This is a genomic window from Palleronia abyssalis (genome assembly GCF_900302445.1).
GTDB lineage: Bacteria > Pseudomonadota > Alphaproteobacteria > Rhodobacterales > Rhodobacteraceae > Palleronia > Palleronia abyssalis.
This window is the reverse complement of sequence record NZ_ONZF01000012.1, coordinates 55,198-112,104: the sequence shown is the minus strand read 5'-3', so window position 1 is coordinate 112,104 and position 56,907 is coordinate 55,198. Positions and strand designations below refer to the sequence as shown.

Sequence of the window (56,907 nt, the reverse complement as noted above, 5' to 3'; positions counted from 1 at the left end):
AAACGAAAAACCATGCTCGCCCGGCGCTTGCGCCACAAAACTGAAAACGCATAGCATCAATCAGCGGTGAGCCAGAGCCTCCAGTCTGGAAAGCGCTCAAACGTCCCAAATTATCTGACGACGGACAGATGCCTTCAGGAACGGCTCCAAGGACAAATCGCAAAAGTTCAAGGATCAGGGGCACACCGCCGAAGATCGCGATCAACAAACCTACGCCCGTCCCGATCAGATATCGTTCGATCGTTGCGACCCGGAACTGCCAGTCGATGAGCTTTGTGAGAAAGTTGTCGAAGTGTCGTTTCAGCATTCTCGAGCCGGTCTTTCATTTAAGAGTAGCGTGCCACACTTGTGACGGTGACCATGGAAGGAGGATGGCCGCGAACGAAGAGATGGGCACTGCACTCGAAGCGCCAATACCATCTCAGCCGAGTGATGAAGAGTACGGCGAAATCCACCCCTCCAGAGCCGTCCACGAGGTCCTGCATGGCGTGCACGTCTTGAAGACTGGGGTTCACACTGAAGCTCGGATGGCTGTGCCATTCGCCCAGATAATTGAAGCGACTGTATTCGTCACCCGTTCTTTCGAAGAAAGTCGAAAGGGCCTCATCGTGATGATCGGCGTCGCGCACAAATTGCGCTCGTGTTCCGCGGGATGTGTCTACGCTGAAGTCGACGATCTGAAACATTTGGTCGCCGATCTCTTCGCCCATCAAGATGCCGCCGATCTCACGTGACCCTGACATGAACAGATGGCGCCGCATGCGTCGCAGAACATCAGTCGGCAACTGCAACTGCATCCGCGTTCTCCTTTGGCGGCAAATGGGCCTTGAGGATCTCGACCAAGGCATCCGCGTCAAGCGGTTCGATGGTTTCACCCCATTCCCCAATAGGGATCAAATCGATTGGCCGCGTGTCAAAGGGTTGGTCAAACAGCCATTCCGATGAAAGGCCGATCACGTAGGCAGAGACCGGAAAGATGCTGCCGTCCGGTCGGGCCAGTAGATCGATCACGAAGCGGCTGGCATGCGCGGCAATGACACTGACATCTGCATCGTCCGCAAGCATTGGCGTCCCATCAGCGCTCTGACCGGCATAGCGCTCTGGATCCTCCGGCTTGACCCATTCGACGCCTTGATCCTCACACCAGCTGTCGATTTGCCCCCGCGCCATGAGCGGGATTGGATCGATATTGGGCCGCGCCCTGGCCACAAGACCACCAATTCCCCCGGCGAACACTTGGGCCCACACCATTGGCTTACTTTTGCGCGTAGCCATTGAGGCGATCATGTTGAACGCGGTCGGCGCCCCAGTGGCGTCGACCAGCACATCGCATTCCCCGAGTGCCTCAAGCGCGCCGGCCATAGAAGCCGCGCTTTCTTGGCCGCCAAGCGTCATGCGAAATGCTCTGACACTCACTTCAGGCGCCAGGTTTTTCAGCCGCTCGCGCAGACCGAACGCCTTGTGCGCGCCCGTGACACTCAGGTCCAACTCGTTGCGCACCGCATTCCCGGGGAAAAAGATGTCTTCATCAATTAAGAGAAACTTGCCCACGCCCGTCCTGCAAAGACTGGCCGCGACCTTCGATCCAACGGAGCCGCATCCAACGATCCCGACAGTTTTGTCAGCCAGCAATTTGAACTCGTCAGGCACACGTCTCTGCGCGGCCGGAACGATCACGGTCTTGTAAGGCAAGACCTTACGGTCGTCAGGCTTGCCAAAGATCGAGAACAGCTCCCATTTCTCTTCGTAGCCCAACAGCAAATGGGTGAACGCATCAGTGTCGAACACTCTGCCCCGCAGTTCACCAAGACCTTCGCCGTCCAGAAAAGCACCAAGGGATTCGACGGTAACAGCGCCAAAGTTCCCTGCTCCCGGCACGCGCACGACCGTTCCCGTTTCTTTCGCAAATCCATCGGGCAAAACCAGATCGCTAACCCAGGTCGGATCATCCTTTGGTCCGATGCGTGTGAGTGAAGCAAGATAGCTGGTTGCCGCCTTCCGCTCCGAAAGCGTGAACTCTCTTTCCTCGAGGTCCGGCAGCTCGTTGACTGCTTTCAGATCATTCTCGCTCATCAAGAAACGACAGGACTTGGATCGAAGGTCACGTCCGAGAGATGCAGTGTGTGCGGATCGCGCACGCACGATCTCGCCACTCTCAGGCTGCTCTTCGACAATCAGACGTTGGCAGCTCGCCACCATATCCGCGCCCGTGATCGAAGGATGCCAGTTATCCGGCCGGTGTTCGAGGCAAAGCTCACCGTCAGCCCCATATTGATGGTTCGAAATTTGCGACGCGTCTTCTGTGAAAATCATCGGCGGCGTATCTGGAAAAACACTTGGATACCGCATCTGAAACACAAACCGCTTATCGCCATGCATGATTGTGAAATCGACGCACATCTCGAGATCGCTGTTGGCTTGCCATTTTCCGACAGACAGCCAATCCGCGCCGCCCTCAAGTTCCGCGAGGGCGGCCTTTTCCGTCCCCAGTCTTGAATTCTGCAGGAGCCACCAAGTCATGCGAAACCGTCAGGCTTTTTAGGCGTCCGAGGTGTGTCTGCGAAGGAAACACTGGGGGCTGAGGTCGCCGAGGCTACCCCTGCAGCCTTCACAAGACCGGACGAGCTTGGCCGCGATGGCTGCAATACACCATTGCTTGCCCGATCGGTGAGATCCCGCCCCATACGGCTCGCCAGCACAGTTGCCATGCGCCTGTGTTCGGCCAGACGGCCGACGGCGGAAAAATCCTCTCGCGCTTGCTTCAGCCATTCGAAGAACGCATCGGCGCGCTCCGGGTGGTCCTCCCACTTATCAGCGAAGTTCTCGAGCGCGTCAGTCGGGTTCTTGATGATGTACTTTGTCCCGTCATGCTCGATTGCGTCCTCCATCCGGCTCAGAATCGACAGTAGAGCATAGCCAATCGTTTCCTCTCCCTGATAAGCGTGCGCAGCAAGCGAGGAAATGATGATCGAAATCGGTTTGTCCGTGGGATCATCCGCGAACATTGAGTCACGATGCCGTTTCAAAATCATGATGGCGGATTGCAGCGGTGTGCGCACCTGATATGTCGGGATGTCTTCGACACTGGCGGTCACACCCTCCGCGCGCATTTCATTCAGGATCTGCTGACGCTTGCGGAGAAAAACGTCGCCCATGCGCGATTTGAACCACTCCGCGTAACCCCGCGGATTGGAACGTGGCCAATCGTCCGTTACGGCGTCATACGCCGGTTCCTCATTGTCCGTGATGGCGATGGCCGTGTCGGCAAACTGTGCATCGAGATTGCGCGCCTCAAGCAGCAGTCGTTGATCTTCGGCGTTTGGAATACAGGGAACGATGTCCATATGGAACTGGGCGCCATCGGCGTATTCAAGACGCCAGCACCGTCGGCCTTCGTGCACCGGTTTCTTGATGCACTTGCTGTCACGGTAGAGCTTGATTTCCTCACCCAGCATGTCTTTCAGATCGTGCTGCGACAGGTCAGACTTGCTCAGACTTGTGAGCGAGCAGGCGCAGTCCACGTCATACTCTTCATCGTCAGATATCGGCCTGGTGACCGTGCCGAGCCGAAAGGAACCCTGCACAAAGATTTCCGGATCATGATCCCGGACGCTGGACGCGTCCCGATGCAGCCAGTCGCCGAGTGATTTATAGCTCTTTTCCGCCTGTTCGTAGCGTGCCGACGGGATCTCGAGCGCCTCTGTCAAAGCCTCAAGATATGCTTCGGCCTGTTTGGTGATCGCAACAGCCATACTCTAATTTCCCCTTTTGTTCTCACGCAATATGAGTTCCTTACAAATAGATTACAATGCTTTGGGCGTGCATAATTTTTGATTTGAGGTACGCCAACTCACCCCGCGACAACACTGTTTTTCGTTTGATAAGCCAGTGCCTCGCGCCGATATTGAATTCTTGGTAGCGCGGTCAGTTTCGGCTTCCTTGGATCTGGGGAGTTGGGCCTAACTGAATGTCAGGTCCTGAACCTTGACCAAGTTACGTTTGCACTTGCAGAGAAAGTCCGAAAACCGCCCTCTTCGAGACTTGGCCTCGGATGCGGCGGGGGCTGGGTCTCAGCCCTGGGCGCGAAGCCATGTCGGGCGCAGCTTGCGGCCATACTGAGCCTCGCGGCGCCCTCTGGAGACGCGATAGCTCCTCGGCACGTTTATTCTGCCCGAAATGTTCGTCTGGCAAAATTTGCGCCATCGCTCGGTCGACCTTGAAACTGTCCGCCAATAATTCCATTGACGTAGACTTCTCGATGGAAGCGCGTCTTGCTGGTATTTGCAATTTCAGGATTTCGCGACAGCGCCATGCCGATAAGAGTTGTTTCCAGCCAGTCAACATAAGCTTCGGAACTGCTACGATTTTCTGAGAGTCTCCATGTAGCTGTAACTAATGGAAAGAGAATAATTGAAGGTTTGCCGCGACGGTAGGATTTGTGCGCATCACCTGGGACCAAGATCGAAGAGTAATGATCAAGTTTATGCGGAGTAAATATTTCATCTTGAAATCCACCCTGCGCAAGCGTTTTCCCGACATACCATGGGCGTATTTTACGTCCATTGTCGATGCAGAAGGCGTAGCAGCCTACAGCGTTGCTCAAACCTTCCCAGACATACTCGACTTCTTCCCAGAATTCTGTTCGCCAGTGTTTGGCCCTATCTCGCGGGAACTCAAACGGCCCGCAGCTTTCAAAATTCAATCGTCCAATCTCCGCCAATGAGGTTGCCTACAGCATAGAATTAACTGCGCGCGTCAGAAAAGCCCACATCTGTATGAGCTTTTCTCGTTGCCAGCGCCAGGATGACCCCGCCGCTGGTCCAGCCTCGCGCTGCTAAAGGCAAGGCCCTGCGCCGCCCGGTCTGACCTGAGCGAAACGTGACGGCTCGCCTTGTTCGCGTGCCGTCGGCCAGGACGGCGGCAGACGGTCCGCTTCCAGCGATTTCTGCAATCTACGGAGGCCGCAGCGAAAGCCAGCTCCCCGACCGTTCATTCGGTCATCCTGCACATGCAGCGAAGGTCCGCTCTCCGCCGATTCTGTGGAAAAACACCCGTTCGCGAGTGCAGAATGGCGATGGTTTACCCAGGCCCAAACGCCTCCGCTTCAAGCGTTTCGCGTTTGCTGCGGTGCGGGAAGTATCTTCGCCAGCTTCCTGAGGTTCTGGGCGGTGGAGGCGAGGAGGAATTCGTCATTCGCGCCGCTCGGGCCACGTAATCGGAGCCTTCCAAGGCCGAGGATGCGCTTGAGATGCGCGAAGAGCATCTCGACCTTCTTCCTTAGCCTCATCGAAATCACGTACTGGTCGGTCTTGGAGATGTCGCGGGCGACTTGGCGTGCGTCCTCATGCTCCTCGCGGGTGATCTTGCGGGCGTCCGCGTTCGGGCAGCACTTCGCCTTGGATGGGCAGGCCTGGCAAACCTCTTTCAACACCCGATAGCGGGCCGTCCCTTTGTCGGTCGGCCCCCGGTTTGGATCGGAATAGTTCCGGCGGAATTGCTTCAGCTCGTGGCCCTCGGGGCAGATGTACTGGTCGTTCTCGGCATCCCATTCGAAGTCCGCCCGGGTCCAGGTCCCGTCGCTGCGTCCCGACTTGTCGAAGACGGGGATGTGCGGGGTGATCTTGCGTTCGACCAGCCAGCCCAGCATCGGCCCGGTGCCGTAGGCCGTATCCGCGATCAGGCGCTCGGGATGCAGACCGAACCTGTCCTTCACGCGGTCCAGCATGGTCTTCGTCGATCCGACCTCGGCCTGTCGGATCGACCGCGTGGCCTCCACGTCGACGATCACCCCGTGATCCGTGTCGATCAGATAGTTGTCGGAATAGCTGAAGAATGCCGGCCCTTTACGCGCGGCGGTCCACTGGCTGGCCGGGTCGGAATGTGAAGTGAACTTGGGCCGGACCTCGCTGGCGGCGCCGAACGCAGCCTGGTCCAGCGTGTCGAGATACTCGCGGACCGCGCGGGGTGCATCTACCGGGTCGATCCGTTCAGCGTCCCATTCTTCCTTCGGCGTCGAGTTCTGCTTGTTGGCGTCCGCCTCGATCAGGCTGGCATCGACCGCCATGCGCTGCCCGCTGAACAGGCCCTCGGCGATGCACCGTGCGACTATCACTTCGAACAGGTGTCGCAGCAGCTCGCTCTCCCGGAACCGACCATGCCGGTTCTTGGAGAAGGTCGAATGGTCTGGAACGCGGTCACTCAGGTCGAGCCGGCAGAACCACCGATACGCCAGGTTCAGATGCACCTCTTCGCACAGCCGCCGCTCCGACCGGATGCCGAAGCAATAGCCGACCAGCAGCATCCGGATCAGCAGCTCGGGATCAACCGAAGGACGGCCGGTATGGCTGTAGAATTCCGCCAGATGGCCGCGGATTCTACTCAGATTGACGAAGCGGTCAATGGAGCGAAGCAGGTGGTCTTGCGGGACGTGATCCTCAAGCGAGAACTCATAGAAAAGCGCCGGTTGCGCCTCCTGCCTTGGTCCCATCATCGCCATTCCTCCCGCCTTATGCCGGAATTGAACCAACGAGATGGCCCTCGATCAAGCGAGAGTTTTTCAACGGAATACGCCCTTCCTGTTGCAAGGACGCCGGTCGTACCGGGTCGCGCATTTAACAAAATGACTCAGTCCGTTAAGCGCCTTCCGCGCACAAATGTTGTTTTGTTGCCGGGACGATGCTAGAAGACGGGCATGCCTAGACTATCGATCGACATCACCCCCGAAGAGCACCAGAAGCTCAAGGCTATCGCTGCCCTGAAGGGTCAGAGCATCAAGGACTACGTCCTGAACCGGACGTTGAGGGACGCCCCTCCCCTCGAGGGAATGACCGAAGATGAGGCATTCAGTGTCTTGGCTGAGTTTCTGGAACCCCGGATTGAACAAGCGCGTCGAAGCAATCTTTCCAACAAGTCAATGGACGAGATCCGCCGCGAAGCGCGCAAGCAAGTCGGGCTGTAGCCGTCTGTATGAAGACCTACGACCTCACGGCCGCCGCCGAAGAAGATCTGCGGGACATCTGGCGTTACACCTACGAGACGTGGGGGAGCGATCAGGCCGACAGGTACTTCGACCGGATCGGGGCATGCTTCGACGCTGTGGGGGAAGGCCGCGCGCGGTCGAGGTCATTTGACGAACTACCCAACGATGTCCGCATTCTTCGGTGCGAGCATCATCACATCGTCTGGCTTACCGGCGACAGGCCGATCATTATCGCCATTCTGCATGAGCGCATGGACTTCATGCAGCGGCTGAAGGATCGGTTCTGAGCGTATGACCCCTGACGATTTCATCCGGACCTGGTCGGGCAACCCCTTGTCCGAGCGCGCCTCCGCGCAATCTCATTTCCGCGATCTCTGCGCCCTTCTGGGCATTGATCCACCTTCCCCCCTTACCGCTGGCACGTTCGAGTTCGAGAAAGGCGCGGGCAAGACGACGGGCGGCGACGGGTGGGCCGATGTCTGGCTAAAGGACGCCTTCGCCTGGGAGTACAAGAAAACGAAGGCCAACCTCGACGCGGCCTACGCCCAGGTGCAACGCTATGCACCGGCGCTTGACCACCCACCGCTCCTGATCGTCTCGGACACGCAAGCCATTGTCCTGCGCACGGCGTTCACCGGGGCCGTGCAGGAACGCCACGACATCGCCATCGACGACCTGCGCGATGCCGCCACCCGGGACCTGCTGTGCCGCGCCTTCGAGGACCCATTAAGCTTTCGGCCCCGCCGGACCCGCGCCGACCTGACCGAAGACGCCGCCGCTACCTTTGCCGATTTGGCCCTGCGCCTGCGCCAGTCCGGCCACGCCGCCGGAGAGGTGGCGCATTTCGTCAATCGCCTGGTCTTCTGCATGTTCGCCGAGGACGTGAATCTTCTGCCCGAGAAGATGTTCCAGAAGATGGTCATCGTTTCCGATCCCGCCTCGTTTGAGGAGAATTGCCGGGACCTCTTCAGGGCCATGGCGACAAAAGGCGGCAAGATCGGCTACACCCCGATCCCCTGGTTCAACGGCGGCCTGTTTGACGACGAGACCGTCCTGCCTGTCACAGCGGATGACATCGGGATGCTGCGCAAGGCGGCGAAGATGGACTGGAGCCAGATCGACGCCTCGCTTCTGGGCACGCTGTTCGAACGGGGGCTCGACCCCGACAAGCGCAGCCAGCTTGGCGCGCATTACACCGATGCCGCCAAGATCATGCAGATCGTCGACCCCGTGGTCTTGCGCCCGCTGAAGGCCGAATGGGAAGCCGCCCGGGCGATCATCGCCGCGGCTTTGCAGGAAGAGCGGGACGCCAAGGCCGAGGCCGCACGCACCCGTGCCGCCGCCAAGTCGGGCGCACAGACCCGGCGCGCGAACCGGGCGCATGAGACGGCGGTAAAGGCGCATCTGGGGTTCCTCGAACGGCTGCGCGCGGTGCGCGTGCTGGACCCCGCCTGCGGGTCCGGGAACTTCCTGAATCTCGCGCTGACGGCGCTGAAGGATCTGGAACACCGCGTCAGTCTGGACGCCGAGGCTTTGGGACTGCCCCGCCCTGCCCCGCAGGTCGGGCCCGAATGCGTGCTGGGGATCGAGCTGAACCCCTACGCGGCCGAGCTTGCCCGCGTCTCGACCTGGATCGCCGAGATCCAGTGGATGCGCCGCAACGGGTTCGAGGCATCGAAGGACCCGATCCTGAAGCCCCTCGGCACCATTGAGTGCCGCGACGCGGTGCTGGGCGCGGACGGCACAGCGGCCGACTGGCCCGCTGCCGAGTTCATCATCGGCAATCCGCCGTTCCTGGGCAACAAGCGCATGGTGGGCGAGCTGAGCGAGGGCTACGCGATGAGCCTGCGCGCGGCGTGGCCGGAGGTGCCGGGCGGGGCCGATCTGGTCGCCTACTGGGTCGCGGGCGCCTGGCAAGCCATTGCGGCGGGACGGACCCGACGAGCGGGGCTGGTTACGACAAATTCGATCCGGGGCGGGGCCAACCGCACGGTGCTCACTAAACCGGCCGAGGCCGGCGCGATCTTTGAGGCATGGTCGGACGAGCCCTGGACCGTCGCGGGCGCCGCCGTGCGCGTGTCGATGGTGATGCTCGGAGAGCCCACAACAAACAGCCGTCCGCGCCTCGACGGCACGGAAGTCGAGCGCATCGCGGCGGACCTGACGGCGGGGCTGGACCTGACGACGGCGGAAAGGTTGGGGGAGAATAAGGGGGTGGCGTTTCAGGGTCCGGTGAAGGTTGGGGCGTCCCCCGCCGCCGACTATGCGAACGATCCGCGCGCCGAGGCCATCGCCGCGGCGGCGTGGGTGCTTAATGAGAAGCGCGAGGCGTGGCTGAACCCGCCCGAACTGGTCCGGCGCGAGCCCGAGGTGGTCGAGGGCTATCCCGACCGCATCCTGCCCAAAGACGAGGCGGCGGCGAAGGAGCTGAAGAAGCGCACGCTGACGAAGCTCTATAACGCGCGTCCCGCTTGGCTTGCGGGCCTGCACGACCGGCTCGATGCCGCCGTCGCGGACGCCTACGGCTGGCCCGCCGACATTTCAGAGGACGACGCCCTCGCCCACCTGCTGGAGCTTAACCGCGCCCGCGCAGCGCGTTGACCCGGATCCCATAAGTCGGCTGTATGGTTAGCCCCTGCCTTCCCTTATACCCGCGGGTCGATCAACGGCACGTCGATTGTCTCGAAGGCTCTTACGTTGCGGGTTACGACGCCGATACCGTAAACGAGAATCGTTGCTGAGATGAGGGCGTCGTGATCCCAACCGAAGGTTCCGGACGTGAAGCCGCGCGCAACCGAGCGCGCCAGGACCGTCGACCGGCAGAAGACGAACCGAGAACGCCGGCACAGCCCGCTCGTCCAGCCAAATCCATAGATGGCCCTGCTCCGTGCTGCGGCCTCGCGGACGCTACGTTCCGGATCGGCCGCGCGTCTACCGATTGCGGCGCGATCCGTTCGGGGTGTGAGAACGCCGATGCCTGCGCCTACGAACGGGGCCGAACCAATACTCTCGCCCGATCCCATAGCAATGTCGGCATGTCTTGCCTTAACCACCTGCGTTCCAGTTGAGAACGGGAACCGGCCACCTTCATCGAGCAGCGAGGGTTGTTCACGCGATTCATCCTTGCACAGATCGCCTCGGCTTTTACCGAACCGCGGCGTCCTCCGAAACCGAGGGCAGGCATCGCCGTCCAGCACGATGCGGAACACCCTGCACGACATGATCGGCGCGTCCATCGAGGAGCTATGAACGACATCGCCCCGGCAGCGCGTATGTCGGTTCAGCTTGCATCATAATCACTCTAGCCATCATCATAACGGCGTCTTGCAAGGACCTAGACCGTGCAGCAAGAATCCGCCCGGCCAGACGCCTTCGGCGGACCGCGGCCTGAAGCGGCGCCCACCCCCGGCAGCGCGCCGTGACGAGGTGCCGGACCTTCGACCGACCAACAGGCGCGCGGCATCTCCCCCAGCATCCCGGCGGCCCGTTCCACGTAAGCCGCAGGTCTCTATCGACCGGCGCCGGGCGTTCGTCACGCCGGCGCGGCGGCGCATCCCCTAGGCCGCCGCGCAATCTACAGGTTCGTGTCCGGGACACGCTTTCCCGGACACCCTTCCGGCAGATTCTTTCGCCGGACCTTGGTAGTTTCGATCTCGAAGACGGCCACGCCCGGCCGCGGAACTACGAGATTTGCCATGGGCAAGGAACAGAAGGTGAAATGGGAGACGTGGCTCACTGCCGAAGACCACGCGGCGGCCGAGGCGCAGCGCAAGCTGCTGGGTCTGTCGCGCGCGGGCTTTACCCGCGCGGCACTCCTGAACGGAGAGGTCATCGCGGCGGACAGTGTCGCGCAGATGATCGGGATCACCGGTCAGGTGCTCCACGATCTCGATGCCGCGCGGACGTCATGGCCTGATCTGCGCCCCCTGCTCGACCCGGTGATCGCGGAGCTTCGCGAAGCCGTCCTCCTCGGCACGGGAAATGAGACATGAGGCCGTACGTCAAGCGACATGCTTACGTCTCTGTCGCCGACACGTATAACGGCCGCGCGGGCGCCGAGCTCGTCGGCGGCACGATCGCAAGCCTGTCTCCCCGGCCTCGCCGCCAGGTTGTTGAGCGACTCGCCCGGAACAGCCGGGAGCCCAGACCGATCCTCAACATCGCCCTGTCGGCGCCCGAGGGGATGCATCTCTCTGATGAGGCCTGGCGAGACGTGATCCGCGCCGTGTTCCGAACCTTCGGCATTCCCGCCGATACGGTCCCGTGGGTCGCCTGGCGGCATTGCGACACGACCTGCGACCATATCCATGTCTATGTTCTGCCGGTCACCTTCGCCGGCCGCGCCCTCGACGTGGATCCCACGAAGGCGGACTGCACGGCCGCGCATCGCGCCGCCTGCCATGCCGCCGACCTGCCCCAGCCCGACTACGAAGAGCCGGGCGACCCGATCCGGGCCGTGCCGCTGATCCCCTTGCGCCGCCGGACCGGGTTCAAGGCCAAGGCCGCCGCGGCCCTGGAGACGGCCTTCGCCAGCCTGCCCTTCGATCTCGAAGCCCTGAACGCGGCGCTGCGCCCCCAGGGGGTCCGCATCGTCCGACGCGAGACGACCTCCGGGAAGGCGGGATTGAAGATCGAAGCCGACACGGACGCGCCCGGAGCCGGTGCCTGGCTCAGCACGCTTTCCGACACCCTGACCCCGGACGGGCTCGCCGCCCGGTTCCGCCACGCCCGGACCCTCGCGACCGCCCGGCGGGTCTTGCCCCTCCAGGCCCTGCTCACAGGTCTGCACGCCCGACTGCCCGCTTGGGCCACCATCTTGAACAAACTGGAGACGACCAATGACCATCTGGAACGATCCCTCGCCCACGCCCACCCTCCTGAACCGGCTTCGTTACCTCTTCACGAAGCAGGAAGAGACCCACGAGCAGGTCCTGCGGAACGGGGACGGCATCCGGAACCTTCAGCTCCTCCTGGACCTCTTTCGCCATCCGGACATCAGCATGGAGGAATTGGCGCAGAAGCTCGAGGCGACGCTGGAGGAGGTGACGCGGTCGGCGATGCTGATGGCCGATGGGATGACCGAAATGAGGTCGCAGCTGACCACCCTTCAAGCCGCGGCGGATCGGCGCGACCGGGAGATCGCCGACCTGCTGGCCCTGGCCCGATCCCGGAACGCCGAGCTGGCAGCACTGCGAACGGAGCTGCACGATCTGACGTATCACCTGGGCCTCGACCCCGCGTCACACGCGGTCACCGCCTGATCACGGCGGTGAAGCGTGCCCGGGCGCAGGACCCCGGCGCTCGCTTCCGCCCCGATCTTCCCGCGGGCCTGCTGAAAATCAGATGGTCGGATGGATCGACGGAAAGCCTCGATCTCGACACCAAGGAACGTCCGGACAACCGTCCGACCCTGGCCGAACCGTGACGCTCGGCCGGCGTGTAAGTGTCAAGCCGGAAAACGCGCTCCGGACATGCTTCCTGGGGATGAAGGCGAACGAAAACAGCAGTTTCCGGACAGGTTAAGACGAGGCGATGTCGCCGCCGCGTGGTAGATTGAGCCCAATCCGGCCCTGACGCCACAAACCAACCCTTGCCCTGCCTTGCCCGCGCAACCCCCGTGTTGCGCGCCCGGAGAGACTTTGCCCGATGACCCGCCCGTCCATCCTCCGTCTCCATCTCCGGTCCTGCCGGACTGAAGGTGCGTGATGGGTCAGCCCGGCATCTCCGAGATCGATATCGCGCGGATCGAACAGGCGCTCGAAGACGTGGCGGTGCTTCTCGAGGACGACCTCGTATATCTGCCCATCTTCGAGCGGCTCGAAGAAGACCTGGCCGCCGCCCGCGCGAAGCAGGATGCCCGCTCCCGCGCCCGGGAGATCCGCAAGGCGCGCGCATCGCGCAATGCCGCCCCTACGCCAGATGATCCGGAACCGTGAACGCGATCGACGCCACGTGATCCCGCCGTATCTCCAGATCCATGTCGTTGCCGTAGGCCTCGCGGTTGCGGACCGCGCTGACCGAATGTCCCATCAGTTCGCCGCGATCGTCCATCGGCAGGCCGGCCGCCTTGAGCCGGCTTTCCCAGGTGTGCCGGATGCCTCCCGCCGTGACACCCTCGGGGACGAGGTCGTGCGCCTTGAGATACTTGTTCACGGTGGCGCTGTAGCTAGCCGTCCCCCGGTAGCGCGGGAAGCCGTAGGGATGCCGACGGGCAGCGGCGAGGGCCAAGCCGACGAGGGGCACCGGCCGGATCGAATGCCGGTTCTTCACCTCGCGCCGTTCCTTCGGGTTATCGGACGCCTCGTTCCTGACCAGCAGATGCGGGATCGGCGCCTCGAGCTGGAAGGCCGACGCCGGCAGGTTGTAGATCTCGCTCTGCCGACACCCCGTCTCGACGGAGATGAGGAGGATATCCCGCGCCTCGTCGTTCAAGCCGTCGAACGCGCCGGGCGCGAGCCACCGCTCGGAAATATAGGCCACGGGCACCTCGTCCTTGCGCCTGATCTTCGCATGCCGGTCTTTCAGCGACACCCCGGCATAGGGGCGCGGCGGGTCGGGATGATCGATGTCGTCGTAGAACCGCGCGAACATCCCGGCGAGGTAGTTGAAGTCCTTGTTCACCGTCTGCGCCGACTGGCCCTCCTCGGCGATCCGGGCCTGCCACCACCGCTTGTGCTGCCGCGCCTCCGCCGCGCCCACTTCCACGACCGGACGGTCACCGCCCAGGGCGGCGATGAGATTGGCCACCGCGCGCTTGCGAGGGGTGCGCCAGACCCGCATCTGCTGGGAACTCTTGAAGCGGTTGTCATGGGCCGAGATCTGCTCGTCCCGCGCGACCAGCTCCGACAGCATCACTTTGGGCGCCTCGACACCTCCCAGAACGCCAGCGGCGATCACGGGGTCCGGCACTCCGTCCGGCGTTCGGGCGGATTCGACCCGGGCCAACACCTCTTGCAACGGCCGCTCGGCCACCTGGGCGGCGGTCAGGAACGAGAACCCGCGCATGGCCGCGAGATCCTGCGCCGCCCGGAACCGCGCCTCGGCTTCGCCGTCGCGTCCCGCAAGACGCGCTTCCCAGCCGTCGATATAGCCCGCCCACACCCGCTCGGCCTTGCCGAGGGCGACGCTCTTCGAGTCGGTCTTCAGGCTTTCCCAGAGCACCGGGCGCGGCTCGACCGACGCATAGCGTTTCGGCACCCGCCGCTTGAGGTACCACGTTCGACCGCGAAGGATGATGTTCGGCATGGCTGCTTCCGCTACATGTGTAGCAGAACGTGGTGCAAAAAGGGTGGCAAAACAAGACGTCCAAGCTAGGCAGGATAGGAGCCCGGCGCTAAACCACTGATGTTTATATTTTTTCTTGCGCCAGCCCAGACAGGCTGTGGCGGAGAGGAAGGGATTCGAACCCTCGAGACGGTTTCCCGCCTACACACTTTCCAGGCGTGCGCCTTCGACCACTCGGCCACCTCTCCGCCGGTGGGTGTAAACGCGAGCGGTGGGGGAGTTCAAGTACCGTTGGGCGAGGATCAGGGGTTTTCGTAGACCGTCGGCAAATCGATCCGCGCCCCGCCCTCCAGCCAATCCGGCGTCGGCAGTCCCTTTTCACGCAGGAACTCGGGATTAAAGATCTTGGAACTGTAGCGGGTGCCGTAGTCACATAGGATCGTCACGATGGTATGACCCGGCCCCAACTCCCTTGCCAGCCTCATCGCGCCCGCAACGTTGGTCCCGGTTGAGCCCCCCATGCACAGGCCTTCGTGCTTCAGGAGGTCGAAGATGACCGGAAGCGCTTCGGAATCCGGGATGCGATAGCAGAAATCCGGCGTGAACCCCTCGAGGTTCTGGGTCACGCGGCCCTGCCCGATCCCTTCGGTGATCGAGTCGCCCGGATTCTCTTCTCCGGTATAGATCTTGAACATGCCCGAGCCTTCGGGATCCGCGAGGCCGATCTTCACGCCCTTGGGCTGCAAGGCCGCGGCCATACCCGCAATGGTTCCGCCGGTTCCGACCGCGCAGATGAAGCCGTCGATCTTGCCGCCCGTTTGGTCCCAGATTTCGGGGCCGGTCATGTCGATATGGGCCTGACGGTTCGCGGTGTTGTCGAACTGGTTCGCCCAGATCGCGCCGTGTTCGGCGGTCGCGGCAAGCTTTTCGGCCAAGCGACCTGAATATCGGACGTAGTTGTTCGGGTTCTTGTAGGGGACGGCCGGAACCTCGACCAGTTGCGCACCGGCATAGCGCAACATGTCCTTCTTTTCCTGGCTCTGCGTCTCGGGGATCACGATGACCGATTTGAACCCCATGGACGCCCCCACGAGGCTGAGGCCAATACCGGTGTTCCCGGCGGTCCCCTCGACGATCGTGCCCCCGGGCTCGAGCAGGCCGCGCTTCACCGCGTCCCGGATGATATAAAGGGCAGCGCGATCCTTGACCGATTGGCCCGGGTTCAGGAATTCGGCTTTGCCGAATATTTCGCATCCCGTCGCTTCGGACGCCGCGCGGAGCCGAAGGAGGGGCGTGTTTCCGACAGCATCGGCCAGATCCGTGTGGACGTTCATGAATTCGGCCTTTCGCTTCTGCCCCGTCAGGAGACGAAGACTAGGTCGCTGGAGAAGCCGGTTCAAGGCGTCCCCGGCGATCTAGCGCAGTTCCCCCCGTCGCAGCGCCCGGTCGAGCCAGAGGAGCGACAAGACTAAAGGCCCAGTGGATGCCTCTCCCGTTTCGATCAGGTTCATCGCGTCGTCGAACGGCAGGATGTGGATGCGGATATCTTCCTGCTCCTGCGGGAGCCCCCCCAAGCCTTCCGCGGTGTCGGGCAGATCCGCGAGCCCGACGTAGCTGTCGACGAATTCCGTGATCGATCCGGGTGCGGGATAATAACCCGCAATCCTGAAGAGTTTGCCGATGGAAATCCCCGCTTCCTCCAGCGCTTCGCGACGGACCGCAGTTTCGGGGGTTTCGCCGGGGTCGACCCGGCCTGCTGGCGGTTCGAGCTGCCATGGATAGGGGTCGCCGCGCAGCCAGGCCCCGTAGCGGAATTGCTCGACCAGAAGCACCCTGCGCCGGCTCGGGTCGAAGGGAAGCACGCTGACCGCATCCGCGGCATGAAGGCCTGCGCGTTCCATGGGGGCGCTCATCCCGCCAGCGAAGGTCGGATGGCGCAGGTCCGTCTGTCCCACGGCGAAGAAATGGTGGTACGGCTGGCGGTGATTGAGGATTTCGACACTGTCGCGGTGGCGGGGACTTCGGACGGTGGACGGGGCCGGTGTGGCGCGGGCGCGGACCGTGGCTGCGGCCCGGACCCGGATCGTCGGCATCCGGCGGCACAGCGTCTTCGCGTCAACTTTGCCGTAGAGGGACATCGCTTCTTGCGCGGCGGTGCGGGTCAGCGGGCCGTGCAGGCGCTGCCAGTCATCCAGCAACCAGGCCGTGCCGGATCCCCGACCACCGGGGGCGCGATACAGCAGGGCCTCCACCCTGCCCTCCTCCGCTGTCTCGAGCAGGCAGGGTTCCGGGGTATAGGCAAAGGCCGCCTCGTAGAAATCGGCGCGGTCGGCGGCCTTGTCGTCCAGCGTGACGAGCACCCCTTCGACCGTAGCGCCCGCCCGCGCGACGAGGATCGGCCAATCCCCGGCTTCTGCCCGTTCGACGACGTAATCTTTCAGACGTGCTGGGCGGCCTTCCGTCTCATGTCCAACAACGATCGACCGGAGTTCGGGGTCGCACAGGGTTCCGAACAGAAAGAGGTGCTTCACCGGCGCCGTCCCGCAATGAACTCTACAAGGATGCCAATCACAACGGACCCTACCCCCAGAAGAACGAGCAAGTCTGGACGGGCCAGATAGCTGCCGACCGTGATGACTTTCTCACCCAGAACGGAAATCGCCTCGGAAGGATCGTCCAGTCGGCGGCGCAGGGCCTGAACGGCCGACTGGTGGATGGCCCAGACGAACACCGCGACCAGGCCCAGAACGACGCCTCCCGTCAGACCGTTTCCCAGGCCCGACGCGAGACCGCCGCCCGCCTTCGATCCGGTCAGTTTCCATCCGACAAGGGCGCCGATGATCGCGTTCCCCGGAGCCAGCCAGTCCGTCCGCATGGCCAGGTCCGAGGTCGCCAGGAACTGAAGCGAGATCGAAAACGCCAGAACGGCAAAGCCGAACGCGGCCAAAAGCTTGGCAAAGGTCGGCATCAGAGGGCCCTGACCGGGGGGACCCGCATGCCCACATTGGGTGTCGGCGAGTTGGCCGGGCGGTGCTCCGGTCCGATGGACGTCCCCGCTCCTCTCGCCTCCCGACGATATCGGCGCAGCCTTGAACCGGTCAAACGCGGCCAGCCGAAGCGGCTTTCGCCCTTGGTCCAATCCGGCATGGATGCTCCCTTCCTTCGAAGCCCAAGGTACAATGCGCGGTCACGGGTCGCCACGTCAAAGGCGGCGACCCCCGGTGTTTTTCGGTAAACTACGATTTTTCTTGTCGCGCTACTGTGCTGCAATTCAGTACAGCGCCGCCACTGCCCCCGGTTTCAACGATTTCAGGACGGTGACCGGGGCGTGGTGCGCCACGCGCTCGCCCAGATCGATGGCGTCCTGATCCAGAAGACGGATGCACCCCGACGAGACCGCCTTGCCCAGATATTCGGGCTCGCACCCTCCGTGAATGCGGTAGAGCGTATCGCGACCGTCCTGGAACAGATACAGGGCCCGCGCGCCAAGCGGGTTTCCCGGCCCAGGGTCCATGCCGCCGTTTGCGACCGAGTAGGGCGCCAAGTCAGGCTGACGCACGATCATCTCGTCCGGCACTTTCCAGCGCGGCCACGACCGTCGGAACTGAACGACGGCTTGGCCCGCCCAAGAAAAACCGGCGGCCCCGACGCTGACGCCGTAGCGCATCGCGCGCCGGTTCGGGATCACCAGGTGCAGCGACGCCGCATCCGGATCTACAATGATGGCCCCCTCGGGATGGTCGGGGAACGGATTGGTGACCTCCTGCCGCCACAGATGCGGGGGGACGACGCCATCGGGAACGGCCGGGACGGGATACGGCTCTCCCAGGACCGCCCCATAGCGCGCCGGCATCGGCAGCGGTGCCGGCGGCAGGGCCGGAGCGACCGCGCGGGTCGTTTCGGGTTCGGGCAACGGTCGGGCGCAAGCGGACGCGGCCGCCATTCCACCCGCCAGGAAAGAACGTCTGAGCATGGATACTCCAGTCGAAAGGGGGGAAAGAACGTGGTGGCGTTCAGTCGGCTTTCGGTGGCTCCAGCAAACCGTCGGGCGCAAAGAGATCGCCGGGACGGGATTGGGTGATCTGCATGGTTGCCGCAGACAAGGGCGTCCGGACATCAATCGCCCTCGGCAGGATGGTATCCATGCCGCACGGTCCGCTGCGCAAGGACTTTCCGTGGCACCTGCGCTCGGCCTCGGCGACTGCGCCCGCGGCAGACGCCACGACCACCGCCCTGTCTTCCGAAGCCGAAGGCATGCGATTGGCGTATGCCCCCCAGGGCAGCACTGCGAGGATCAGAGTCAGAACGGAAATCAGGCGGATCATTCTCATATGGGAAAGAACCGCATACGCGGGGGAAATGTCCATCCCCCTGGCGTTCACGGTCAGGTGGTCGGCTAGAAGTCGCGCTCGTTATAGGCCTTCAATGCACGCTCCCGCCCCTCCTTCGGGCCGACGATGGGCTGTTCGGGATAATTGTCGTCCGGCGCCATCGGCCAGCTTTTCGGGATTGCTTCGTAGAAGGCGAGAGCGGTGTCCGGCGGGTCATCCGACAGCTCGGCCAGGAACCGGGTGGCGTAGCTGCGATCCTTGTCGAACTTTTCGAGTTGTGTGACCGGATTGAAGATGCGGAAATAGGGGGCCGCGTCGGGGCCTGCCCCACTGGCCCATTGCCACCCCAGAGAGTTCGAAGCGGGATCCCAATCGACCAGCGTGTCCTCGAACCAGGCACAGCCGATTTTCCAATGTGACATCAGGTTCTTCGTCAGATAGTTGGCGACAACCATCCGGCTGCGGTTGTGCATCCGGCCCGTGACGTACAGCTCTCGCATGGCGGCGTCGACGAAGCGGATGCCGGTCCGGCCCTGCTTCCAGGCCTTCACCTCGGGCAGTTCCTCATCTTCGTTCCAAGGAAATGCATCCCATTCCCGGCGCCAGTTGTCGGTCATCAAATGCGGCGTGTGATAGACAAGGTGGTAGGCGAAGTCGCGCCAGACCAGCTCCTTCAGCCAGTCCAACGCACCGGCCTTCCCGTCCGCCTGCGCGCGCAGACCGGCATGCCAGCAGGACCGGACCGAAATCTCTCCGTATGTCAGGTTTTCCGAAAGCCCTGACGTGCCGTCGACGCCCGGGAAGTCACGCCGGTCGTCATATGCGTCGATGCGGTCGCGGACGAAGGTGGACATGCGCGCTTGCGCAGCCTCTTCCCCAAGGGTCAGATAGGGCCGGACCACGTCCGCCCCCCGATCCATTGCGTCGCCCATCCCCCAAGCCGATATATCGTCGCTGTCGGGCCATTCGTCAGGCGTGCGCAACTCGGAAGGGGCGGTCAGCGGCTCAGGCACCTGGCGGTCTTTAACAGCCCGCCAAAACGGAGTGTAGACCTTGTAGTAGCCGCCTGTTTTGGTCTCAACGCTCCAGGGCTCGAATAGGACGTGACCGGGATGGCTTCCGGCGGTCAGGCCCTGCCCTGTCAGCGCGGACTTCACGGCCTCGTCGCGTTCGATCGACGGGGGATCGTAGGCGCGGGTCCACCAGACGGTATCGGCACCGGTCTCTTCCACAAGCTGCTCCAGGACAAGGCGTGCAGTGCCCCGGCGCAGGATCAGGCGAGAGCCCAGGGACGCCAATCGCTGTGCGAAGTGCTGGACACCCAGCCCGAGGCGCCAGGTCGGGGCGGCCCGATACGTTTCGACAACTTCGTCGTGGATGAAAACGGGGATGATGGGCCGTCCGGTCTGAACGGCCCGATCCAACGCTATGTGATCGGTCAGTCGCAAATCGCGGCGGAACCAGAGGAGGATTGGGGGCTCGTCGGACATTTGACCCCTTTACCGTTCGATCTGAAAAACTCGGGACAAGACATAGCTGCGCCGCCGGTTCTTCCCCGGCGGCGCAGAAAGGGACGTGATCAGCGCGGTTCGCTTTTCAGACCTTTGTAGATCGCCCAGCACAGCACCAGCAGGATCAACGTGAAGAAGATCCCGGTGGCGTTCACCATGGCTTGCAGGGCCGTCAGGCCGCCGCCGATCAGAAGTACGATGGCGACGATACCTTCCGTAACGCACCAGAACACACGCTGTGCCGTCGGCGCCTCGGTCTTGCCGCCGGCCGTGATCGTGTCGATCACCAGCGATCCGGAGTCAGACGACGTGATGAAGAACACCAGGACCAGAATGATCGCGAGCGTCGACGAGATCGCCGTGAGCGGAAGCCCACCCAACATGGAGAACAACGCGATGGCATCATTGTAGTTGGCGATGACGTTATCGTACACGCCCGAGTCCGTTCCCATTTCGACAACCTGCGTGATGGCCGCGCCGCCGAAGGTGGCCATCCAGAAGACCGACACGAGGCTGGGGATCAGGATGACGCAGGTGATGAACTCACGCACCGTACGGCCTCGGCTGACGCGGGCGATGAACATTCCCACGAAGGGCGACCAGCTGATCCACCACGCCCAGTAGAACGAGGTCCAGCCTTCCCGATAGCTGTCATCCTCACGCCCGAACGGGTTCGAAAGTGGAACAACATCCTGGACATACGTGACCAGGCCCGATCCGAAGTCGCTGATGATCTGGAACGTCGGGCCTACCAGAAACACGAAAAGAAGAAGCAGCGCAGCGAACGCCATGTTGATGTTCGACAGCAGCTTTACCCCACCATCAAGCCCGCGCAGGACCGAGAACAGGGCGATCGCGGTCACGCCCATAATTACCAGAACCTGTGTCGTGATCGAGTTGGGAAGGCCGTAGACGTAGTTCAGGCCAGCCGTTGCCTGCTGCGCGCCAAGACCCAGCGATGTGGCCAGACCGAAGAGCGTCGCGAACACCGCAATGATGTCGATCATGTGGCCCGGCCAGCCCCAGATCTTGTCGCCGAAGATCGGGTAGAACGCCGAACGGATCGAAAGCGGAAGTTGCTTGTTATACGTGAACAGCGAAAGCGAAAGTGCGACCACCGCGTAGATCGCCCACGGGTGAAGCGCCCAGTGATAGATCGTGGCAGACAGACCATGTGCCCTAGCTTCAGCTATCTGCTCGGGGTTCAGTGTTCCATCCTGGAACGGCCCTTCCAGTCCCAGCGGGCCGGAGACCTGCATGTGATACACCGGCTCGAGCACGCCGAAGAACATCAGGCCAATGCCCATGCCCGCAGCAAACAACATCGCGAACCAGGACATATACGTATAATCGGGTGTCGCGTCCGACCCGCCCAGGCGAACCCGTCCAAGTGGCGAGAAAGCTATGACGAGGCAGAAGATGACGAAGACATTGGCCGCCAAAAGGAAGAACCAGTCGAACGTTTTCGTCACAAAATTGAAGAGCCAGTTGAAGACCGCGGATGCCTGATCCTGAAAGATCAGGGTCAACAGGACGAACGCCACGATCGTCAATGACGAGATCATGAATACAGGATTGTGGATATCGAATTTCAGGGGACCGACCGCGCCCTGCACGTTGTCCTGCCCGACTGTGAAATCGGTTTCGATCGTATTCACATCCCCGTCCGGTGTGGGGATGTCTAGTCCGGATGATTCGTCACTCATATTGCAAGTTCCCTCACTGTTCGGAGGCCGCAGTTCGGTGGCGGCGAAAGGCGCTTCTTAACCCGGCGCTTACGAAATCGTAACCTAGATGCGCAAAATTCATAGCCCAGTGGCACAATCCGCATACTGGCGGTCAGGGACCAAGAGTGTCAGCCTTTGATCGAGACCAGGACCCTGCCTTTCACCTGCCCCTTCAGGATCTTGGCTCCAAGGTCGGGCAGGTCCTCCAATGTTGCGGGCTCAAGCATTGCTTCGACCTTGTCCATCGGAAGATCGGTCGCAATGCAACGCCATGCCTTGAGGCGATTTTCATAGGGCTGCATCACGCTGTCGATACCCAACAGGTTCACGCCGCGCAGAAGAAACGGAATCACCTTCGCGGGCAGGTCGGCCCCGCCGGCCAGGCCGACTGCCGCCGCCGACCCGCCATATACTAACTGGCCCAGGATACGGGCCAGCATCGGACCGCCTACCGCGTCGACGCATCCCTGCCAGCGTTCACTCTCCAAGGGGCGTTTCGTCGTCTCAACAAGTTCGTCGCGGGGCACGATTTCATCCGCACCCAGGTCACGCAGGTATGCCTCATTCTCCGGGCGGCCCGTCACCGCAGCAACCTTGTAACCCAGATTGTGCAAGATCGCGACAGCGACCGAGCCGACACCCCCCGAAGCGCCGGTGACAAGCACGGGTTCGGGGCGATCGGGGGACATTCCGTGATCTTCCAGAGCGATGATGGCCAGCATGGCGGTGAACCCGGCCGTTCCGACTGCCATGGCCTGCCGGGTCGTCAAGCCGTCGGGCAAGGGAACCAGCCATTCCGCCTTCACCCGGGCCTTTTCAGCGTAGCCACCCCAATGGGCTTCGCCGACGCGCCACCCAGTTAGAATGACCTTGTCGCCAGGCTTGTAGCATTCGTGCTCCGACGCCGAGACGGTGCCCGCGAAGTCGATGCCGGGAACGTGCGGATAGTTTCGGACAAGCCCGCCGCCGGGACCGAGGCACAAACCGTCCTTGTAGTTCAGGGTAGAATACTCGACATCCACGGTTACATCGGCATCGGGCAACCGGGCTTCGTCGACATCCTGAACCCCGGCATGGGTCTTCCCGTCGTCATCCTTCTCCACGACCAACGCTTTCATGGCACTCTCCCTCGCTACGCCACTGGCAAGCGTAGCCTAGGCATTCGGCAAATCCATGCCAAAGGTGGCCCAAAGCCGTCCCCGGCGCCGTTCGCCGCGTGAAATGCGGGTTGAAAGTCGGTACGTTGCCGCCCATATTCATGATGTCTCGAAAGGGACTATGGACATAAACGCGCATGTAATAAGCGGATCGGACCCGGGGGCGGTACCCGGCGGCTCCACCAAAATCACCTTCATTGGGGTGCATGGGGCCGAAATAGGATCGACGGACGTCTAAAGATGTTGCTTTGTCTCGGTGAGGTACCACCGTTATCGGTCCGGAAAAGTACAATTGCCAATGACAATCGTGCTCCGGTCGCCGTTGCTGCGTAAGCAGTAACAAGACCGAAATTGAAGCCCTTGCGTCTAGCAACGTAAGGCGGGGTTCGCAGGCACCTGGCAACAGAAGCCTGCACTTCTTTACTCATCCTTAAGTTGCGAATGCCTACCGTTACCCATGGTTAATCGGAAGGTTTCGGAATGAACACGCGTGCTTTCGTGGAAAACGTTTTCCGCGCGATCTGGGTCACTGCCGATCTCGAAGCGCTACCCGGCTTCTTCGCCAAGGAGGCCCAGGTCAAGGGCATCGCGCCCGAACTCGAGCTGACACCGGAGGATATGGTGACGCTCGTCAACTCCGTGCGGATGCACCTTTCAGACCTTCAGGTCGAGGTCGTCACCGTTCTGGAAGTCGATGACTGGATCTCCGCCCTGGTCGTTTGCCACGGCTCGGCAAAGGCCAACGGGGAACCGGTGGAGATCAGCGGACAGACGATGATGCGGATCTGTAACGGCAGGGTTGCCGAAGCCTACAACCACTATGACGCCCTCGGGTTCTTCAGCCAGGTCGGTGGGCTTCCCTCGAACGCGCTCGAATGTCTTCTGGGCGGAGCAACACTGACGCATCCCACAAATGACAAGCATTGCGCCACGAACAAAGCCGACACTGTGCGAACCGAATCCGCCTAGCGGTACAGGATCGACGTTCCGTTGCGGAAAACATGGACTTTCGACGGTTCAGCCGTCAGCCGAACCTCTTGCCCGCGCAGGTTCTGGTGGACGCCCTGCAACTTCGCGATCACCGCGGCGTCCCCCTTCTCCATCTCTTCCATCGAGGCCTCGCCGGTCTCAAAGTAAAGCAAAGTCACCTCGCCAAGCGCTTCGGTGATATCCACCTTTCCCTCGAAAATGTAATCTCCCTCCTCCGCGGCGACGAAATCCTCGGGGCGAACTCCGATCTTGACTTGAGCGCCCTGATCCTCGGGCGTGGTTGGATACTCCGAAACGGCCCGGCCGCCTTCATCCATCTCAATGACAGTGCGATCTCCGGTCTCCACGATCTTTCCGGGCAGCAGGTTCATCGCGGGCGATCCGATGAATTGCGCGACAAACTCGTTCTGGGGCTTTTGATACAGTTCGAGGGGGGTTCCGACCTGGCTGATCCCACCACCGGCCAGGACCACGATCCGCGTGGCAAGCGTCATGGCCTCGACCTGGTCGTGGGTCACGTAGACCATCGTCGAATCCGGCATCTGTTCCTTGAGCTGCGCGATCTCGATCCGTGTCGCGACGCGCAAGGCAGCATCCAGGTTCGAGAGCGGTTCGTCGAACAGGTAGACCTTCGGATCCCGGACGATGGCCCGGCCGATCGCAACCCGCTGGCGCTGCCCCCCCGACAAGGCTTTCGGCAGACGATCTAGGTATGGATCGAGCTGCAGGATCCGGGCCGCGTTCGACACCCTCTGCTCGATCTCGTCTTTCGACTTCTTGGCGATCTTGAGCGCGAAGGCCATGTTGTCGCGCACCGTCATATGCGGATAAAGTGCATAGCTTTGGAACACCATCGCGATACCACGTTGCGAGGGTGGGACGTTGTTCACGACCTGGCCATCGATTTCCAGCGTCCCCGCGGTGATCCTTTCAAGGCCCGCGATCATGCGCAGCAAGGTGGATTTGCCGCACCCCGATGGCCCGACGAAGACAACGAGTTCACCCTGTTCGATATCGAGGTTGATGTGTTCGAGCACGGTCACGTTGCCGTACGCCTTCTTCACATCCGTCAGCTTCAGATCGGCCATGGTTTTCCTCCCCGGTTCATCCCGTCGCCGAAATGGCGAATGCCCCCTGATAGGGGCCTATCTCGAATTGCCGCCCGGATAGGACGGCCTGGAACGGCGCATCGTCGCGTGGGACCCAATCGCCCTCGGGCAACGGGATCACGCACGGCACGTCCAAAAGATTGTAGGCGACGAAGACACGCAGGTCCTCGAATTGGCGGATCATGACGAGGCGTTCGTCATTGGCCTCGAGGATCTCGAGATCGCCCTTCGAAAGCGCTTTGATCGTTCTTCGAAACCCGATGAATGCGCGATAAAAGGTCAAGGTCGAGCCCAGATCACGCTCCTGCACGGAAACGGCGCGGTCCAGATGTTCCACGGCCACGGGCAACCAGGGCCGGACGTCGGTGAACCCGCCAAAATGTTCTTGCGTCCAAGGCATAGGCGTGCGGCAACCATCGCGGCCCTTGTATTTTGGCCAAAACCGCTTGCCGTACGGATCCTGCAGATCCTCATAAGGAACGTAAGCCTCGGTCAAGCCAAGCTCTTCTCCTTGATAAAGACAGACGGTTCCCTTCAGCGTCATCAGGATCGCGGCATAAAGCTTGCGCTGCGCTTCATTCAGATCGAAGCGCGAGGCATAGCGTTCCACGTCGTGGTTCGAGAACGCCCAGCAGGCCCATCCTTCGGTCACGATCCGATCAAACCGTTCAAGCACCTCCTTGATACGAGAGCCCGACGGAAATGCCGTGGCGAGGAAATCGAAGTCATACGCCATGTGCAACCGCCCGTTCGACGTATAGTCGCGCTGGGTTTGCATCCCCCGTTGGCTTTCCCCGATCTCGCCGACGCTGGTGATACCGGGGTACTCGTCCATGACCTCGCGAAGGTTTTGAAGAAATACTAGGTTCTCAGGCTGGGTCTTGTCGTAAAGATGGTCTTGGAAGTTGTAGGGGTTCACAGACGGGGCCGTGTTGTCGTTTCGGTCCCCCGCGGGCAATGGGGGGTTATCCCTCAACTCTCTGTCGTGGAAATAGAAATTCACGACATCCAGTCGAAACCCGTCGACGCCCTTGTCAAGCCAGAACCGAACGATATCGAAGAGTTCGGCTTGAACCTCCGGGTTGTGGAAATTCAAGTCAGGCTGTTCGATCAGGAAGTTGTGCAGGTAATACTGCATCCGCTCGCCTTCCCATTCCCATGCAGAACCGCCGAAAATGGAAAGCCAGTTGTTCGGCGGGCTGCCATCGGGCTTCGGATCGGCCCAGACATACCAATCCGCCTTTGGATTGTCGCGGCTGTGCCGGCTTTCCTTGAACCAGCGGTGGTCCTCCGAGGTGTGGCTCATCACCAAGTCGATCAGCACCCGTATTCCGAGCTGGTGCGCCCGGTGGATCAGCGCCTCGAAATCCCCCATCGATCCGAACAACGGGTCCACATCCCGGAACGAAGAAACATCGTAACCGAAATCGAGCATGGGCGACCGGAAAAATGGCGATACCCAGATGGCGTCCACCCCAAGCCGTTTCAGGTAGTCCATCCGGTGGATAATGCCCGATAGGTCACCCACCCCATCGTCGTTCGAATCCTGAAAGGATCGGGGATAGATCTGATAGATGATAGCACCGCGCCACCAATCCGGGTCCGACGATCCGGCCGCGCCCGGGCGGCGCGAAGAAGCTTCGACGAATGCCATGTGTTACTTGACCGAACCGGCAAGAAGTCCGCGGACCAGAAACCGTTGCATCGAAAAGAACACCACCAGCGGGACGGCGATCGACACGAAGGCTGCCGTCGCGAGAATGCCCCAATCGCCGCCCCGGCTGCCCAGCAGGTCGTCCGCAATCTTGACGGTCATCACCTTGGACGCGTCGTCGGACGGAAGGAAGACCTTCGCGACCAGCAGGTCGTTCCAAGTCCACAGGAACTGGAAAATCGAGAACGCGGCTAGCGCCGGTAGCGACAAGGGCAGGACGATCCTTAGGAAAAGCTCGAAATCCGTGGCGCCGTCCACTTTTGCGCTTTCGATAATATCGCGCGGCAATCCCGCCATGTAGTTTCGCAGTAGGTAAACGGCCAACGGCATTCCGAATGCTGTATGTGCGAACCAGATGCCGATGAAGCTTTGCCCGATGCCAATACTGTTGTGCAGGTTCAGCATCGGAACAAGGGCAAGCTGGAGCGGGACGACCAGAAGGCCAACAACAACGGCAATCAGGACACCGCGCCCGGGAAAATCCATCCACGCCAGCGCATAGGCTGCAAAGGCCGCCACAAGGATCGGGATGATGGTCGCGGGGATCGTCACCGTCAGCGTGTTGATGAACGCCCGATCCATGTTGTCCGCCGTCAGCACCTGTTCGTAATTCTCTGTCGTGAAGTTCGGCGGGCTTTCGGCAGCGAAATAGACACGCTGGCCACGATCACCCGGGTCCTCGGGCGTGCGCCATTCGTAGGTGCCGTCGGTATTCACCACCAGCGTTTCGCCATCACCGATCTCGACCCGCTCGCCCGCCGGAAACTCGCCCGGCGCGCGCCCGGAGGTTCCGAACGCGACGATCTCGCCTCCCCCGCCGGGGAAATAGCTTCGGGCTTCGGGGTCATCATAAATGTTGCCGGTAATCACATAGACATCGCCGTCTTGCACGGCGTCGGCCGCAGTCCGGCCCCGCGCGGTCAGCTCGACCGCAAATGGGGCCTCCCACCAACCGGACTCAGAGATCTGGTCGCGATCCCGGAAGGACGACACGAACAGACCGATCGTCGGGATCAGCCACAACAAGACAAGGAACAGCACCGAAAGGTGCGTCGCCCACATCAACGAAGATTTCGTTCCGGCGATATTATCCATCTTACCGCATCTCCTTCCGGGCTTCCCGAATGTTCCAAATCATCACCGGCAGCACCACGATCATGATGACGAAGGCAATTGCGGTCGCCCGGCCGTCGTCGCGGAACATGAAGTCCATCATGTAACTCGGGAGGATCTCGGTCCCGAAATTTCCGCCGGTCATGGTATAGACAATATCGAAGACCTTCAGGACGAGGATCGTGATCGTCGTCCAAACAACCACGATAGTCGCCATGATCTGCGGCACCTTGATCTTGAAGAAAAGCTGCCAGGGATTGGCCCCGTCCAGAATGGCGGCTTCGATGGTCTCTTCGGGGATACCACGCAAGGCCGCCGACAGGATGACCATTGCGAACCCCGTCTGGATCCAGATCAGGATGACCATGAGAAACAGGTTGTTCCAAAATGGGATTTGCATCACGTCGATCGGGTTTTCGAAACCTAACATTGCCCGGATCGCATTGATCAAGCCGATATCGGCATCGTTGGCATAAACGAATTTCCAGATCAGCGAAGCGCCGACAAAGCTGATCGCCATAGGCATGAAGATCAGCGACTTCGCCAGGTTTCCCCAGCTGAGGTTATCGGTCAGCTGCGCAACGACCAGACCGATAAAGGTGGACGCCGCGGGGACGATGATAACCCACAGGAAATTGTTGAAAAATGATGTCTGGAAATCCGAAGACCCGAAAAGGGAAATGTAATTCCCAAGCCCCACGAACTCATTCGGATTACGCCCGTAGAGTGAGCGGACGAACGAGCCCACGACGGGGTAAACCAGATACAGGCCCAGGACGAACATGGCGGGGAACAGAAACAACCACGGCCTTACAGCATTCGCGCGATTGATGTTGCGCCCGATATTCTCGCCCTTGGCCGGGAAGATGAAACGGTCGAGTATCAGGTTCGAAAGGTAGAAATAGCCGACGCAGCCTCCAACCCCGATCAGGATCGTGATAAGACCTTGCAGGATAACCGGCATAGTCTTCCTCCCTGGTTTATTGTCGCGACATTTAGGCGGTCGCTGTTGGAGGAGGATGCGCCGACTCAGGCTCTCTTGGCAACACCTGGTTCTTTTGGAGGCCCACGCAGGAGGTCGGGCGCGCCAACTTTGGCGCGCCCTGTCGCTCGATCAGTTCTGAAGGGCGTCCCAACGGCTCTGGATCGCCTCGCCGGTCGCCTGGGCGTCCTGGCTACCGGTCGTGAACTCAACCATCTGGGTCCAGAATGCGCCCGCGCCGATCTCGCCCGGCATCAGGTCGGATGCGTCGAAACGGAACGTTGTGGCATTCAGCAGGATGTCGTTCAGCGCGCGTTGGCTATCAGAGGGAAACACATCCTGGCTGATCCCCGTATGCGGGGTCAGCAAGCCGCCCTGCGCCGCCCAGATTTCGTGGGCCAGTGGGGTCTGGAGGAAGTCGATGAAGCCACGGGTCGCTTCGCTGTCTTCGGTGATAGCAAACATGGTGCCACCGCCTAGAACGGGCTGGCCGAGATCGCCGGATTCAGGCGCCGGGAAGTAGAAGAAATCGACATCCTCGCCGACAACAGTGCCTTCCGGGAAGAAGGTGGGGATGAACGTTGCCTGCTTGTGCATGTAGCATTCCGGAGGGAACTGGAACAGGCCCGATGGCGAGTCGCGGAAGTCGGTCGTGGCCGCGGCTTCGCGCCCGCCGCTGACATAGCCGTCCTGCAGGAACCAACCGTATTCGCCGATCGCGTTGACAACTTCCTCGGACGAGAAATCCAGCTCGTTGGAAACCCAGGCGTCGTACTGTTCGGGGCTGACGGTCCGCAGCATCAAATCCTCGACCCAGTCGGTCGCGGGCCATCCGGTTGCGGCGCCCGATCCCAAACCGATGCACCAAGGCGTTTCGCCTTCGTCGGCGATGGTTTGGGTCAGCTCCTTTAGCTCTTCATAAGTTTCGGGAACTTCCAAGCCTAGCTCCTCGAACTGCTCGGGCACGTACCAGACCAACGATTTCACGTCGATCTTGTAGGGGAAGGCGAACAGTCGGTCTTCGCCGCCTTCGCCTTCGAACGTTGCAAGGTCGACCCAGCTGTCGCCGGCGGCGTAGTTTTCGCGGATCCACTCGGCCGTTTCATCCTCGAGCGGGGTGACGGCGCCGCGCGAGGCCAGATCGCTCAGCAGACCCGGCTGCGGGAACACTGCGATGTTCGGGGCCGAGTTCGCCTCTGTCGAGATGACGATGTCCTGCTCGAAGCTGTCGCTGCCCGAGTAATTGACGGACGCGCCGGTCGCATCTTCGAAATAGGCGATCACGGAATTGACCAGCTCGGCGTCCGCGCCGGTCCAAGGGCCCGTGATGTCGATCGACTCGCCGGAGAAATCGTTGTTGGACGCGAACTCTTCCAGGCTGTCCCAGCTGAATGCGCCCTCGCCCTTCTCGAAGACCAAGTCCTGCGCGTGTGCGATCCCGCTCGAAAGCGCAAGGATCGCGGCGCCCGCATAAAATTTTGTCATGGTGGTCATTTATCTCTCCCTTTTTCTTCTGTTGTGGCGCGCCTTTGTCCGGCTGATCCCGACGAGCGGGGCCGGCTGGCCCTCCCGCGCCGTGTCGGTTTCGCCATTTCTGAAGCTTAGGCGCCAATCGGGCGAGAGCAACAAAGATTAAATTCTTGTTTTCAGAGGCTTGCGATTGCGGCGCTGCAGAAGACGGTGTTTTTGACCCCGGCCGGACAGGCGCCTATGTTGACTGCGACACATAGCACGGATGCACAAATGCTCACTCACACCCGGTCTGACTTTCCTGACGATTTCCTCTTCGGCGCGGCGACGTCATCTTATCAGATCGAAGGGCATGCCCAAGGCGGCGCGGGGCAGACCCATTGGGACGATTTTGCCGCAACCCCGGGCAACGTGATAGGTGCCGCGAACGGGGACATCGCGTGCGATCACCTCAACCGATGGCCCGAAGATCTGGATCTTCTGCGCGACGGGAATTTCGACGTCTATCGTTTCTCGACCTCTTGGGCGCGGGTCATTCCGGACGGCACTGGCGCCGTGAATGCCGAAGGTCTGGACTTCTACGACAAGCTTGTCGACGGCCTTCTAGAGCGCGGGTTGAAGCCGGCCGTGACCCTCTATCACTGGGAACTTCCCTCGCCTCTCGCGGATGCCGGGGGGTGGCGCAACCGCGAGATTGCGGATCATTTCGCGCGCTTTACCGAAGTCGTCATGTCGCGGATCGGCGATCGCGTTTGGTCGGCCGCCCCAATAAACGAGCCTTGGTGCGTCGGTTTCATGTCGCATTTCCTGGGCAACCACGCGCCGGGCTTGCGCGACATCCGGGCCACGGCCCGGGCGATGCACCATGTCTGCCTGGCGCATGGCCGATCGATCGAGGTGATGCGCGGGCTTGGGGTGAAGAACCTCGGCGCGGTCTGCAACTTCGAATATGCCACCCCGGCCGACAGCAGCCCCGAAGCGCACAAGGCCGCGACGCTTTACGACGGCTACTATAACCGGTTCTTCATCGGCGCCTTCATGAACCGTCGCTACCCCGACGACGTGCTGGAGGGGCTGGGGCCCCATATGCCGAAGAACTGGCAGGACGATATGGACCTGATTGGCCAGCCGCTGGACTGGATGGGCCTGAATTACTACACCCGCAAGATCATCAGCCCCTCGGGTGGCCCCTGGCCGTCGCACGAAGCCGTGGAAGGATCTCTGCCGAAAACGCAGCTCGGGTGGGAGATCTTTCCCGAAGGGCTGCATTCCTTTCTGAAACGAGTGCATGACGGCTATACGCGCGGGCTTCCGCTTTACGTTACCGAAAACGGGATGGCCTGGAACGACACCCTGTCGGGCGGAGAGGTGAAAGATGCCAAGCGGGTCGCCTATATCGACGCGCATATCAGTCAGGTCAAACGCGCTGTCGACGAGGGTATCCCGGTCAAGGGCTATTTCACCTGGTCGCTTTTGGACAATTACGAGTGGAACGAGGGCTACGCACCGCGCTTCGGCATCGTCCATGTCGACTACAGCACCCAGGCGCGAACCCCGAAGGCCTCTTACTTGGCGCTTCAGGAAGCCCTTCGCAGATGAGCGCGATCAGTCTCGTTTCCGATGTGGGGGGCACGAACACCCGCGTAGCCCTAGCGAAAGACGGTCAGGTCGACCCGGCAACGACGGCCCGGTTTCGAAACCGCGACCATTCTGGCCTTGGCGACATCTTCCGCACCTACCTTGCGGCCCGGGAAGTAGCCTGCGACGGGGCGTGTATCGCCGTGGCAGGCCCGGTCATGGATGGTGTTGGCCGCCTTACGAATTTGGACTGGGCCTTCGACCGTGATCAGCTTTCGGCCGCCACCGGGGCGAAGACGACCGCCATTCTGAACGACCTTCAGGCACAGGGCCACGCGATACCATTCCTACCCGAAACCAGTTTGACGCGCATCCTTCCAGGTCCTTTGGGTGACGACCACAACGCAAAGTTGGTGATCGGGGTGGGGACCGGGTTCAACGCGGTGCCCGTCTTCCAAACGGACATGGGCCGCTTCGTCCCCCCTTGCGAAAGCGGGCATACCTCGTTCCCGGTCCTCACCGACGACGACATGTCGCTGGCCCGCTATGTCTCAAGCCATCACGGGTTTCCCGGGGTCGAGGATGTGCTGTCCGGGCGCGGGATTGAACGGATCTATGCCTGGGCGTCAGGAACCGAGGCGCAGAAGACCTCCGCCGGCATCATGGCCGCAATAGCCGCCGACGCAGATCCAGCCGCCCGCAAGACTGCGGACGCGTTCTGCAGGGCATTGGGCCGTGTCGCCGGGGACTTGGCCCTGACCCACCTGCCTTTCGGGGGCGTGTATCTCGTGGGCGGGATGGCCGGTGCGATGCGGCCCTACCTTGGGCGTTATGGCTTCGACGAGGCGTTCCGCGGCAAAGGCCGTTTCTCGACCTTCATGGACCGCTTCGCCGTCTGGTTCGTCGAGGATGATCTTGCCGCCCTTTCCGGGTGCGCCCACCATATATGGGGGCTTCTCGACAACCGTTGAATTACTCTGCCGCCTCGGCCGGAGTTCCGGCATCCGCCTTCGTTTGGGTACGTCCATCCGGTTCGGGGGGTTTGAAGCTCTGGGCGCCCGCACGGTTCCAGCGACGGCGGAACACCTCGTCATCGAACCCGACGTCGCGGACAAGGAAGCCCATAGGTAGGTATGTCCAGACATCCGATGCTTCGACCATGTCGCCGTCTCCTTCCCGCTTCATGAAATGATACGGAAGGAAATCCCGCGGGTCATCTAGGCCCGCAGCCCCTGTCATTTCCGCAAGGGCACGCATGGTGTTGCGATGAAAGTTCGCCACTCGTACCGATTTTTCCGGCACGACCAAAGCGCGTTGGCGCAGCGGATCCTGCGTCGTCACTCCGGTCGGGCAGTGGTTCGTGTGGCAGGCTTGGGCCTGGATACACCCGACCGAGAACATGAATCCCCGTGCGGAATTGCACCAGTCCGCACCCATCGCGAAGGCACGGGCAATGTCATAGGCATGGATCAGCTTGCCGCTTGCCCCGATCCGGATGCGGTCGCGGATGTCGGCACCGCGCAGCACGTTGTGAACAAACGAAAGACCTTCGGTCAGCGGCATGCCAACGTGGTTGGCAAACTCCATCGGAGCCGCCCCCGTACCGCCTTCAGTGCCGTCGACGACGATGAAGTCGGGATAGATTCCGGTCTGAATCATCGCTTTCACGATGCACATGAACTCACGCCGGTGGCCGATGCACAGTTTGAAGCCGATCGGCTTACCGCCCGAAAGCTCACGCAGTCGTCCGATGAACTCACACATCTCGATAGGGGTCGAAAATTCCGCATGTCCGGCGGGGGATACGCAGTCGACCTCTCTTGGCACACCGCGCGCCTCGGCGATTTCCTCGGTGATCTTGGCAGCGGGCAGCATGCCCCCATGGCCAGGCTTGGCCCCCTGGCTCAGCTTCAGCTCCACCATTTTGATCTGGGGATCCTCGATCTGCGCCAGGAACTTGTCGGGATCGAAGCGCCCGGTCTCGTTGTTCCGGCATCCGAAATAGCCCGACCCGATCTCCCAGATCAGATCGCCGCCATGCCGATGATACTTCGAGATCCCCCCTTCCCCGGTATCCTGCGCGAAACCGCCCATCCGCGCGCCTTTATTGATGGCCTCGATCGCGGCGCCCGAGAGCGACCCGAAGGACATGGCCGAGACGTTGTAGAGCGAGGCGTCATAGGGCTGCTTGCAATCCGGACCGCCGATCCGGACGCGAAAGTCGTTGCGATCCAGATGCGTGGGGGCGATCGAGTGGGTCATCCACGAATAGCCGCCTTCATAGACTTTCTGTTTGGTGCCGAACGGGCGCGCACCTTCTTCGTTCTTGGCGCGCTGATAGACGATCGAGCGATCCTCACGGCTGAATGGCTCTTCGTCCTGATCGCCCTCCAGGAAGTACTGGCGAATTTCCGGCCGGATCTTCTCGAAAAAAAAGCGGATGTGGCCCAGAACCGGGTAGTTTCGGAGGATCGCATGATGGGTTTGGATCACGTCGTGCACCCCGAGCGCCGAAAGCGCGACGAAGACCGCCGTGAAGAACCACCACCATCCACCATCGAAGGCAGCCGCGACTGCGCATAACACGGCAACTATCACAACGGCCGCGAAGCCGGCGAAGCGATTGACAGGTCCTATACGTTCGTCTGGGCCGAAACGTTTCAACATCCTAGGTCCTTTCGAACACCAGCCCCATGGAGTCGCGCAGCACGATCGGCCCGGAAATATAATCCTCTCCGATCCCGGGCGTGCGCAGAACGCACCGCCATCCGGTCCCCTTCAGCCCAGGGATGGGCAGCCGAAGCGGATCGAAATCCGACGTTGCCCCGCCTTCCATATGGGTGATGGTGAACACCTCCTTGTCCGGGCCCTTGCGATAGCTGGTGAACACCGTTCGCCCGTCCACCGGCTGCATGTAATCAAAATAGTCTTCGGGCCCGAGGTTACCACGAAGCCATGGATTCGCGCGCCGATAGTTCCGCAAGTCCAGCATGAACCGAGTTTGCACTGGGTTAAGAGCGGAGGTGGAATTCGCGACGTTGCAGTAATCATGCATGTCGTCCATCCAGGCCCGTGCGATGATCTTCAGATCACGTACCGTGAAGCGACCCGGACCGGCCAGCGGCGGCTCGACCCCGTTCAGAAGCTTCGCGATATGGTCGAGGTCGTATTCCGTCACCTCGACCAGGGCGGGGAGGAATTCGAAGAACCGCTTGAGTTCCTCGCGCGTCTCGAACCCCAGATCCTTCAGCCGGCGAAAGTTGCCGGGCACCGAATAGCGGTATTCGTCAACCTGCCATTTCAGGCTGATCGCTTCCTCGGCCACGACCTTGACGCCATACTTGTCGTCCTGGTTGCGAATGAACCCCCAATTCGCCCGTGCGGTGGCGTTCAGGAAGTCCATGGGTACGCCAGGGAAGGCCGCATAGGTCAGCATCGACACCGCTGGGTTGTCGTATGCCTTCTCGAGGATTTCCATCCGTGTCTCGCCAAGGCGGGTGTTGATGTTCAATTTGGGGTTCACCTGCGTCCCGCGGCGCAGCGTGTCGTGGTTCGCCGTGCCCGAAATCCAGTTGGCGCCGCGATCCAGCATCTCCTTGATGCGCCACCATTTCGACAGCCAATAGCCGTAGATGAACGGAGTGTTGTGTGCGAAGGTAAGTGGCCCCCACTGGAACACGTCCTCGTCCGCGTGCTGCTCGATCACCGCGCGGTAGGTCGAGCTTAGCTCCCAATCCTCTTGGGGCCAGGGGCGGCCGTCTTCGAAGACGAACCAAGGGCGATAGTCGGTCCCGGCCACGTTCTGAACGATGTCCGACATCAGATTCAGATACTCGTCGTCGTGCTGCATTTCCTGCGACTGCGGATCCCACCATTTGAAATCCTGCGCGCCGTCCACACGAACGCCGTCCGCCCCGAAATCGACTTTCCGGCGCTGCATCTCGAGAAGAATTGCCCGCACGGCCGGGTTCTTGTAGTCTAGGTTCTGGCCATACATGTTCGGCCCGGCGAAATAGTGGCTGTTCAGCGCCCCCAAGCCTTGGTTGTCCGCGTGCCCGAACACCACGTCGAACACCAGCATCTTGGGCTTGTTCGGGAAATTGTGCAGCGCAGCCGCAAGATCCGCTAATTCATCGGGCCGACCGGATTCCAGAAGGACCGGGTTCACCGTCGCCATGCCGGAAATCACGATGTCATAGCCCCAGTTCGTCGTATCGGGGCGGATCAGTTCGACCTCGATCCGGCTGTCTTCGACAGGGCGTTCCTGCCAGAAATCCGGGCCGGTCTCGTAGACGGTCGTCGGCTCGACCGGCAGAAGCTGCACCGCGTCGTACCCCAGATAGATTTCGTCGGACGGGTCCTTCGGAAGATCCCCACGAAGGCGTTCGGCAAGGCGTTCGAACTGCCGGGTCAGGCTGGCCAGCGTGCCACCCGCCGTGGCGGTTGGGACGTGGATCTGCAGGATATTCGTGGGGGGGCCGAACTTGTGCGGCGCATCGTCCTTCAGGCCGTGCCAATAGTCCTTGTCGCGCCGCTCGGCCTGAAGGCGATCCAGGTCGTAAAGTTCGGCCGGTGCCAGCGCCCCGAACGGCAACGAGGAGGCCAGCGGATCGAGAATGCGGTGCCACTCGTCCTGCTGGTCGCGCCAGACCAGCGCATAGAAATCGCCGCCTTCGTTGCGGGTGCCGGCCCGCATCCCGGTCGCGGCAGCGAAGGTATGCGCCTCGTACCGTGCGACGGGCAAGTAGATGCGTTCGAAAGGCACCGTCTGGTGCGCCCGCGTCAGATCCAATGGACCGGTCGGCGACAACACCTCGAGGAAGACATCGCTGTCGGGGATCCGCGCATCCTGAAGCTCGGGTGTCCAGAAGCCGAAGGTCGCGTGATCGCCGTCGATCTGGCCGCCCATGCGACGGGCCAGAAGCTGGTGCGCCTCGAACGCGGTTTCGGCGGTGGTCAGGGTCTTGCGGCAGAAATCGGCAAGACCCGCCGCCTTGTCCATATCGGCGGCGACACGGTCTTTCAGTGGCATTCTAGTCCTTTCTCAGGCGCGCACGTCCGGTTCGGTGCGTCCCGTGTGATGTTCGATCCCGGCGATCTCGTGCGCGGCGGCACTGACATCCTTCAGCGCGTCCTGCACATCGGTGTCGAAGGTCGCCGGATCCTCGCTGCGATCCTCGAGATAGACGCGCAAGGTAGCGCCGGTCGTTCCGGTGCCGGACAGCCGCAGCACGATACGCGCGCCGCCGTCCAGATAGATACGGATGCCCTGCGCCGTCGCGACCGAGCCATCCACCGGGTCGGTATAAGAGAACTCGTCGGCAGCTTCCACCGCTCGGCCCGAAACTGTGGTACCGGGCAGGTCAGCGAGTTTGACGCGCAAATCGTCCATGAGGGCATTCGCACGCTCGGTCTCGATCCCCTCGAAATCATGGCGCGAATAGAAATTGCGGCCATAGGTACGCCAGTGATCCTGCATCAGCTCGACCACGCCTTTGCCGGACTTGGCGAGGATGTTAAGCCAAAGAAGCACCGCCCAAAGCCCGTCCTTTTCGCGAACATGATCGCTTCCGGTGCCGGCACTTTCCTCACCGCAAAGACGCACGCGCCCGTCATCAAGCAGGTTGCCGAAGAACTTCCACCCGGTCGGTGTCTCGAAGGAGTCGAGGCCCTGGCGTTCTGCAACAATATCCACCGCCCGACTGGTCGGCATGGACCGGGCGACCCCCTTGATCCCGCCCTTATAGGCCGGCGCGGCTTCGGCGTTCGCGGCAAGAACCGCAAGACTGTCCGACGGCGCGACGTACATGCCGGGCCCCATGATCATGTTGCGGTCCCCGTCCCCGTCGCTGGCCGCGCCGAAATCGGGGGCGTCAGCGCCGTGCATCACCTCCATCAGCTCTTTTGCCCAGACCGGGTTGGGGTCGGGATGGCCGCCCGCGAAATCCGGTTGGGGCACCGCGTTCATGACACTTCCCTCCGCCGCGCCGAGACGTCGTTCGAGGATCTCTTTCGCATAGGGGCCCGTCACGGCGTGCATGGCGTCGAAGCAAAGCCGAAACCCGCCCGAGATCATCGCGCGGATCGCATCGAAGTCGAACAGCTCTTCCATGAGCTCGGCATAGTCGGCGACGGGATCGACAACCTCGACCGTCATGCCGCCCAGGTCGTGGCTGCCCGGCGCCGCCAAGTCGAGGTCCTGCGCCTCGAGGATGTGATATTTCCGGATCGTCTTCGTCGCCTCGAAGATGCGGTTGGTCACCTCCTCGGGTGCGGGGCCGCCGTTGGGGTTGTTGAACTTCACCCCGAAATCCTCGTCCGGGCCGCCGGGATTGTGGCTGGCCGACAAGATGATGCCGCCATCCGTACCCTGCTTGCGGATCAGGTTCGATGCGGCCGGCGTGGAAAGAAGCGCCCCCTGCCCCACGATCACCTTCGCCGCCCCCGAAGCCGCCGCCATCCGCAGGATCACCTGCGCGGCGCGGTCGCTGAAGTACCGGCCGTCGCCGCCAAGGACGAGGGTCTTGCCTTCGACGCCACCGATCCCTTCCCAGATGCTCTGGACGAAATTCTCAAGGTAATGGGGCTGCATGAAGACCTTCGTCTTCTTGCGCAGACCGCTGGTCCCGGGTTTCTGCCCCTCGATGGGCTGGGTGTCGATCGTGAGGCGTTCCATATCGTGTCCTATCTTCCGGCGTCGCGCATGATGATGGCCGTGCGTTGGATGGCGTCAAGCGATCCCAATTCGTCGGGCGCCACGCCGACCCGTCGGCGCCAGTTCGGGTGCTGGTGCACGGTCCCGGGCAAATTCGCCTGTTCGACGCGGCCCAGCACGTCTTCGATCTGCGCCACGACCAGCCGCGAGGGGGTCGCGGCGAGAAACTGGTGCAGATCATCCATTCCTTCGCCGCCGATCAGGTCGCAGAAGGCCGAAACGGCTTGTCGGCGCGCTTCCATCTGATCGGCATGGGCCACATTGTCGATATCACCCACGTCGCGCCGCCAGTCGATGTCGCGACCGGATTTCCACCCCTCCCACGTGGGCAGATCGTGGCTGCCCCACGAGGTCAGCGCCGCGCGCGCATAGTCCTGCGCCGGACTGAAGGCGTTGTCGCCCTGATCCCAATGGCGTTCGAACTGCGCCACGCGGCAGCCCAGAAGGCCGCTTTGGGCAAGCGCATCGCGAAGGCCGCCGGGAATGTTGCCCAGATCCTCGCCCACCACGGTCGCACCAGCGCGCGTGGCCTCGATCCGGGCGACGGCCAGAAGCGCCTCGCGCGGCATGGAGACATACGCGCCGGGCGCATCCCCTTCGGGAACCCAGAATGTCCGCTCGAATCCCAGAACGTGGTCGATCCGAAGAAGCTTCGCATGGCTCAGGGCACTGCGCAGAATCGCCTGGATCGGGCGGAACCCGTCGGCGGCAAGCGTGTCGGGCCGCATCGGCGCAAGTCCCCAGCTTTGCCCTTCCGCCGAGAATGCATCGGGCGGGGCGCCAAGCGACACACCATGGGCGAACAGGTCGGGACGGCCCCAGGTCTCGGCCCCTTTCGGGTGGGTTCCGACCGCCAAGTCGAGGTAGAGGCCGAACCGCATTCCTGCGTTCAGGGCCGCCTCTTGCGCGTCCGCTAGCTGTCGGTCGGCCATGTACTGCAGCCAGACGTGGAAGGCGACCTTTTCCTGGTTCTGGGCCGCAAACTCGGCCGCGGCTTCGCCCTCGGGATCGTGCAGGGCGTCCGGCCATTGCGGCCAGTACGGGCCGTACGCCTCGCTGAGCGCCTGATGAAGCGCGAACCGCTCGATCTCGGCCCCCTGTTGGGCGCGCCAAGCCGTGAAATCCGCGTCCGGACGGAACGCCGCGCGAAGCGCCTCCATCCGGGCAGGCAACGCGTCTGAATAGTCGAGCAGATCCGCAGGGGGCAAGGAGGCCTCGTCCCGGGGTGCCACGTGCATGGTCGACAAACGGCCGCGGTGAGCGGGGGCATAGGGGGAAAACGCGCCCGTGTCCGACGGAAAACCGGCATGGACCGGATTCACGCCCACGAAATCGGCGCCAGCAGCCCCCAGGGATCGCGCGGCCTGCGCAAGATCGGCATAGCTCCCGATTCTCCCGTCGACGGCCAAGCCGTACAGGGGGACCGTCATCCCCCATGCCAGCGGCGGCTCGGGCAGGGTCTCGGGCGCTGCAAGCAACCAGCCCGCGGCCCCTTCGACTTCGATGCGGTGGATGCCTATCGGTAGCGGACCCAGATCGGCGCCCTGCCCCTGGGTCGGATTACCCTCTTCCGGGATCAACGTCCACGACCGTCCACCAAGCGCATCAATCTGGACGGGGGCGTCGGACACGACGACTTGCCATTCGGGGATCAGCGGCTGTCGGTCGAGGTCCCTCAGGCGCGCGTCGACCTCGGCCTCGCTATGCACCCCGAACCCGGCTAGGACCGCATCCCGACTATCGGGCGACAGCGTGTGTGTCCGACCCGTCGCATCGTCATAAGATAATACGACCCCAAGGGCCGCGGCCAGACTGTCGCGTGACTCGGTCATTCGGGCCCCCCCCACAATACGAAGACAGAGACGGAATCCCCTGCGATGCCAACGGTTCCCCGCACCAGCTCGCCCACGCGTTCGGGCTCGGCCGTATCAATGCGCCAGTCCCACTCCATACCCGACGGCGGGTCGGGCAGAATCCAGTCGCGCGCAGGGCCGCGATTGAAGATCGCGAAGATAGCTTCCTCGGTTTCCGCGTAGGCAGGCGTGCCGCTTGCCATGCGCAGTTCGGCCCCAAGGGCCCGAAGTTCCGGGTCCTCCCAGTCCTCCTGCGCCATGGGCTGGCCGTCGGATCGCCACCAGAAAAGGTCCTCGCGCCCGTCTACCGTACGCTCACGCGAATGCAGGAACAGTTTCTGCCGCAACAGCGGATGTTCCTGCCGGAATCTTATCATGGCGCGGGTAAACTCCAGGAAGTCACCGTCAGCGCGGTCCCAGTCGATCCAGCTTGTCTGATTGTCCTGGCAATACGCGTTGTTGTTGCCGCCTTGGGTATGGCCTACCTCATCTCCAGCCAGGATCATGGGGGTCCCTTGGCTGAGCATCAGGGTAGCCATCATGTTGCGTTTGCGCCGGTTGCGGGCGGCGATGACGCCCTTTTTCCGGGTCGGTCCCTCGACCCCCAGGTTGTCGGAATAGTTCTGCCCGTGGCCGTCGCGATTGCCCTCGCCATTCGCGTCGTTATGCTTCTTGGTATAGCTGACCACATCGTGCAGCGTGAAACCATCATGCGCGGTCAGCAGGTTGACGCTTGCAGTGGCCGGACGTCCAGAATGATCGAATTGCAAGGCTGAGCCAGTCAGGCGGTCGGCCAGACCCGGAACCGATCCCGCATCCCCGCGCCAGAACATGCGCACACGGTCGCGATACTTGTCGTTCCATTCCAGAAACGGCGGCGGGAAGCCCCCCAGCTGATAGCCCCCCGGCCCGATATCCCAAGGCTCGGCGATCAGCTTGACCTGCGCCAGAACCGGATCCTGCCGTATCGCGTCGAAGAAGGCCGCGCCGCGATCGAAACCGCCCTCGTCCACCCGCGCCAGGGTCGAGCACAGGTCGAACCGGAACCCGTCGACATGCATGACCTCGACCCAGTAGCGCAGGCTGTCCATGATCATTCGCAGCACCATGGGATGATCCACGTTCACCGTGTTCCCGCAGCCGGTGTCGTTGACATAGAGGCGCTTGTCCTCCGGCATCAGCCGGTAATAGCTTGCGTTGTCGAGGCCCCGAAAAGACAGGGTCGGACCAAGCTCGTTGCCCTCGCAGGTGTGGTTGTAGACCACGTCGAGGATCACCTCGATCCCCGCGCGGTGCAGGCGCGCGACCATCTGCTGAAACTCGGCGATCTTCCCGCGGGCGAGGTATTTCGGCTCGGGCGCAAAGAAGCCCAGCGTCTGATAGCCCCAGTAATTCGTCAGATTCTTCTCGTGCAGGAAGCGGTCGGTCAGGAACGCCTGGACCGGCAGAAGCTCGATCGCCGTGATGCCAAGCTTGGTGTAATAATCCAGCATCGGATCGCTCGCCAGCCCCAGGAAGGTTCCCGGAAAGCGCACGTCCCGGCGCCGCGCGGTCAGGCCCTTCACATGCGCCTCGTAGATCACCGACTGTTCGACCGTGACCTGCGGGGGCAGGTCCCGCCCCCACGAGAAGGCCGGATCCTCGACCACGGATCGCGGCATGTACGGCGCAGAGTCCCGCGGGTCCGGGACGGAATCCTCTTTGCCCACAGTGTAGCCCATCAGGGCGTCGTTCCACTGCGGATGCCCGGTCAAACGCTTTGCGTACGGGTCCATCAGCAGCTTGGCCGGGTTGAAGCGATGTCCTTGTGCGGGGGCGTAAGGCCCATGCGCACGATAACCGTAATGCATGCCCGGCGTCAGGCCCGAGATATACCCGTGCCAGACATCGCCGTTGCGCTCGGGCAGGTCAATACGGACCTCGCCGCCGCCCTCGGGGAAAAGACACAGCTCCATCCGGGTGGCATTTTGCGAGAAGACGGCGAAGTTCACGCCATCCCCGTCGAAGGTCGCCCCCAGTTGCGTTGAACGTCCGGCGGCGATCGAAATTGTTTTCGGCATCAGTTGGTGACGAGGTCCCTGTAGAGCTCTGCGTATGCGCCGGCCGAAACATCCCATCCGACGGGATGGCGCATGGCGGTCTTGACCATTTGCGACCAGGTCCCGGGCGACGCGCGAAGCTCTAGCATACGGGTCAGGGCAAGTGACAGGGCCTCGGCGCTATCGGCGGCATGAACGATGCCCGTCGCGGCTTTGGTACGGATCGCGGCGTCGTTGGCATCGATCACGGTATCCGCCAAGCCCCCCACCCGAGCGACGACCGGGATCGCCCCGTAGCGCAAACCGTAAAGCTGGGTCAGGCCGCAGGGTTCGAAGCGCGACGGTACCAGCACGGCCTCCCCCCCGGCCATCATGCGGTGCGACAGCGCCTCATCATACCCGATATGAACCGACAGGCCGTCATGTCGGTCTGCCGCGTCGCCCCATGCGCGTTCAAGGTCCCGGTCCCCCGACCCGAGAAGCGCCAGCTGTCCACCCGATTCAAGATATTCGGGGAGCACGTCGAGCAGCAGGTCCAGCCCCTTCTGATGCGTCAGGCGGCTGATCACGACGGCAAGCGGGCCGTCCGCGTCGGGCAAACCAAGCTCGGCCCGCAGCGCTGCGGTCGCCGCCGTCTTTCCGCGCGCGGTCTTGAACTGCCGGATCGCCGGGTCCTTCCCGGGGTTCCAGGCATCCGTGTCGATGCCGTTCAAGATGCCCGCGAGGTCGCCGCGACGCGACCAGATCAACCCTTCGAACCCCATTCCAAAAGCTGGAGTCGTCAATTCGCGCGCATAGCGCGGAGACACCGTGGTAATCCGGTCCGCCCAGACAAGGGCCGCCTTCAGTGTCGAACCTGTGCCCCAGAACTCGTAGCCATCGACATGGTTATCGGTCGGATCCAGCCCCAGACTTTCGATGCGCGACGGCTCGAACCGGCCCGCGAACGCGATGTTGTGTATGGTCTCGACCGAGGCGACCGGTGTGCCGTCCTTCCTGAGGAAATAGGGAAGAAGCCCGGCCTGCCAGTCATGGCCATGGGCCACCTGAGGCGTCCAGCCCACGGTGCCACGACAAATTTCGGCGCCCGCGCGACACAGGGCGGCGAACCGCTCGGGATTGTCGGGCCAGTCCCGGCCCTCTTCGTCGAGGTAAATGGTCCCGCCCCGATCGTACAAATGGGCCGCCTCGAGCACGTAAAGCGAAAGCCCGTCTGCTTCGGCCCTGAGAAGTCGCGCCGGACCACCGTAGAGGTGATCGAAGCTCATCGCTTCCTTCGTATCGGCGACGCGGTTCAGGACCGCAGGATACCCTGGCAGAAGCACGCGCATCTCTATGCCTTCCGCGGCGAGCGCGTGCGGCAGCGCCCCCACGACGTCGGCAAGGCCCCCGGTCTTGATCAACGGAGCGCATTCAGAGGCCACCGACAAGACCCGCATTACTGTGCGGCCTTCCACGCATCGACCATCGGCTGGGTGATCAGCGTCACGCCGGATTTCGACACTTCGAAGAACTCGGCATCCTCTTTCGGATCCTGCCCGATCGTCAGTCCCTCGGGGATCGAGACGCCTCCGTCCACCACGCATTTGCGCAGGTCCACGTGCCGCGCGATCGTCACATGCGGCAGGATCACCGCCTGTTCGAGGATCGAATAGCTGTTCGTGTGCACGTGGCTGAACAGAAGCGACTCGCGGATCTCGGTGCCCGACACGATGCACCCCCCGGCCACCATCGAGCTGATGGCGTGCCCGCGGCGGTTCTCTTCGTCATGGATGAACTTGGCTGGGGGCGTAATTTCCGAGTACGTCCAGATCGGCCAGTTCTGATCCCACAAGTCCAGCTCAGGGTCGAAATTCGTAAGGTCGATATTGGCCTGCCAATAGGCATCGATCGTACCGACATCGCGCCAATAGGCAGGGGCGTCGGACCGGTGCTTTACGCAACTGTCAGTGAAGCGGTGCGCCTGCGCGCGGCCGTTCTTCACGATATAGGGGACGATGTCGCCGCCGAAATCGTGCTTGGAGCCTTCAAGCTCCTGATCGTTCAGCAAAAGCTCTCGTAGATAGGACCACTTGAAGACATAGATCCCCATCGAGGCCAGCGCGCTGTCTGGGTCGCCGGGCATTCCCGGGGGATCCGCCGGCTTTTCGAGGAAAGAGGTGATCTTGAGGCTGTCATCCACCGCCATGACGCCGAAGGCCGTCGCCTCCTCGCGCGGAACCGTCAGGCAGCCGACGGTCACGTCGGCATTGGTCTCGACATGCTCCTGGATCATCACCTCGTAATCCATCTTGTAGATGTGATCGCCGGCAAGGATCAGGATGTACTCGATCCCGTAGCTGTCGATGATGTCGATATTCTGGGTCACCGCATCGGCCGTGCCCAGGTACCACTTGTCTTCGGCCACCCGTTGGGAGGCCGGCAGGATGTCCAGGTATTCGTTACGCTCCGCCCTGAAGAAGGACCACCCGCGCTGGCAATGCCGGATCAGGCTGTGCGCCTTGTATTGCGTGGCGATCGCCATCTTCCGAATTCCCGAGTTCAGGGCGTTGGAAAGCGCGAAGTCGACGATCCGCGTCTTGCCCCCGAAATAGACCGCGGGCTTGGCGCGCGTGTCAGTCAATTGCTTCAGCCGCGATCCGCGTCCGCCCGCCAGGACGAACGCCATCGTGCGGGACGAAAGTCGCTTGTTGGACTCCATTCTCCCCCCCTTTCGGACTGATTTTCAGCCCATTTGTTATTCCTTGACGAAAATGACCGTCGACAAGGGCGGCAGGTACACGTCAGCTTCGGCGGGCTGACCGTTCCGTTCGCCCGCCTTGGCATCGACACCACCCATGTTGCCGCGCCCCTGGCCGCCGTAGATCTCGGCGTCCGAACAGAACGCCTCGCGCCAGCGCCCAGCCTGCGGCATCCCCAGCTTGTAGGGCCGTTCGACGGGCGTGAAGTTACAGGCTACCACGACTTCCGGGTCCGTGCCCCCCGACCGCCGGATCCAAGCGTAGACCGAGGCGTCCGCGTCGTTCGCCTCGATCCACTGGAAACCCGACGGCTCGCAATCCAGCGCATGAAGCGCGGGTTCGGCGCGGTAAAGCGTGTTCAGGTCCCGCACCAGACGCTGGATCCCGGCGTGTTTCGGGTTGTCCATGACACCCCAGCTGAGCTGGCTGTTGTGGTTCCACTCGGAAGGCTGCGCAAATTCACACCCCATGAACAGAAGCTTCTTGCCCGGGTGCCCCCACATGAAGCTGTAATAGGCGCGCAGGTTGGCGAACTTCTCATCCTCGCCACCCGGCATCTTGTTCAGCATCGAACCCTTGCCGTGGACGACCTCGTCATGGCTGATCGGCAGGATGAAATTTTCAGAAAAGGCGTAGTGCAGGCCGAATGTCATCAGATGATGGTCGTGCTTGCGGTAGATCGGGTCCTTTTCCATGTAACGCAGGGTGTCGTTCATCCACCCCATGTTCCACTTGAATCCGAAGCCCAGGCCACCGTCGTCGACCGGGCGGCTGACCTGCGGGAAACTGGTCGATTCCTCGGCCACCGTCATGATCCCGTCCGCGGCGCCGTAGGCCGCCATGTTCGCGCCCTTGAGGAAATCGATCGCTTCGAGGTTCTCGCGCCCGCCAAACTTGTTCGGAACCCACTCCCCTTCCTTGCGGGAGTAATCACGGTAAAGCATCGACGCGACGGCATCTACGCGCAGTCCATCGATGTGATACTCTTCCAGCCAGTAGATGGCATTCGACGTCAGGAAATTCTTCACCTCTGTCCGGCCGTAATTGTAGATCAGCGTATTCCAGTCCTGGTGGAAGCCTTCCCTGGGATCGGCATGCTCGTACAATGCGGTGCCGTCGAACTGTCCCAGTCCATGCGGGTCCGCCGGGAAGTGTCCGGGAACCCAATCGAGGAGAATGCCCAAGCCCTTGCGGTGCGCCGCATCGATCAGATCGCGGAACTCGTGCGGGGGGCCGAAGCGGATCGTCGGGGCGAACAGGCCCACCGGCTGATAGCCCCACGACCCGTCGAAGGGATATTCGCTGATCGGCAGAAGCTCGATATGAGTGAAGCCCATGTCGTGGACATAATCCACAAGCTCCTCTGCCGCCTCCTTGTACGACAGCGGCCGGTTTCCTTCCGCGGCTACGCGCTTCCACGAACCAAGATGCACCTCGTAGACCGAGATCGGCGCCGTGCGGCCGTTCCGGCCACCGCGTTCGGCCATCCAGTCGTCGTCCTTCCAGCCATAGCCGGAAATATCCCGAACGATCGAGCTGTTCTGCGGCGCATGCTGGCTTCCGAATCCGACCGGATCGGACTTCAGGGGTTGCAGCTGCCCCCCGGCGCCGAGAATCTCGTACTTGTAGACTTCGCCGTCGGTGACGTTGGGGACGAAGATTTCCCACACGCCAGTCGCCCCACGGGGGCGCATAGCATGCCGTCGCCCGTCCCAATGGTTGAAGCCGCCCACGACGCTGACACGTTCGGCATTTGGGGCCCAGACCGCGAACTGCGTGCCCCATTGGCCCTCGTGTTCAAGGACATGCGCCCCCAGGACGGTCCAGATCCGCTGGTGCGTGCCCTCACCCAGAAGATACTCGTCCAGTTCGCCCATCACGGGGCCGAAGCGATAGGCGTCCTCGTATTCCCACGTCTCGGTCCCGGCATAGCCGCGCAGCCAATAGTGGCCCGACTCGGGCACTTCACCCGCGAATACGGCCATGCCGCCGGCAACGCGGCCAAGCTCATATTCTGTGCCATCGATGACGGCGAACATGCGTTCCGCCCCGGGGTCCAGCACGCGGACGGTGCCGCCATGCCTGCCGAGGACGGAAAACGGGTCGCCATGTCGCCCCTGGTGGAGCGCCTCGGCAACCTTGGGATCAACGATCGAAGCGGGTTTGCGAACTGTACCGGTCATGTCTGTTAGCCTATGTCGGACTGGGCTCAAAGCAACCGCCGTACGACGCGATTGCCGGCCCGTTCTTGCACACATAGTCCGGGGGCCGTAGCTGGTCAGGGATAAAGAGGGATGAACCGATGCACTTTTCCAGACGCGCGTTTCTCGGCACCGCGGCCGCAACCGCCATTTTTCCGAAGTTGACCCATGCCGCTTATGCCCCCGCGCCCGGTGATTGGCGTCGGTTCGAGATCACGACGGTTTTTGCCCTTCCCACCGGCGCGGCTGCGGACCTGTGGGTTCCCCTGCCGACCCTGGACGCGGCGCTTTGGCAAAGACCGGGCGATGTCTCCTGGACCGGCACGGCCGAGACCGTGGACCGGGTCGCCACCGAAAAGGCCGAGTTTCTGCACGCGGAATGGCCTGCGGGCGATGCACTGCGGGAATTGATCGTGACCGCCACGGTCGCTACGCGCGGACGTTCGGTCGACCTTGGGGCCCCGCGCGATGTCGCGCCCCTGTCCGCCGAAGACCGGGCTCGATACACTGCCGCGACCGACCTCATCCCCACGGACGGCATTGTGAAAGCGACGTCCGACCGGATCGTCGAAGGCGCCCGGGACGATCTGGAAACGGCCCGACGGATCTATGACTGGATCGTCACAGAAACGGCGCGCAACCCCGAAACCCGTGGCTGCGGTCTGGGCGATATCGGGTCCATGCTTGCCATGGGCGACCTGACGGGAAAATGCGCTGACCTGAACGCGCTGTTCGTCGGTCTGGCCCGCGCCGCCGGATTGCCCGCCCGGGATCTGTACGGCTTGCGCGTCGCCCCGTCAGCCTTCGGGTATACCAGCCTCGGCGCCGGTTCCGATGACGTGACCAAGGCACAGCATTGCCGGGCCGAGGTCTTTCTGTCCGATTTCGGCTGGGTGCCCGCCGATCCAGCCGACGTCCGCAAGGTCATGCTGCAAGAAGATCAGGGGGACCTTCCGCTCTCGCACCCCAAAGTAGTGGATGCACGCGAAGCGCTTCTGGGCGCGTGGGAAGGGAACTGGATCGCATATAATGACGGGCACGACATCCGCCTTCCCAGCGACGATGCGGGGCCCCTGCCGTTCCTGATGTACCCCGAGGCCCGGATCGGTGATCGACGGCTGGACCCGCTTAAACCCGCCGACTTCTCCTATGAGATTACCGCGCGCCCGATCTGATCAGTCCTGACCGGAATAGACGGCATTGCACCGGGCGATCACTTCGGTCGCCCGGGCCTGATACTGCGGGATGGTCCGCCGCAACTCTTCAATCTTGCGCTGTTCGTTGGCGACGTCGATGGGAACCGGCGTCTCTATCGTGCGGTAGGCAGTCGACGGACAGACATAGGGTATCGACCGCTTGCCCGTGTTTCGAAAGCAGGTGCCATAAACCGTGTACGGAACGCGTTGGACGTGAATCGCATACCCCCGGGCCAGGTTGCCCTCGGCCACAGCGAGGTTTTTTAGGGTAGTCCTGTAAGGCTCTTGGGCCTCATTGACGCAGCGTTCCTGCGGGGTTGCGCAGGCTGCAAGGACCAAAGCCCAAGGCAGAAGCGCAATCATCCGAAGCCGGGGCGTCATATCGCGAGGCCCTTCCGGATGGCGACATCAGGCGTCACCCCGCATACAGGGCAGCCGTCAAGGCATTGAATGTCGCGGTATTCCATTCGCCTGCCCCAGATAGACCAAGATTGACGGACGCCGACCGAGATCGGCGTCCGACCGGGTTCGTGCGGGATCAGACGCTCAGCGCCTCTGCCCCCCAGATATCCGACATATAGCCACGGATCGTTCGATCCGAGCTGAACCACCCGGACCGCGCCGTGTTCAAGACAGCCATGCGCGTCCAGTCCGCCTGATCGCGATAGGCCACTTCCAGGTCGCGGCTGGCGCGCCAATAATCCGCGAAGTCCGACGCCACGCAGAAGTAGTCATCGCCGGACACGTTCTCGGTGATCGATGCGAAGCGTTCGCCGAACGTGCCGGAGGCGATAGCATCCATAGCGCGCTTCAGGCGCGGCGCCTCGGCGATGGCCTTGGCCGCGTGGTCGTCGATCTGCCGCCGGGCGACGACTTCTTGCGCGGTCATCCCAAAGAGGAAGAAGTTGTCGGCGCCCACCAGCTCGCGGATCTCGACATTGGCCCCGTCGAGCGTGCCGATGGTCAGCGCGCCGTTCAGGGCGAATTTCATGTTACCAGTGCCCGACGCTTCCTTGCCGGCGGTCGAGATCTGCTGGCTGACTTCGGCCGCGGGGATCAGGCGTTCGGCCAAAGTGACGTTGTAGTTCGCAGGATATGCGACCTTCAGCAGGTGGCTGGTATCGGGATCGTTGTTGATCACCTCGGCCACCGCGTTGATCAGGAAGATGATCTCCTTCGCGAAGACGTAGCCCGGCGCTGCCTTACCGCCGAACACCTTCACCTGGGGGACCCAGTCGCCCTTGGGATCGTCCTTGATTTCCTGCCATAGCGCGATGGTCTGCAAGATGTTGAGGTGCTGGCGCTTGTATTCGTGAATACGCTTGATCTGCACGTCGAACATGGCGTCGGGATCGACCGCCAAGCCCTGCTGACCCAGATAGTTGGCCAGATCCACCTTGTTGGCGCGCTTTGCCGCGGCGTATTCGTCGCGGAACTGGGCATCGTCCGCCATCGGCTCCAGCTGCATCAACTCTTCCAGATCGTCGACCCAACCATCTCCGATGGCCTCGGTAATCAAGCCAGAGAGACGCGGGTTCGCCGCCAGGACCCAACGCCGGGGAGTGATCCCGTTGGTTTCGTTCACGATCCGGTTCGGGTGCAGGCGGTTCAGCTCGGCGAACACCGTCTCTTTCATCAGACCGGTGTGCAGCGCCGAAACCCCGTTGACCCGGTGCGCCATGGTAAAGGCGATGGGACCCATCTGGACATCCCCGTCGCCGATCAGCACGACCTTGCGGTCCGGATGGGCTGCGGCATGGGCCGCGTCGATCCGCTCAATGATCTGCAGGTGACGTGGCAACAGGCTGCGCATCAGCTCAATGGACCAGCGTTCCAGCGCTTCGGGCAGAAGCGTGTGGTTCGTATACCCAAGGCAACCGCGCGCCGCTTCCACTGCGGCGTCGAAGTCCATCCCCTTCTCGTCGTGCAGAAGGCGCACAAGCTCGGGGCCGGCGATGGCGGGGTGGGTGTCGTTCAGCTGGATCGCCACCTTAGAGGGCAGAATCGACCAGTCGTCATACTCGTCCTCGAACCGGCGCAGGATGTCGCGCAGGGAGGCCGCGGTGAAGAAGAACTCCTGCTTCAGACGAAGGCGCTTGCCCTCTTCGGTGGTGTCGTCGGGATACAGAACCCGCGAGATCGTGCGGGCAAGCGCCTCGGGCTCGGCCGCGCCGTAATAGTCACCCGCGTTGAACCGGTCGAGGTCAAAGACCGTCTCGGGTCGCGCGGACCACAGGCGCAGGGTGTTCGCCCAACGGCCCTGCCAGCCGATCATCGGCATGTCATAGGCCCGCGCCAGGACGGTCTCCTCCGGTTGCCAAACGGTGCGGTTGCCCAGCACCTTGACCGCACCGCCGAAGCCGATGCGATAGGACGATTCCGGTCTCTCGAATTCCCAGGCGTGGGCTTCGGTTAACCAGTCCTCTGGCGCCTCCATTTGCCGTCCGCCTTCAAAGCTTTGCTTGAACAGCCCATGCTCGTAGCGGATGCCGTAGCCATAGGCCGGACAACCAACCGTGGACATGGATTCCAGGAAGCAGGCCGCCAAGCGCCCCAATCCCCCGTTGCCGAGGGCGGCGTCGGGCTCATCCTGCATGACCATGCGTGCGTCGAGTGAGCGATCATCGAAGAACTCCGCGACCTCGTCCATCAGACCAAGGTTGACGGTCGCGTCTTCGAGCAGACGGCCGATCAGGAATTCCATCGACAGGTAATAGACCCGTTTGCCCTGCTTGGCGTAGGTCGCGCGGGTCGATGCGAACCATGGGTCGACGATCCGGTCGCGGATCGCAAGACTAAGGGCCATTCGCCAATCGGTCGTGGTCGCGTGTGCCGCGTCCTTGCCGAGCGAATACTTCAGGTGCTGCAGAATGGCGTCGGACAAAGTCTCGCCCGGACGGGGCACGTGTACATCTTTCATCACAAGTCTCCTCCGGCCACTGGCCGGTTAGCGATATCGGGACAAAACTTGGTGCCCCGATTGACGTCAAAAAACGTCATACGCAAGAGCACGTGGCAATAGCGTCCCACCTTCACGCGGAATTGTCGCATCGAAAGCGCGCTTGCCTGACGCCGCTCAACTCCCGACCATAAATTTAGGGGGTGTCCGCAAACCGTGTTGGTTCGCTTCGCCTTAACGATGGAGAGCCTATATTACTCTGCTTTTGCTGCGGAGGATGCCCTTGCTACATCACGACTTTCGCCGTCTTCTCGATGCTCTCGACAACCTGAACCCGGCCCAGATCGAGGATGCCCAGACGAAGATTCGTGATCTCCGGCGAAAGACGGAAGCGATCTCCGAGATCGAAGCACGGACAAACAGAGAACACAAGTGCCCCTTCTGCTGCGATGAGCGACGCCAGAAGTGGGGCCGCACTCGGACCAGGGTCCAGCGCTACCGATGCTCCGGTTGCGAAAAGACCTATTCAGGACGAACCGGGAGCACTATCGGCCGCATCCATCGCCCCGACCTGTTCATGGAGGCACTGATGGATATGCTGGGCAGCCCCGCGCCTCAATCGGTGCGCAAGCTGGCCAAGCAGCTCGACCTCAACAAATACACGATCTGGCGCTGGCGGATGCTCGTGTTCTCGATCATCGGAAGCAGCAGCGTGGCGGCGACATTCGCGGGGATCATCGAGGCGGATGAGACCTACCAACGGGAGTCCCGGAAGGGATCGCGCGAATGGGTCCGGCATTTCGCCGATCCGAAGAACATTCCAAAGCCACCGCGCCCACGGTGGGAAGACTTCACGACGCAAGGGCTGAAGATGATGCGCGGCCTCTCGCGGTGGCAGCTCCCTATTCTCACCGTCGCTGATCGCGGTGGTTCTCGCCTCTTCCGGCGACTGCCGAACCGCAAGAGCGCCACCGTGGAGCGCGCCATGAACCCCCCTCGTGCCGGGCGATGCCGTGCTCTGCTCGGATGGTGGCAATGGCTACAAGGATCTCGCGGCGGCGCGCGGCCTGGAGCATTTCGTGGTCGGGAGCAAGCCCGGAACCCGTGTCGCGTCAGGCTGCTATCACATCCAGAACGTGAACTCGCTCCACGCTCGCTATGGCAAGTTCATCGAGCCGTTCTGTGGGCCGGCGACGAAGAACCTCAACGGCTACATCCGATGGCTGGAAGTGCGGCTGGCGGGAATGAATCCCGCAGATATTATTCGACTGTCGTAAAAGGCGGGCGGGCCTTCCGCTGGCCTCGCGATTTCCGTGCCGTTAGCTGCGGGACCACATCCAGTGTATCCAACCTCTGGAGATCTTTCCGTTGCCACTTCGCTCCAAGCATCCGGCCCTCATTTCGAGCGGCAAAGCCACCATCATCGCAGCGCTCGTTCACGCCGTGATCTTCAGTGCCCCAGCACTTGGAAGTTTGGCATATCACGCAGGTATCGAAAGCCGTCTGAATGAAATCGCGACGATAATGTGTGTGGCGTTTGGCCCGGGCGTCCCTGCCTCGACTATCGTTCTTGCCAGAGGCTTGCGTCGTCATGGTCTTGCGCCTGAACGAATGCTTCCGTCATGCTTGCTCGCGGGCGTGGCCATCGTGATCTCCAGCGCACTTCTTCATTTGGCTTTCTGGCCTCTGGCCGGTGAGGACTACTACAGCCTTCCCGGGCTCTCGATAATTCTCGCGGCATGCTCAGCTCTCATTCTGCCGGTGGTTCTACTCATCGTCTTCGTTTTCCATCGATTCTGGATGCGGTGCTTCAACAGGTCCGCAGCGCCGAGATGAAGTTGATCGGTTGACCCAAACATTCACGCCCAACACGTTTTGCGGACACCCCCTAAATTTAACCACACATTCCTAAGGGCGGATTAACCACCTTCGAGGTCGAGGCGATCCCGCATGAAGGCCAGTGCGACGGAAAGGCCGTCCGGAGCGATGCCGTGGGCCGTTCCTTTCGAGACATGGGCGAACACGTCCAGACCGGCGCCTTGCAACGCCTCAGCCGCGGCGGGCAACGACTGGGGCGGCACCACGTCGTCCTGATCGCCGTGGACAAGAAGAACGGGCGGGCGGCTTGTGATTTCGTCTACCAGGCTTTCGGGGCGCAAAAGACGACCCGAGAAGCCGACGATCCCGGCCACGGATTCGGCCCGGCGCAACACGACATGCAGCGCCATCATCGTGCCCTGACTGAAGCCGACGACGACCATTCGATCGGCGTCCAGGCCTTCGTCCTCCAGCACGCGGGACAGGTAGCCATCCAGATCGTGGGCGGCCCGATCCATCGCGGCATCCGCTTCCACCGGGTCGGACCCGTCGAGCCAGGGGATCGGAAACCACTGATACCCCATCGGATTGACCACCGACCTTTCAGGCGCATCGGGCGCGTGAAACGCCGTTCCGGGCATGTGTTCCGACAACGGATCGGCAAGTCCCAGAAGGTCGGCACCGTCCGCGCCGTATCCGTGCAAGAAGACCACGATCGATCTGGCAGTACCGGGTGCCGGCCCCTTGCGCTTGCTTTCCAGTGTCCGTGCCATCGGAACCTCCGTGCCGTTTGCAGTCGGGATCGGCTTACGCGCGAACACCGCGAAGGACAACGCCGCCGCCTACACGATACCTTCGCGCGATTTCGCCACGGCATACCATGCCCAGAGGCCGCGCGCGGCGACCCCGCGCCACGGGCGCCACGGTTCGGCCATGGCGCGCAACGCAGCCTCTCGCGGGCGCGCTTCCAAGCCGAAAAGAAGTCTCGCGGCTTCCTGCAAGGCAAGATCCCCGGCGGGAAATGCGTCGGCCCGGCCGAGCGAGAACAGCGCATAGATCTCGGCCGTCCAGCGCCCGATACCGGGTACGGCCACCAGCGTCTGGACCACCTCATCGGTCGGCTGGCGGGCCAAGCCTTCGAAATCCAGCTGTGCATCGGCCAAAGCACGGATATACCGCGCTTTCGGACGGGACAGACCGACAGTCTTCAGATCTTCGTCCGGCGCGGATCGGACGACATCAGGGTCCAACAGCCCCGCAGCCTCCACCCTCGCACCGATGGCTTTGGCCGAGGCGACGCTGACTTGCTGGCTGACGATGGCCTGAACAAGGGCGGGAAATCCCCCTGATCGAAGGCGGTCCGGCCATGGCCCCGTCTCGGCCCGCGCCCGCGCCAGGAAAGGGTCCCGGGCGCTCAACCACTCCGTCCCCTCCGCAATGCAGGCGGGACCTGTCAGTATGCGCTCTTCCATGGCCCGCCCCTATTCCACACGCCGGGCCCAGGCAATAGCCCCGGCGATCGTGTCGAACCTGACAGCTTCGGGACGCGGCGGACGGCGGATCATGGCGACCTCGATCCCCAGCTCCCGGGCGGCGTCCAGTTTCGGCCGGCTTGCCGCGCCGCCCGCGTTACGCACGACCAGCCAGTCGATCCCGAGTTCCCCGAATAACTTGATTTCCCCTTCCGCATCGAACGGAGGGTGGCCGACGATCCACATGCCATCCTCGAATGGTGGGTGATGCAGGGGCGCATGATCGATCTGGCGCACAAACACGCGACGCCCCGGCATCGGGCCAAAGGCGTCCAGCCGATGCTGGCCAGTACCTATGAAAACGCAGACGCCCGACGGGACAAAGGCGCCCGCGGCCGTCTCATCCTCGGCGAAATGCCAACGATCACCCGGCCCGGGAAGCCAGGGCGGCCGGAGGAGCTGGCCGTAGGGGACGCCCAGTTCTCGGCATATGCGGGCCGACCGCATGGAGACACGCGCGGCGAATGGATGAGTCGCGTCCAGAACCGCGCCGACCTGCTCCTCCTTCAGGTAGCTGCGAAACCCGTCATCCCCGCCGAAGCCGCCGATCCGGGTCGCAACACCAAACGCCTCGGGCGGGCGCATGGGTCGCGCAACAGAGACCGTCAGACCCAGGCCGGTCACCGATTTCAGTGCCGCCACGATCTGCCGGGCCTCCTGCGTTCCCGCCAGAAGCAACAGCCGCATCAGGTCTCTCCTCCCCGGGGTATTCGGCGGGTATCGTGGTCCGCGCACACATCCTGACGCCGAACCCCCCGAGGTCAAGCGGCGCCATCTTGCAAAAGCAGCGGCATGAGGCCACGAGGGCCATATGAACGCCGAAGACGCCTTGCCCCGCCGCAATGTCGCGATCCTGACCGCCGCCCAGGCGATCCTGGGCGCGCAGCTTCCCGCAATCTTCGTGATCGCGGGGCTTGCGGGACAGTCGCTGGCCGCCAACCCGTGTTTCGCGACCTTGCCAATTTCACTTCTGATGCTGGGGTCGATGCTGGCGGCGCAACCGCTTTCGGGCTTTATGCAACGCTACGGGCGGCGCGCGGGGTTCTGGGCCGGCACGGCGGCCGGCGCGGCGGGGGCGGCCATCGCGGCGGCTGGACTGTATCTCGGGAGCTTCCCTGTTCTGCTTTTGGGGTCCTTGTGTTCGGGGGTGTTCATGTCCTCGCTCGGGTTCTACCGGTTCGCCGCTGCGGATACCGCGTCCGAGGCGTTCCGCCCCAAGGCAATCTCCTACGTTCTGGCCGGTGGGCTGGCCTCGGCCGTGATCGGTCCGCAGCTGACCAAGTTCACCGCTGACGCTTATGTCGTGCCGTTTTTCGGCACATATCTGGGCATCATCGTCTTGAATTTGGTCGGCGCTGCGCTGTTCCTGGGATTGCGGATCCCGCGTCCGCCGGTGCCCGAAAAAGACGCGCCCGCTGGGCGCACGCGGATTGAGCTTTTGAAGACCCCGATCATCGGGGTGGCGATCATCTGTGCCATGGTCAGCTATGCGCTGATGAACCTGATGATGACATCGACGCCGCTGGCGGTCGTCGGATGCGGGTTTTCGCGTGATGCTGCGGCCGATATCGTTACGGGGCACGTGCTGGCGATGTACGGGCCGTCGTTCTTCACGGGGCATCTGATCGCCCGGTTCGGGGCGGCGCGGATCGTGTCGGTGGGGCTTTGCCTGATCGCCGGGGCGGGGCTGGTGGCACTGTCGGGGGTCGAGCTCGGAAACTTCTATATCGCCCTTATCCTGTTGGGATTGGGGTGGAATTTCGGCTTCATCGGGGCCACGTCGATGTTGTCCTCGGCCCATGCGGCCGCGGAACGGGGCAGGGTGCAGGGGCTGAACGACTTCCTGGTCTTCGGCTGCGTGACGCTGGCCTCGCTGGCCTCGGGCGGGCTAATGAACTGCGCCGGTGGATCGGCGGTCGAGGGGTGGACGGCGGTGAACCTGGCGATGCTGCCGCTTCTGGCACTGGCGGGATCGGCGCTGATCTGGCTGAGGTTCCGACCGAACCCGGCGTAACAAACCTGAATCAT

46 protein-coding genes, 1 tRNA gene, 1 other RNA gene and 2 pseudogenes are annotated in these 56,907 nt (G+C 62.3%); 15 read left to right on the top strand and 35 right to left on the bottom strand.

Annotated elements, in window-relative coordinates; translation table 11 throughout:
- The 6 genes and pseudogenes from PAA8504_RS22185 to PAA8504_RS18710 form a co-directional block, all read right to left on the bottom strand.
- Positions 1–307 (bottom strand): annotated as a pseudogene (locus tag PAA8504_RS22185) (hypothetical protein); the annotation flags it as partial.
- 19 nt (positions 308–326) lie between these two features.
- Positions 327–797, bottom strand: a complete 471-nt coding sequence (locus PAA8504_RS18725) for a Mov34/MPN/PAD-1 family protein (protein ID WP_108895668.1) — start codon at positions 795–797, stop codon at positions 327–329.
- Positions 775–2,520: a ThiF family adenylyltransferase gene (locus PAA8504_RS18720; RefSeq protein WP_108895667.1), complete on the bottom strand. Its 1,746-nt coding sequence runs from the start codon at positions 2,518–2,520 to the stop codon at positions 775–777. The genes PAA8504_RS18725 and PAA8504_RS18720 overlap by 23 nt, the downstream gene beginning before the upstream one ends.
- On the bottom strand, positions 2,517–3,752 hold the full coding sequence (locus tag PAA8504_RS18715) for a nucleotidyltransferase domain-containing protein (RefSeq protein ID WP_108895666.1): 1,236 nt from the start codon (positions 3,750–3,752) through the stop codon (positions 2,517–2,519). The genes PAA8504_RS18720 and PAA8504_RS18715 overlap by 4 nt, the downstream gene beginning before the upstream one ends.
- Positions 3,753–4,162: 410 nt before the next feature.
- Positions 4,163–4,702 (bottom strand): hypothetical protein, encoded by a 540-nt coding sequence (locus PAA8504_RS21885; protein WP_146190530.1) that lies wholly within the window; start codon positions 4,700–4,702, stop codon positions 4,163–4,165.
- A 402-nt stretch (positions 4,703–5,104) separates the two neighbouring features.
- Entirely contained in the window at positions 5,105–6,490 is a 1,386-nt protein-coding gene (locus PAA8504_RS18710; RefSeq protein ID WP_108895665.1) for an IS1182 family transposase, read from the bottom strand.
- 201 nt (positions 6,491–6,691) lie between these two features.
- Between PAA8504_RS18710 and PAA8504_RS18705 the strand changes: the two genes are divergently transcribed.
- The 3 genes from PAA8504_RS18705 to PAA8504_RS18695 are packed head-to-tail and all read left to right on the top strand — an operon-like array spanning position 6,692 to position 9,580.
- A complete protein-coding gene (locus tag PAA8504_RS18705; RefSeq protein ID WP_108895664.1) occupies positions 6,692–6,958 on the top strand; it encodes a type II TA system antitoxin, ParD family in 267 nt (88 codons plus the stop codon).
- A gap of 8 nt (positions 6,959–6,966) precedes the next feature.
- Positions 6,967–7,266: a type II toxin-antitoxin system RelE/ParE family toxin gene (locus PAA8504_RS18700; RefSeq protein ID WP_108895663.1), complete on the top strand. Its 300-nt coding sequence runs from the start codon at positions 6,967–6,969 to the stop codon at positions 7,264–7,266.
- Positions 7,267–7,270: 4 nt separating this feature from the next.
- Entirely contained in the window at positions 7,271–9,580 is a 2,310-nt protein-coding gene (locus PAA8504_RS18695; protein WP_108895662.1) for a DNA methyltransferase, read from the top strand.
- A gap of 44 nt (positions 9,581–9,624) precedes the next feature.
- Here PAA8504_RS18695 and PAA8504_RS18690 read toward each other — a convergent pair whose 3' ends face one another.
- Complete coding sequence (locus tag PAA8504_RS18690) at positions 9,625–10,215, bottom strand: PIN domain-containing protein (protein WP_146190529.1); 591 nt, start codon at positions 10,213–10,215, stop codon at positions 9,625–9,627.
- A 459-nt stretch (positions 10,216–10,674) separates the two neighbouring features.
- Between PAA8504_RS18690 and PAA8504_RS18685 the strand changes: the two genes are divergently transcribed.
- The 5 genes and pseudogenes from PAA8504_RS18685 (at position 10,675) to PAA8504_RS18670 (ending at position 12,915) form a co-directional block, all read left to right on the top strand.
- Positions 10,675–10,971 carry a hypothetical protein gene (locus tag PAA8504_RS18685; protein WP_108895660.1) on the top strand — a complete coding sequence of 99 codons (297 nt, stop codon included), beginning with the start codon at positions 10,675–10,677 and terminating at the stop codon, positions 10,969–10,971.
- Positions 10,968–11,372 (top strand): annotated as a pseudogene (locus tag PAA8504_RS22835) (relaxase/mobilization nuclease domain-containing protein); the annotation flags it as partial. The gene PAA8504_RS18685 and the pseudogene PAA8504_RS22835, both read left to right, overlap by 4 nt.
- A gap of 445 nt (positions 11,373–11,817) precedes the next feature.
- On the top strand, positions 11,818–12,240 hold the full coding sequence (locus PAA8504_RS18675; protein ID WP_108895658.1) for a hypothetical protein: 423 nt from the start codon (positions 11,818–11,820) through the stop codon (positions 12,238–12,240).
- 8 nt (positions 12,241–12,248) lie between these two features.
- A complete protein-coding gene (locus tag PAA8504_RS22180) occupies positions 12,249–12,404 on the top strand; it encodes a hypothetical protein (protein ID WP_181375869.1) in 156 nt (51 codons plus the stop codon).
- Positions 12,405–12,684: 280 nt separating this feature from the next.
- On the top strand, positions 12,685–12,915 hold the full coding sequence (locus PAA8504_RS18670) for a hypothetical protein (protein WP_108895657.1): 231 nt from the start codon (positions 12,685–12,687) through the stop codon (positions 12,913–12,915).
- Here the strand turns inward: PAA8504_RS18670 and PAA8504_RS18665 are convergent.
- The 10 genes from PAA8504_RS18665 to PAA8504_RS18620 form a co-directional block, all read right to left on the bottom strand.
- Positions 12,890–14,224 (bottom strand): DUF6538 domain-containing protein, encoded by a 1,335-nt coding sequence (locus PAA8504_RS18665; protein WP_108895656.1) that lies wholly within the window; start codon positions 14,222–14,224, stop codon positions 12,890–12,892. The genes PAA8504_RS18670 and PAA8504_RS18665 overlap by 26 nt on opposite strands.
- A 137-nt stretch (positions 14,225–14,361) precedes the next feature.
- A tRNA-Ser gene (locus PAA8504_RS18660) sits at positions 14,362–14,451 on the bottom strand.
- 54 nt (positions 14,452–14,505) lie between these two features.
- The gene (locus PAA8504_RS18655; RefSeq protein ID WP_108895655.1) at positions 14,506–15,537 is read right to left on the bottom strand and encodes a cysteine synthase A; all 1,032 of its coding nucleotides are present in this window, start codon (positions 15,535–15,537) and stop codon (positions 14,506–14,508) included.
- 81 nt (positions 15,538–15,618) lie between these two features.
- Positions 15,619–16,734, bottom strand: a complete 1,116-nt coding sequence (locus PAA8504_RS18650; RefSeq protein ID WP_108895654.1) for an NUDIX domain-containing protein — start codon at positions 16,732–16,734, stop codon at positions 15,619–15,621.
- On the bottom strand, positions 16,731–17,171 hold the full coding sequence (locus PAA8504_RS18645) for a TrgA family protein (RefSeq protein ID WP_108895653.1): 441 nt from the start codon (positions 17,169–17,171) through the stop codon (positions 16,731–16,733). Before PAA8504_RS18645 ends, PAA8504_RS18650 begins: the two co-directional genes overlap by 4 nt.
- A 303-nt stretch (positions 17,172–17,474) precedes the next feature.
- On the bottom strand, positions 17,475–18,176 hold the full coding sequence (locus PAA8504_RS18640) for a L,D-transpeptidase (protein WP_245897694.1): 702 nt from the start codon (positions 18,174–18,176) through the stop codon (positions 17,475–17,477).
- Positions 18,177–18,216: 40 nt separating this feature from the next.
- Entirely contained in the window at positions 18,217–18,348 is a 132-nt protein-coding gene (locus PAA8504_RS22705; protein ID WP_281259965.1) for a hypothetical protein, read from the bottom strand.
- 251 nt (positions 18,349–18,599) lie between these two features.
- Positions 18,600–20,024: a cryptochrome/photolyase family protein gene (locus PAA8504_RS18630; RefSeq protein WP_108895650.1), complete on the bottom strand. Its 1,425-nt coding sequence runs from the start codon at positions 20,022–20,024 to the stop codon at positions 18,600–18,602.
- Between the two features lie 89 nt (positions 20,025–20,113).
- Positions 20,114–21,751 carry a BCCT family transporter gene (locus PAA8504_RS18625; protein ID WP_108895649.1) on the bottom strand — a complete coding sequence of 546 codons (1,638 nt, stop codon included), beginning with the start codon at positions 21,749–21,751 and terminating at the stop codon, positions 20,114–20,116.
- 149 nt (positions 21,752–21,900) lie between these two features.
- A complete protein-coding gene (locus PAA8504_RS18620) occupies positions 21,901–22,890 on the bottom strand; it encodes an MDR family oxidoreductase (RefSeq protein WP_108895648.1) in 990 nt (329 codons plus the stop codon).
- Between the two features lie 106 nt (positions 22,891–22,996).
- On the opposite strand from PAA8504_RS18620, the gene ssrA reads away from it, so the two are divergent.
- Positions 22,997–23,346: a transfer-messenger RNA gene (gene ssrA / locus PAA8504_RS18615) on the top strand.
- Between the two features lie 63 nt (positions 23,347–23,409).
- Entirely contained in the window at positions 23,410–23,898 is a 489-nt protein-coding gene (locus PAA8504_RS18610) for an ester cyclase (protein WP_108895647.1), read from the top strand.
- Here PAA8504_RS18610 and PAA8504_RS18605 read toward each other — a convergent pair.
- The 5 genes from PAA8504_RS18605 to PAA8504_RS18585 all read right to left on the bottom strand — a co-directional run bounded on the left by PAA8504_RS18605 (position 23,895) and on the right by PAA8504_RS18585 (position 30,322).
- Positions 23,895–25,007 (bottom strand): ABC transporter ATP-binding protein, encoded by a 1,113-nt coding sequence (locus PAA8504_RS18605; RefSeq protein WP_108895646.1) that lies wholly within the window; start codon positions 25,005–25,007, stop codon positions 23,895–23,897. The two genes, PAA8504_RS18610 and PAA8504_RS18605, sit on opposite strands and share 4 nt — an antisense overlap.
- 16 nt (positions 25,008–25,023) lie before the next feature.
- Positions 25,024–26,682: an alpha-amylase family glycosyl hydrolase gene (locus PAA8504_RS18600; protein ID WP_108895645.1), complete on the bottom strand. Its 1,659-nt coding sequence runs from the start codon at positions 26,680–26,682 to the stop codon at positions 25,024–25,026.
- A gap of 3 nt (positions 26,683–26,685) precedes the next feature.
- Complete coding sequence (locus PAA8504_RS18595) at positions 26,686–27,837, bottom strand: carbohydrate ABC transporter permease (protein WP_108895644.1); 1,152 nt, start codon at positions 27,835–27,837, stop codon at positions 26,686–26,688.
- A gap of 1 nt (position 27,838) precedes the next feature.
- The gene (locus PAA8504_RS18590; protein WP_108895643.1) at positions 27,839–28,819 is read right to left on the bottom strand and encodes a carbohydrate ABC transporter permease; all 981 of its coding nucleotides are present in this window, start codon (positions 28,817–28,819) and stop codon (positions 27,839–27,841) included.
- A 150-nt stretch (positions 28,820–28,969) separates the two neighbouring features.
- Positions 28,970–30,322: an ABC transporter substrate-binding protein gene (locus PAA8504_RS18585; RefSeq protein ID WP_108895642.1), complete on the bottom strand. Its 1,353-nt coding sequence runs from the start codon at positions 30,320–30,322 to the stop codon at positions 28,970–28,972.
- A 258-nt stretch (positions 30,323–30,580) separates the two neighbouring features.
- Here PAA8504_RS18585 and PAA8504_RS18580 point away from each other — a divergent pair, with 258 nt between their 5' ends.
- Both PAA8504_RS18580 and PAA8504_RS18575 read left to right on the top strand, forming a co-directional pair.
- Positions 30,581–31,906 (top strand): GH1 family beta-glucosidase, encoded by a 1,326-nt coding sequence (locus PAA8504_RS18580; protein WP_108895641.1) that lies wholly within the window; start codon positions 30,581–30,583, stop codon positions 31,904–31,906.
- The gene (locus tag PAA8504_RS18575) at positions 31,903–32,856 is read left to right on the top strand and encodes a glucokinase (protein ID WP_108895640.1); all 954 of its coding nucleotides are present in this window, start codon (positions 31,903–31,905) and stop codon (positions 32,854–32,856) included. Before PAA8504_RS18580 ends, PAA8504_RS18575 begins: the two co-directional genes overlap by 4 nt.
- A 1-nt stretch (position 32,857) precedes the next feature.
- On the opposite strand, the gene PAA8504_RS18570 is transcribed toward PAA8504_RS18575, so the two are convergent.
- From PAA8504_RS18570 to glgB, 8 genes are read right to left on the bottom strand one after another with little or no spacing between them, the layout of a single operon-like run.
- Complete coding sequence (locus tag PAA8504_RS18570) at positions 32,858–34,552, bottom strand: FMN-binding glutamate synthase family protein (protein WP_108895639.1); 1,695 nt, start codon at positions 34,550–34,552, stop codon at positions 32,858–32,860.
- A gap of 1 nt (position 34,553) precedes the next feature.
- Positions 34,554–36,917, bottom strand: coding sequence for a glucosylglycerol hydrolase (gene gghA / locus PAA8504_RS18565; protein WP_108895638.1), 2,364 nt, complete (start codon positions 36,915–36,917; stop codon positions 34,554–34,556).
- A 12-nt stretch (positions 36,918–36,929) separates the two neighbouring features.
- Positions 36,930–38,561, bottom strand: a complete 1,632-nt coding sequence (locus PAA8504_RS18560) for an alpha-D-glucose phosphate-specific phosphoglucomutase (protein ID WP_108895637.1) — start codon at positions 38,559–38,561, stop codon at positions 36,930–36,932.
- Positions 38,562–38,569: 8 nt separating this feature from the next.
- Positions 38,570–40,432, bottom strand: a complete 1,863-nt coding sequence (locus tag PAA8504_RS18555; protein WP_108895636.1) for a 4-alpha-glucanotransferase — start codon at positions 40,430–40,432, stop codon at positions 38,570–38,572.
- Complete coding sequence (gene glgX, locus PAA8504_RS18550; RefSeq protein ID WP_108895635.1) at positions 40,429–42,513, bottom strand: glycogen debranching protein GlgX; 2,085 nt, start codon at positions 42,511–42,513, stop codon at positions 40,429–40,431. The genes PAA8504_RS18555 and glgX overlap by 4 nt, the downstream gene beginning before the upstream one ends.
- Positions 42,513–43,931, bottom strand: coding sequence for a glycogen synthase GlgA (glgA, locus tag PAA8504_RS18545; RefSeq protein ID WP_108895634.1), 1,419 nt, complete (start codon positions 43,929–43,931; stop codon positions 42,513–42,515). The genes glgX and glgA overlap by 1 nt, the downstream gene beginning before the upstream one ends.
- Positions 43,931–45,193: a glucose-1-phosphate adenylyltransferase gene (gene glgC, locus PAA8504_RS18540; RefSeq protein WP_108895633.1), complete on the bottom strand. Its 1,263-nt coding sequence runs from the start codon at positions 45,191–45,193 to the stop codon at positions 43,931–43,933. Before glgC ends, glgA begins: the two co-directional genes overlap by 1 nt.
- A gap of 36 nt (positions 45,194–45,229) precedes the next feature.
- Positions 45,230–47,416 carry a 1,4-alpha-glucan branching protein GlgB gene (gene glgB / locus PAA8504_RS18535; protein ID WP_108895632.1) on the bottom strand — a complete coding sequence of 729 codons (2,187 nt, stop codon included), beginning with the start codon at positions 47,414–47,416 and terminating at the stop codon, positions 45,230–45,232.
- A gap of 119 nt (positions 47,417–47,535) precedes the next feature.
- On the opposite strand from glgB, the gene PAA8504_RS18530 reads away from it, so the two are divergent.
- The gene (locus PAA8504_RS18530; protein ID WP_108895631.1) at positions 47,536–48,609 is read left to right on the top strand and encodes a transglutaminase-like domain-containing protein; all 1,074 of its coding nucleotides are present in this window, start codon (positions 47,536–47,538) and stop codon (positions 48,607–48,609) included.
- On the opposite strand, the gene PAA8504_RS18525 is transcribed toward PAA8504_RS18530, so the two are convergent.
- Together PAA8504_RS18525 and PAA8504_RS18520 are read right to left on the bottom strand one after the other, a co-directional pair.
- On the bottom strand, positions 48,610–49,011 hold the full coding sequence (locus tag PAA8504_RS18525; protein ID WP_245897692.1) for a hypothetical protein: 402 nt from the start codon (positions 49,009–49,011) through the stop codon (positions 48,610–48,612).
- A gap of 157 nt (positions 49,012–49,168) precedes the next feature.
- Positions 49,169–51,550, bottom strand: coding sequence for a glycogen/starch/alpha-glucan phosphorylase (locus tag PAA8504_RS18520; RefSeq protein WP_108895630.1), 2,382 nt, complete (start codon positions 51,548–51,550; stop codon positions 49,169–49,171).
- Between the two features lie 977 nt (positions 51,551–52,527).
- On the opposite strand from PAA8504_RS18520, the gene PAA8504_RS18515 reads away from it, so the two are divergent.
- Positions 52,528–52,806, top strand: a complete 279-nt coding sequence (locus PAA8504_RS18515) for a hypothetical protein (RefSeq protein ID WP_108895629.1) — start codon at positions 52,528–52,530, stop codon at positions 52,804–52,806.
- Between the two features lie 642 nt (positions 52,807–53,448).
- Here PAA8504_RS18515 and PAA8504_RS18505 read toward each other — a convergent pair.
- The 3 genes from PAA8504_RS18505 to PAA8504_RS18495 form a co-directional block, all read right to left on the bottom strand.
- Positions 53,449–54,120, bottom strand: a complete 672-nt coding sequence (locus PAA8504_RS18505) for an alpha/beta hydrolase (protein WP_108895627.1) — start codon at positions 54,118–54,120, stop codon at positions 53,449–53,451.
- A gap of 69 nt (positions 54,121–54,189) precedes the next feature.
- Positions 54,190–54,819: a DNA-3-methyladenine glycosylase family protein gene (locus PAA8504_RS18500; RefSeq protein WP_108895626.1), complete on the bottom strand. Its 630-nt coding sequence runs from the start codon at positions 54,817–54,819 to the stop codon at positions 54,190–54,192.
- 9 nt (positions 54,820–54,828) lie between these two features.
- Positions 54,829–55,566: a precorrin-6A/cobalt-precorrin-6A reductase gene (locus PAA8504_RS18495; RefSeq protein WP_108895625.1), complete on the bottom strand. Its 738-nt coding sequence runs from the start codon at positions 55,564–55,566 to the stop codon at positions 54,829–54,831.
- A gap of 124 nt (positions 55,567–55,690) precedes the next feature.
- Between PAA8504_RS18495 and PAA8504_RS18490 the strand changes: the two genes are divergently transcribed.
- On the top strand, positions 55,691–56,893 hold the full coding sequence (locus PAA8504_RS18490; RefSeq protein ID WP_108895624.1) for an MFS transporter: 1,203 nt from the start codon (positions 55,691–55,693) through the stop codon (positions 56,891–56,893).
- Positions 56,894–56,907 lie beyond the last annotated feature (14 nt).

Bases quoted from the DNA above. Each gene is read 5' to 3' on its own strand.
- PAA8504_RS18725 (WP_108895668.1), bottom strand. From the start codon at position 797: ATGCAGTTGCAGTTGCCGACTGATGTTCTGCGACGCATGCGGCGCCAT.
- PAA8504_RS18720 (WP_108895667.1), bottom strand. From the start codon at position 2,520: ATGACTTGGTGGCTCCTGCAGAATTCAAGACTGGGGACGGAAAAGGCC.
- PAA8504_RS18715 (WP_108895666.1), bottom strand. From the start codon at position 3,752: ATGGCTGTTGCGATCACCAAACAGGCCGAAGCATATCTTGAGGCTTTG.
- PAA8504_RS18710 (WP_108895665.1), bottom strand. From the start codon at position 6,490: ATGATGGGACCAAGGCAGGAGGCGCAACCGGCGCTTTTCTATGAGTTC.
- PAA8504_RS18705 (WP_108895664.1), top strand. From the start codon at position 6,692: ATGCCTAGACTATCGATCGACATCACCCCCGAAGAGCACCAGAAGCTC.
- PAA8504_RS18700 (WP_108895663.1), top strand. From the start codon at position 6,967: ATGAAGACCTACGACCTCACGGCCGCCGCCGAAGAAGATCTGCGGGAC.
- PAA8504_RS18695 (WP_108895662.1), top strand. From the start codon at position 7,271: ATGACCCCTGACGATTTCATCCGGACCTGGTCGGGCAACCCCTTGTCC.
- PAA8504_RS18690 (WP_146190529.1), bottom strand. From the start codon at position 10,215: ATGGACGCGCCGATCATGTCGTGCAGGGTGTTCCGCATCGTGCTGGAC.
- PAA8504_RS18685 (WP_108895660.1), top strand. From the start codon at position 10,675: ATGGGCAAGGAACAGAAGGTGAAATGGGAGACGTGGCTCACTGCCGAA.
- PAA8504_RS18675 (WP_108895658.1), top strand. From the start codon at position 11,818: ATGACCATCTGGAACGATCCCTCGCCCACGCCCACCCTCCTGAACCGG.
- PAA8504_RS18670 (WP_108895657.1), top strand. From the start codon at position 12,685: ATGGGTCAGCCCGGCATCTCCGAGATCGATATCGCGCGGATCGAACAG.
- PAA8504_RS18665 (WP_108895656.1), bottom strand. From the start codon at position 14,224: ATGCCGAACATCATCCTTCGCGGTCGAACGTGGTACCTCAAGCGGCGG.
- PAA8504_RS18655 (WP_108895655.1), bottom strand. From the start codon at position 15,537: ATGAACGTCCACACGGATCTGGCCGATGCTGTCGGAAACACGCCCCTC.
- PAA8504_RS18645 (WP_108895653.1), bottom strand. From the start codon at position 17,171: ATGCCGACCTTTGCCAAGCTTTTGGCCGCGTTCGGCTTTGCCGTTCTG.
- PAA8504_RS18640 (WP_245897694.1), bottom strand. From the start codon at position 18,176: ATGCTCAGACGTTCTTTCCTGGCGGGTGGAATGGCGGCCGCGTCCGCT.
- PAA8504_RS22705 (WP_281259965.1), bottom strand. From the start codon at position 18,348: ATGGATACCATCCTGCCGAGGGCGATTGATGTCCGGACGCCCTTGTCT.
- PAA8504_RS18630 (WP_108895650.1), bottom strand. From the start codon at position 20,024: ATGTCCGACGAGCCCCCAATCCTCCTCTGGTTCCGCCGCGATTTGCGA.
- PAA8504_RS18625 (WP_108895649.1), bottom strand. From the start codon at position 21,751: ATGAGTGACGAATCATCCGGACTAGACATCCCCACACCGGACGGGGAT.
- PAA8504_RS18620 (WP_108895648.1), bottom strand. From the start codon at position 22,890: ATGAAAGCGTTGGTCGTGGAGAAGGATGACGACGGGAAGACCCATGCC.
- PAA8504_RS18610 (WP_108895647.1), top strand. From the start codon at position 23,410: ATGAACACGCGTGCTTTCGTGGAAAACGTTTTCCGCGCGATCTGGGTC.
- PAA8504_RS18605 (WP_108895646.1), bottom strand. From the start codon at position 25,007: ATGGCCGATCTGAAGCTGACGGATGTGAAGAAGGCGTACGGCAACGTG.
- PAA8504_RS18600 (WP_108895645.1), bottom strand. From the start codon at position 26,682: ATGGCATTCGTCGAAGCTTCTTCGCGCCGCCCGGGCGCGGCCGGATCG.
- PAA8504_RS18595 (WP_108895644.1), bottom strand. From the start codon at position 27,837: ATGGATAATATCGCCGGAACGAAATCTTCGTTGATGTGGGCGACGCAC.
- PAA8504_RS18590 (WP_108895643.1), bottom strand. From the start codon at position 28,819: ATGCCGGTTATCCTGCAAGGTCTTATCACGATCCTGATCGGGGTTGGA.
- PAA8504_RS18585 (WP_108895642.1), bottom strand. From the start codon at position 30,322: ATGACAAAATTTTATGCGGGCGCCGCGATCCTTGCGCTTTCGAGCGGG.
- PAA8504_RS18580 (WP_108895641.1), top strand. From the start codon at position 30,581: ATGCTCACTCACACCCGGTCTGACTTTCCTGACGATTTCCTCTTCGGC.
- PAA8504_RS18575 (WP_108895640.1), top strand. From the start codon at position 31,903: ATGAGCGCGATCAGTCTCGTTTCCGATGTGGGGGGCACGAACACCCGC.
- PAA8504_RS18570 (WP_108895639.1), bottom strand. From the start codon at position 34,552: ATGTTGAAACGTTTCGGCCCAGACGAACGTATAGGACCTGTCAATCGC.
- gghA (WP_108895638.1), bottom strand. From the start codon at position 36,917: ATGCCACTGAAAGACCGTGTCGCCGCCGATATGGACAAGGCGGCGGGT.
- PAA8504_RS18560 (WP_108895637.1), bottom strand. From the start codon at position 38,561: ATGGAACGCCTCACGATCGACACCCAGCCCATCGAGGGGCAGAAACCC.
- PAA8504_RS18555 (WP_108895636.1), bottom strand. From the start codon at position 40,432: ATGACCGAGTCACGCGACAGTCTGGCCGCGGCCCTTGGGGTCGTATTA.
- glgX (WP_108895635.1), bottom strand. From the start codon at position 42,513: ATGCCGAAAACAATTTCGATCGCCGCCGGACGTTCAACGCAACTGGGG.
- glgA (WP_108895634.1), bottom strand. From the start codon at position 43,931: ATGCGGGTCTTGTCGGTGGCCTCTGAATGCGCTCCGTTGATCAAGACC.
- glgC (WP_108895633.1), bottom strand. From the start codon at position 45,193: ATGGAGTCCAACAAGCGACTTTCGTCCCGCACGATGGCGTTCGTCCTG.
- glgB (WP_108895632.1), bottom strand. From the start codon at position 47,416: ATGACCGGTACAGTTCGCAAACCCGCTTCGATCGTTGATCCCAAGGTT.
- PAA8504_RS18530 (WP_108895631.1), top strand. From the start codon at position 47,536: ATGCACTTTTCCAGACGCGCGTTTCTCGGCACCGCGGCCGCAACCGCC.
- PAA8504_RS18525 (WP_245897692.1), bottom strand. From the start codon at position 49,011: ATGACGCCCCGGCTTCGGATGATTGCGCTTCTGCCTTGGGCTTTGGTC.
- PAA8504_RS18520 (WP_108895630.1), bottom strand. From the start codon at position 51,550: ATGAAAGATGTACACGTGCCCCGTCCGGGCGAGACTTTGTCCGACGCC.
- PAA8504_RS18505 (WP_108895627.1), bottom strand. From the start codon at position 54,120: ATGGCACGGACACTGGAAAGCAAGCGCAAGGGGCCGGCACCCGGTACT.
- PAA8504_RS18500 (WP_108895626.1), bottom strand. From the start codon at position 54,819: ATGGAAGAGCGCATACTGACAGGTCCCGCCTGCATTGCGGAGGGGACG.
- PAA8504_RS18495 (WP_108895625.1), bottom strand. From the start codon at position 55,566: ATGCGGCTGTTGCTTCTGGCGGGAACGCAGGAGGCCCGGCAGATCGTG.
- PAA8504_RS18490 (WP_108895624.1), top strand. From the start codon at position 55,691: ATGAACGCCGAAGACGCCTTGCCCCGCCGCAATGTCGCGATCCTGACC.